Annotated in this window: 56 protein-coding genes (2 of these 56 cut by a window edge); 39 read left to right on the top strand and 17 right to left on the bottom strand. The window is 39.2% G+C overall.

What is annotated here, in order from left to right; genetic code table 11:
* From BUC12_RS11865 to pgl, 5 genes are all read left to right on the top strand, one after another.
* A protein-coding gene (locus BUC12_RS11865; protein WP_062178044.1) for an MBOAT family O-acyltransferase crosses the window boundary here: on the top strand, nt 1-410 show its 3' end. 1,027 nt of this gene lie to the left of the window's left edge; 410 of the gene's 1,437 nt are visible here — the last part of the coding sequence; the start codon falls outside the window, past its left edge; the stop codon is at nt 408-410.
* Nucleotides 411-413: 3 nt separating this feature from the next.
* Nucleotides 414-1,415, top strand: coding sequence for a hypothetical protein (locus BUC12_RS11860; protein WP_062178047.1), 1,002 nt, complete (start codon nt 414-416; stop codon nt 1,413-1,415).
* 97 nt (nt 1,416-1,512) lie between these two features.
* Entirely contained in the window at nt 1,513-2,259 is a 747-nt protein-coding gene (gene gpmA / locus BUC12_RS11855; RefSeq protein WP_062178050.1) for a 2,3-diphosphoglycerate-dependent phosphoglycerate mutase, read from the top strand.
* 336 nt (nt 2,260-2,595) lie between these two features.
* Complete coding sequence (gene zwf, locus BUC12_RS11850) at nt 2,596-4,125, top strand: glucose-6-phosphate dehydrogenase (protein WP_062178054.1); 1,530 nt, start codon at nt 2,596-2,598, stop codon at nt 4,123-4,125.
* Nucleotides 4,122-4,847 carry a 6-phosphogluconolactonase gene (gene pgl, locus BUC12_RS11845; RefSeq protein WP_062178057.1) on the top strand — a complete coding sequence of 242 codons (726 nt, stop codon included), beginning with the start codon at nt 4,122-4,124 and terminating at the stop codon, nt 4,845-4,847. The genes zwf and pgl overlap by 4 nt, the downstream gene beginning before the upstream one ends.
* Nucleotides 4,848-4,919: 72 nt before the next feature.
* Here pgl and argS read toward each other — a convergent pair whose 3' ends face one another.
* Both argS and BUC12_RS11835 read right to left on the bottom strand, forming a co-directional pair.
* On the bottom strand, nt 4,920-6,722 hold the full coding sequence (gene argS / locus BUC12_RS11840; protein ID WP_062178059.1) for an arginine--tRNA ligase: 1,803 nt from the start codon (nt 6,720-6,722) through the stop codon (nt 4,920-4,922).
* A 182-nt stretch (nt 6,723-6,904) separates the two neighbouring features.
* Nucleotides 6,905-7,171, bottom strand: coding sequence for an HU family DNA-binding protein (locus BUC12_RS11835; RefSeq protein WP_062178062.1), 267 nt, complete (start codon nt 7,169-7,171; stop codon nt 6,905-6,907).
* 223 nt (nt 7,172-7,394) lie between these two features.
* Here BUC12_RS11835 and BUC12_RS11830 point away from each other — a divergent pair, with 223 nt between their 5' ends.
* The 7 genes from BUC12_RS11830 (at nt 7,395) to BUC12_RS11800 (ending at nt 12,420) form a co-directional block, all read left to right on the top strand.
* The gene (locus BUC12_RS11830) at nt 7,395-8,168 is read left to right on the top strand and encodes a rhomboid family intramembrane serine protease (protein WP_062178065.1); all 774 of its coding nucleotides are present in this window, start codon (nt 7,395-7,397) and stop codon (nt 8,166-8,168) included.
* Nucleotides 8,152-9,030, top strand: coding sequence for a rhomboid family protein (locus BUC12_RS11825; RefSeq protein WP_062178067.1), 879 nt, complete (start codon nt 8,152-8,154; stop codon nt 9,028-9,030). Before BUC12_RS11830 ends, BUC12_RS11825 begins: the two co-directional genes overlap by 17 nt.
* Nucleotides 9,014-10,138 (top strand): endonuclease/exonuclease/phosphatase family protein, encoded by a 1,125-nt coding sequence (locus BUC12_RS11820; RefSeq protein ID WP_062178070.1) that lies wholly within the window; start codon nt 9,014-9,016, stop codon nt 10,136-10,138. Before BUC12_RS11825 ends, BUC12_RS11820 begins: the two co-directional genes overlap by 17 nt.
* A gap of 60 nt (nt 10,139-10,198) precedes the next feature.
* On the top strand, nt 10,199-10,561 hold the full coding sequence (locus tag BUC12_RS11815; RefSeq protein WP_062178074.1) for a 6-pyruvoyl trahydropterin synthase family protein: 363 nt from the start codon (nt 10,199-10,201) through the stop codon (nt 10,559-10,561).
* Complete coding sequence (locus tag BUC12_RS11810) at nt 10,542-11,123, top strand: 7-carboxy-7-deazaguanine synthase QueE (protein ID WP_062178077.1); 582 nt, start codon at nt 10,542-10,544, stop codon at nt 11,121-11,123. The genes BUC12_RS11815 and BUC12_RS11810 overlap by 20 nt, the downstream gene beginning before the upstream one ends.
* Complete coding sequence (locus BUC12_RS11805) at nt 11,120-12,034, top strand: ribonuclease Z (protein WP_062178080.1); 915 nt, start codon at nt 11,120-11,122, stop codon at nt 12,032-12,034. The genes BUC12_RS11810 and BUC12_RS11805 overlap by 4 nt, the downstream gene beginning before the upstream one ends.
* A 74-nt stretch (nt 12,035-12,108) precedes the next feature.
* Complete coding sequence (locus BUC12_RS11800) at nt 12,109-12,420, top strand: T9SS type A sorting domain-containing protein (RefSeq protein WP_082141888.1); 312 nt, start codon at nt 12,109-12,111, stop codon at nt 12,418-12,420.
* A 58-nt stretch (nt 12,421-12,478) separates the two neighbouring features.
* On the opposite strand, the gene murI is transcribed toward BUC12_RS11800, so the two are convergent.
* The 7 genes from murI to BUC12_RS11765 form a co-directional block, all read right to left on the bottom strand.
* A complete protein-coding gene (gene murI, locus BUC12_RS11795) occupies nt 12,479-13,315 on the bottom strand; it encodes a glutamate racemase (protein ID WP_062178089.1) in 837 nt (278 codons plus the stop codon).
* A 38-nt stretch (nt 13,316-13,353) separates the two neighbouring features.
* Entirely contained in the window at nt 13,354-13,881 is a 528-nt protein-coding gene (locus tag BUC12_RS11790) for an OmpH/Skp family outer membrane protein (protein WP_062178092.1), read from the bottom strand.
* A 196-nt stretch (nt 13,882-14,077) separates the two neighbouring features.
* Nucleotides 14,078-16,981, bottom strand: coding sequence for a translation initiation factor IF-2 (infB, locus tag BUC12_RS11785; RefSeq protein WP_062178095.1), 2,904 nt, complete (start codon nt 16,979-16,981; stop codon nt 14,078-14,080).
* A 113-nt stretch (nt 16,982-17,094) separates the two neighbouring features.
* Nucleotides 17,095-18,351, bottom strand: coding sequence for a transcription termination factor NusA (nusA, locus tag BUC12_RS11780; RefSeq protein ID WP_062178097.1), 1,257 nt, complete (start codon nt 18,349-18,351; stop codon nt 17,095-17,097).
* A 1-nt stretch (nt 18,352) separates the two neighbouring features.
* Nucleotides 18,353-18,820, bottom strand: coding sequence for a ribosome assembly cofactor RimP (gene rimP, locus BUC12_RS11775; protein ID WP_062178101.1), 468 nt, complete (start codon nt 18,818-18,820; stop codon nt 18,353-18,355).
* Nucleotides 18,821-18,983: 163 nt separating this feature from the next.
* The gene (locus tag BUC12_RS11770; RefSeq protein WP_062178105.1) at nt 18,984-19,826 is read right to left on the bottom strand and encodes a hypothetical protein; all 843 of its coding nucleotides are present in this window, start codon (nt 19,824-19,826) and stop codon (nt 18,984-18,986) included.
* 44 nt (nt 19,827-19,870) lie between these two features.
* The gene (locus BUC12_RS11765; RefSeq protein ID WP_062178108.1) at nt 19,871-20,707 is read right to left on the bottom strand and encodes a hypothetical protein; all 837 of its coding nucleotides are present in this window, start codon (nt 20,705-20,707) and stop codon (nt 19,871-19,873) included.
* Nucleotides 20,708-21,415: 708 nt separating this feature from the next.
* On the opposite strand from BUC12_RS11765, the gene porX reads away from it, so the two are divergent.
* Entirely contained in the window at nt 21,416-22,960 is a 1,545-nt protein-coding gene (porX, locus tag BUC12_RS11760; RefSeq protein WP_062178111.1) for a T9SS response regulator signal transducer PorX, read from the top strand.
* A 38-nt stretch (nt 22,961-22,998) separates the two neighbouring features.
* Entirely contained in the window at nt 22,999-23,412 is a 414-nt protein-coding gene (gene tsaE / locus BUC12_RS11755) for a tRNA (adenosine(37)-N6)-threonylcarbamoyltransferase complex ATPase subunit type 1 TsaE (protein WP_062178114.1), read from the top strand.
* An 83-nt stretch (nt 23,413-23,495) separates the two neighbouring features.
* Here the strand turns inward: tsaE and BUC12_RS11750 are convergent, their stop codons facing one another.
* From BUC12_RS11750 to BUC12_RS11725, 6 genes are all read right to left on the bottom strand, one after another.
* On the bottom strand, nt 23,496-24,578 hold the full coding sequence (locus tag BUC12_RS11750) for a dipeptidase (protein WP_062178117.1): 1,083 nt from the start codon (nt 24,576-24,578) through the stop codon (nt 23,496-23,498).
* Nucleotides 24,579-24,588: 10 nt separating this feature from the next.
* Entirely contained in the window at nt 24,589-25,692 is a 1,104-nt protein-coding gene (locus BUC12_RS11745) for a D-TA family PLP-dependent enzyme (RefSeq protein WP_062178120.1), read from the bottom strand.
* A 59-nt stretch (nt 25,693-25,751) separates the two neighbouring features.
* The gene (locus BUC12_RS11740; RefSeq protein WP_062178122.1) at nt 25,752-26,216 is read right to left on the bottom strand and encodes a RidA family protein; all 465 of its coding nucleotides are present in this window, start codon (nt 26,214-26,216) and stop codon (nt 25,752-25,754) included.
* Between the two features lie 36 nt (nt 26,217-26,252).
* Complete coding sequence (locus tag BUC12_RS11735; protein ID WP_062178127.1) at nt 26,253-27,572, bottom strand: gluconate:H+ symporter; 1,320 nt, start codon at nt 27,570-27,572, stop codon at nt 26,253-26,255.
* Nucleotides 27,573-27,742: 170 nt separating this feature from the next.
* On the bottom strand, nt 27,743-28,213 hold the full coding sequence (locus BUC12_RS11730; RefSeq protein WP_070808568.1) for a GyrI-like domain-containing protein: 471 nt from the start codon (nt 28,211-28,213) through the stop codon (nt 27,743-27,745).
* A 74-nt stretch (nt 28,214-28,287) separates the two neighbouring features.
* Nucleotides 28,288-29,016: a helix-turn-helix transcriptional regulator gene (locus BUC12_RS11725; protein ID WP_062178128.1), complete on the bottom strand. Its 729-nt coding sequence runs from the start codon at nt 29,014-29,016 to the stop codon at nt 28,288-28,290.
* Nucleotides 29,017-29,490: 474 nt separating this feature from the next.
* On the opposite strand from BUC12_RS11725, the gene BUC12_RS11720 reads away from it, so the two are divergent.
* Entirely contained in the window at nt 29,491-31,371 is a 1,881-nt protein-coding gene (locus BUC12_RS11720; protein ID WP_082141889.1) for a YgiQ family radical SAM protein, read from the top strand.
* 157 nt (nt 31,372-31,528) lie between these two features.
* On the opposite strand, the gene BUC12_RS11715 is transcribed toward BUC12_RS11720, so the two are convergent.
* Nucleotides 31,529-31,972, bottom strand: a complete 444-nt coding sequence (locus tag BUC12_RS11715; protein ID WP_062178400.1) for a VOC family protein — start codon at nt 31,970-31,972, stop codon at nt 31,529-31,531.
* Between the two features lie 309 nt (nt 31,973-32,281).
* Between BUC12_RS11715 and BUC12_RS20275 the strand changes: the two genes are divergently transcribed.
* The 4 genes from BUC12_RS20275 to rplS all read left to right on the top strand — a co-directional run bounded on the left by BUC12_RS20275 (nt 32,282) and on the right by rplS (nt 36,255).
* Complete coding sequence (locus BUC12_RS20275) at nt 32,282-33,097, top strand: GNAT family N-acetyltransferase (RefSeq protein WP_062178131.1); 816 nt, start codon at nt 32,282-32,284, stop codon at nt 33,095-33,097.
* 75 nt (nt 33,098-33,172) lie between these two features.
* Nucleotides 33,173-33,853 (top strand): porin family protein, encoded by a 681-nt coding sequence (locus BUC12_RS11705; RefSeq protein WP_062178134.1) that lies wholly within the window; start codon nt 33,173-33,175, stop codon nt 33,851-33,853.
* A 244-nt stretch (nt 33,854-34,097) separates the two neighbouring features.
* Nucleotides 34,098-35,765 (top strand): nucleoside kinase, encoded by a 1,668-nt coding sequence (locus BUC12_RS11700; RefSeq protein ID WP_062178137.1) that lies wholly within the window; start codon nt 34,098-34,100, stop codon nt 35,763-35,765.
* Nucleotides 35,766-35,889: 124 nt separating this feature from the next.
* The gene (gene rplS / locus BUC12_RS11695; RefSeq protein WP_062178141.1) at nt 35,890-36,255 is read left to right on the top strand and encodes a 50S ribosomal protein L19; all 366 of its coding nucleotides are present in this window, start codon (nt 35,890-35,892) and stop codon (nt 36,253-36,255) included.
* Nucleotides 36,256-36,283: 28 nt separating this feature from the next.
* On the opposite strand, the gene BUC12_RS11690 is transcribed toward rplS, so the two are convergent.
* Entirely contained in the window at nt 36,284-36,976 is a 693-nt protein-coding gene (locus BUC12_RS11690) for an XAC2610-related protein (RefSeq protein ID WP_062178145.1), read from the bottom strand.
* Between the two features lie 122 nt (nt 36,977-37,098).
* Between BUC12_RS11690 and porW the strand changes: the two genes are divergently transcribed.
* The 20 genes from porW to rpsQ all read left to right on the top strand — a co-directional run.
* Nucleotides 37,099-40,569: a type IX secretion system periplasmic lipoprotein PorW/SprE gene (porW, locus tag BUC12_RS11685; RefSeq protein ID WP_139262052.1), complete on the top strand. Its 3,471-nt coding sequence runs from the start codon at nt 37,099-37,101 to the stop codon at nt 40,567-40,569.
* 102 nt (nt 40,570-40,671) lie between these two features.
* Nucleotides 40,672-41,109 carry a hypothetical protein gene (locus tag BUC12_RS11680; RefSeq protein ID WP_062178150.1) on the top strand — a complete coding sequence of 146 codons (438 nt, stop codon included), beginning with the start codon at nt 40,672-40,674 and terminating at the stop codon, nt 41,107-41,109.
* A 385-nt stretch (nt 41,110-41,494) separates the two neighbouring features.
* Complete coding sequence (locus BUC12_RS11675; protein ID WP_062178153.1) at nt 41,495-43,264, top strand: ABC transporter ATP-binding protein; 1,770 nt, start codon at nt 41,495-41,497, stop codon at nt 43,262-43,264.
* Between the two features lie 224 nt (nt 43,265-43,488).
* Nucleotides 43,489-44,469, top strand: a complete 981-nt coding sequence (locus BUC12_RS11670; RefSeq protein ID WP_062178156.1) for a hypothetical protein — start codon at nt 43,489-43,491, stop codon at nt 44,467-44,469.
* 608 nt (nt 44,470-45,077) lie between these two features.
* Nucleotides 45,078-48,650 (top strand): Ig-like domain-containing protein, encoded by a 3,573-nt coding sequence (locus BUC12_RS11665; protein WP_062178160.1) that lies wholly within the window; start codon nt 45,078-45,080, stop codon nt 48,648-48,650.
* 51 nt (nt 48,651-48,701) lie between these two features.
* Nucleotides 48,702-49,037, top strand: coding sequence for a hypothetical protein (locus BUC12_RS11660; protein WP_062178165.1), 336 nt, complete (start codon nt 48,702-48,704; stop codon nt 49,035-49,037).
* 286 nt (nt 49,038-49,323) lie between these two features.
* Nucleotides 49,324-49,743, top strand: a complete 420-nt coding sequence (gene rpsL / locus BUC12_RS11655) for a 30S ribosomal protein S12 (protein ID WP_062178166.1) — start codon at nt 49,324-49,326, stop codon at nt 49,741-49,743.
* 157 nt (nt 49,744-49,900) lie between these two features.
* On the top strand, nt 49,901-50,377 hold the full coding sequence (gene rpsG / locus BUC12_RS11650; RefSeq protein WP_062178169.1) for a 30S ribosomal protein S7: 477 nt from the start codon (nt 49,901-49,903) through the stop codon (nt 50,375-50,377).
* A gap of 24 nt (nt 50,378-50,401) precedes the next feature.
* Nucleotides 50,402-52,528, top strand: coding sequence for an elongation factor G (gene fusA, locus BUC12_RS11645; RefSeq protein ID WP_062178173.1), 2,127 nt, complete (start codon nt 50,402-50,404; stop codon nt 52,526-52,528).
* 89 nt (nt 52,529-52,617) lie between these two features.
* Nucleotides 52,618-52,923: a 30S ribosomal protein S10 gene (rpsJ, locus tag BUC12_RS11640; protein ID WP_026626968.1), complete on the top strand. Its 306-nt coding sequence runs from the start codon at nt 52,618-52,620 to the stop codon at nt 52,921-52,923.
* Nucleotides 52,924-52,947: 24 nt separating this feature from the next.
* Nucleotides 52,948-53,562: a 50S ribosomal protein L3 gene (gene rplC / locus BUC12_RS11635; RefSeq protein WP_062178176.1), complete on the top strand. Its 615-nt coding sequence runs from the start codon at nt 52,948-52,950 to the stop codon at nt 53,560-53,562.
* Nucleotides 53,562-54,191 (top strand): 50S ribosomal protein L4, encoded by a 630-nt coding sequence (gene rplD / locus BUC12_RS11630; RefSeq protein ID WP_062178178.1) that lies wholly within the window; start codon nt 53,562-53,564, stop codon nt 54,189-54,191. Before rplC ends, rplD begins: the two co-directional genes overlap by 1 nt.
* A gap of 10 nt (nt 54,192-54,201) precedes the next feature.
* Complete coding sequence (gene rplW, locus BUC12_RS11625) at nt 54,202-54,495, top strand: 50S ribosomal protein L23 (RefSeq protein ID WP_062178181.1); 294 nt, start codon at nt 54,202-54,204, stop codon at nt 54,493-54,495.
* Nucleotides 54,496-54,503: 8 nt separating this feature from the next.
* Nucleotides 54,504-55,328, top strand: a complete 825-nt coding sequence (rplB, locus tag BUC12_RS11620; RefSeq protein ID WP_062178184.1) for a 50S ribosomal protein L2 — start codon at nt 54,504-54,506, stop codon at nt 55,326-55,328.
* Nucleotides 55,329-55,349: 21 nt separating this feature from the next.
* On the top strand, nt 55,350-55,619 hold the full coding sequence (gene rpsS, locus BUC12_RS11615) for a 30S ribosomal protein S19 (RefSeq protein WP_062178187.1): 270 nt from the start codon (nt 55,350-55,352) through the stop codon (nt 55,617-55,619).
* Nucleotides 55,620-55,666: 47 nt separating this feature from the next.
* On the top strand, nt 55,667-56,071 hold the full coding sequence (gene rplV / locus BUC12_RS11610; protein ID WP_062178202.1) for a 50S ribosomal protein L22: 405 nt from the start codon (nt 55,667-55,669) through the stop codon (nt 56,069-56,071).
* A 9-nt stretch (nt 56,072-56,080) separates the two neighbouring features.
* Nucleotides 56,081-56,827, top strand: a complete 747-nt coding sequence (gene rpsC, locus BUC12_RS11605; RefSeq protein WP_062178205.1) for a 30S ribosomal protein S3 — start codon at nt 56,081-56,083, stop codon at nt 56,825-56,827.
* A 21-nt stretch (nt 56,828-56,848) separates the two neighbouring features.
* Entirely contained in the window at nt 56,849-57,280 is a 432-nt protein-coding gene (rplP, locus tag BUC12_RS11600; protein WP_026626976.1) for a 50S ribosomal protein L16, read from the top strand.
* A 5-nt stretch (nt 57,281-57,285) separates the two neighbouring features.
* On the top strand, nt 57,286-57,483 hold the full coding sequence (rpmC, locus tag BUC12_RS11595; protein ID WP_062178209.1) for a 50S ribosomal protein L29: 198 nt from the start codon (nt 57,286-57,288) through the stop codon (nt 57,481-57,483).
* A 9-nt stretch (nt 57,484-57,492) separates the two neighbouring features.
* Nucleotides 57,493-57,671, top strand: partial view of a 30S ribosomal protein S17 gene (gene rpsQ / locus BUC12_RS11590; RefSeq protein WP_026626978.1) — the 5' portion only. Its footprint extends 79 nt past the window's final position; 179 of the gene's 258 nt are visible here — the first part of the coding sequence; its start codon is at nt 57,493-57,495; the stop codon falls past the right edge of the window.

Here is a 57,671-nt window from a genome sequence, read left to right as displayed (position 1 = left end):
AGCTGCCTTCGATTATATTTAAGAAGAACAGGCGCCACCTCGATACTGTTGCACAAGGGCGATTATTGCCGACAGTAACAGAAACTGTGCAGGTGGTGACAACATTCTTATTGGCTAGTTTTGCATGGATATTCTTCCGTGCGGAGAATATGACTGTTGCAGTTCAGTATGTCAAAGAAATGTTCTCGGCATCGCTCTTTAGTATGCCTCAGGTATATTCGGGCAAAGTATTCATTGTTGTAGCTATCTTTATGCTGATAGAATGGTGTGGGAGAGAAGGAAAGTATGCTCTGGAGAAATTCTCTGATTCGTGGAAACGTCCGGTACGGTGGGTATTTTATTATGCAATAATACTTACTATATTGTGGATGACAGGCGGAGAGCAACAATTTATTTATTTTCAGTTTTAAGAAATGAAATTGTTTCTGAGAAAGGTACTTTTATTTATGATTTTTCCGGTAATTGCTTTTGTGCTCTTACTGGCAGGATACGTTATATACGACCCTTTCATGGTAGTGAAATCATATTCTGATTATTCACATTCTTTTCAGGTTAACCGAGGACATGTGTCTACTGAAGTCTTCTTACGGAATTATCAAAAGGAAAAATATAACTCTTTCATATTTGGTAGCTCACGCGTGTTTGGTTATCATGCTTCTTCGTGGGAAAAGCATTTGGGGAAAGATGCAAAGGTCTATTCTTTCGATGCATACGGAGAAAAAATATCAGGAATGTACCATAAACTACGTATGCTCGATGAAAAAGGAGTCGATATAAAGAATGTCTTATTGTGTTTTGATACAGACTATACATATCGCCATTTTGATAACGAGCCTTACTTTCTCTATATAGAAGATTACCGCTCGTCTGATATAACATGGATTGAATTCCATAGAGTGCATTTCGAGGCTTATTTCTCCCCGTCGTTCCTTTATTCATTATATGCAAATAAATGGTTCGGAGTAGAAAATGAATATGTGAGATCTCATTATTTCAAACCGGGAGGTGTTGTGTTCGATACGATAACCAATCAGCCGTCCAGACCGGATTTAGATAAAAGAATTCAGGATGAGCCCGATTATTATGAGACCACCCCTTTCTATACTGTAGTCGACAGTTTAAAAATGCCTCCTTACGGATTGATTGATGACAATTATAAGAAATATCTGGAAGGTATTAAAGAAATTTTCGAGAAGCATCATACTAATTATAAAGTTGTGCTGAACCCGTTGTATTCTCAGGCTATCTTTTTCAGTACTGACATGAAGACTATGCAGGGCATATTAGGAGCAGATCATATTTACGACTTTACCGGACATAATTGGATTACTGTTGATAAACATAACTATTACGAAGAATCTCATTTTCGTCCGTTCATTGGAGACAGTATTATGACTTTGATTTATAATAATTAAGTCATAGCTCTTTAGAGAGTCAATCCGATTTTGTATTTTTGTATGACTTAAAAAAACGAGATCTATTTTTAGACTAATCTATTAAAATAAGAAATATATGAAAAAAGTAGTTTTGATCCGTCATGGAGAGAGCCAATGGAATCTTGAAAATCGTTTTACTGGTTGGACTGATGTTGATTTGACCGAAAATGGTGTTCAGGAAGCTATCAAAGCCGGTAAATTATTGAAAAAAGAAGGTTTTAAATTCGAAAAAGCTTATACTTCTTTTCTTAAAAGAGCTAATAAGACTTTGAATACTATTCTTGACCAAATGGACTTGGACTGGATTCCTGTTGAAAAATCTTGGAGACTTAATGAAAAACATTATGGCATGCTTCAGGGTTTGAACAAAGCGGAAACTGCTGAAAAATATGGTGATGAGCAAGTTCTTATCTGGAGACGTAGCTATGATGTTCCTCCTGCACCGTTAGATCTAAGTGATTCTCGTTCGGCATCGCAAGACCCTCGTTATGCAGGTGTGCCTAAAGCATTTGTTCCTCAGACAGAGGCGTTGAAAGATACAGTAGAACGTATTCTTCCTTACTGGTTGGAAGTTATATATCCTTCTTTAGTAAATCATGATGAAATAATCGTTGCTGCTCATGGTAACAGCTTACGTGGTATTATTAAATACCTAAAAGGTATTTCTGACGAGAATATCGTTAGCTTAAACTTGCCAACAGCTGTGCCTTATGTATTCGAATTTGATGATGATTTAAATTTCGTAAAAGATTATTTCTTGGGAGATCCTGAAGAAATCAAAAAGTTGATGGATGCAGTAGCAAATCAAGGAAAGAAAAAATAAGTTATAAGCTTATATTATAAATACTTTACACCCGGTGATTGTCTATTACCGGGTGTTTTTTGTTCGGTGATTTAAAATCTAATTATAAGAAATCGGTTTTTATAGATAATATAAATTGAGTATCGGTATTCATCAAAGCTCTTTATTTCAGAATGTTGTTTGCCTGCTTTTCTTTTGAACGCAAAAATATCCTTATTCTGTTCTGATAATCACAACAAATAAGTAATTTTAGATGTTGATAAATAAACTGATACATCAGTTTATTATAGTTGTCGAAATATAGAGTCGCAAATAATACAAAATAAAAAGCTGGTTTAGCTATAAATATATACGCATATGAAAAAAATACAGGATCAGATACTAGTTATATTCGGTGCATCAGGCGATCTGACTTATCGTAAATTGGTACCTGCTCTATTTGATTTGTATAAACAAAAATCATTACCCGATAACTTTGTTATGCTGGGAGTAGCCCGTTCTGATTTTTCGGACGAATTGTTCAGGGAAAAGATGGTTGATGGAATACGTCAGTTTTCACTCTCGAAAGATGCTCCGCAAGCAGATGTTGATGCTTTTGCCGATAAGTTGTATTACTTATCGATAAATACGGAAGATTCGAAAGAATATACAAAACTAACGCAAAAGCTGGATCTGTTAGATTCTGAAAAAAATACAGAAGGAAATTATTTGTTCTATCTCTCAACCCCTCCTAATTTATATCCGCTTATTCCGAAATTTTTAGCTGAACAGGGATTGAATAAAGCGAAGGGTAAGATACGCCGTATTGTTATCGAAAAACCTTTTGGAACAGACCTGAAATCTGCTGTTTATCTGAATAAAGGGTTACTTGCCGATTATGAAGAAGACCAGATTTACCGTATGGATCATTATTTGGGTAAGGAGACTGTTCAGAATCTTCTGGTAACGCGTTTTTCGAACAGTATATACGAGCCACTTTGGAACCGTAATTATATACATCATGTTGAGATTACGGCAGCAGAGAGTTTAGGTGTAGAGAATAGAGGAGGATATTATGATCAATCGGGAGCTATGCGCGATATGATACAAAATCATTTGCTGCAATTATTGGCTTTGGTAGCGATGGAACCTCCCACAGTGATAGAATCGGATGCTATCCGTAATGAAAAATTGAAAGTATTCCAGGCAATACGCCCTTTGTCTCAGGATGATATTTTAAACAATGTTATCAGAGGACAATATACAGCCGCAAAAGTGAAAGGTAAGCCCCAAAAAGGCTATAGGGAAGAAAAAGGGGTGAATCCAGATTCCCGTACGGAGACTTATCTGGCTCTGAAGCTTTACATTGATAACTGGCGTTGGGGCGATGTTCCTTTCTATATCAGATCGGGTAAACACTTACCTACACGGGTTTCGGAAATTGTGATACATTTCCGTCCGACTCCACTCAATTTATTTATCGATAATAAAGAATATTGCAATGATGGCAATATCTTGGTAATACGGATACATCCTGATGAAGGTATTCTGCTGAAAACAGGAATGAAGGTACCCGGTGCAGGTTATAAAGTGAAGGAAGTGAATATGGATTTTCATTATTCACAGTTGCAGGATACATATGTACCCGGTGCTTACGAGCGTTTGCTTCTTGATGCCATGTTGGGCGATTCTACATTGTATACCCGAGGCGATGCTCTGGAGGCTGCATGGCGTTTTGTTCAACCGATTCTTGACTATTGGAAGAATAACCCCGAAGCTCCTCTGTACGGTTATCCTTGCGGCTCGTGGGGGCCGAATGTTGCGGATAGTTTGATTGAAGGTAAAAATATGACTTGGCGTTATCCTTGTAAAAACTTATCCGATGACGGAATTTATTGCGAATTATGATGAAAGATATAATTAATATTTACAAAGACGGTGAAGCCCTTAGTGAGGGATTTACTAAGTTGTTGAACGATGAATTGGCTCAAAAAGAGCGGGTGAATATATCGTTATCGGGAGGGACTACTCCTAAAACGATATTCAAATACTGGTCTGAAAAGTGTCAGGATTCGGTCGATTGGCGTCGCCTTATTTTCTATTGGGGAGACGAGCGTTGCGTATTACCCGGAAACGAGAACAGTAATTATGGTATGACCAAAGAATACCTGTTTAATAATGTTCCGGCTATTTCGAAACGCCAGATTCACCGTATTCATGGAGAAGGAGAACCCGATGAAGAGGCTATCTGGTATAGTAATATACTGAAAGGGTTTGTACCTTATGAAAACGAAATTCCCTCGTTTGATATAATGATGCTCGGATTAGGTGATGATGGACATACTGTGTCTATTTTTCCTTATCAGATCGATTTGTGGGATAGCCCTGAAAATTGTGTAGTGGCTAAACATCCCGAATCAGGAATGACCCGTATAAGCTTATCCGGAAAAGTGGTCAATAACTCCCACAATATAGCTTTTCTGGCTATGGGAAAAGGAAAGGCAGAGAAGGTGAAACAGATTATAGAACAACGTGATCAGTTTTTTGACAAATATCCGGCTGCTCGTGTTAATCCTTCTTTCGGAAAACTGTATTGGTTTCTTGATGAGGAAGCCGCAAGCTTATTGTAAGATTTTAGTATGTTATAAAGAAAACGGATGGCTGATTAGCCATCCGTTTTCTTTATAATATCTTATTAAGCATTACATTCTGTCTGGAACTTCTATTCCTAACAACTGCATTCCTTTCTTTACTGTGAGTGAAATATTCTTAGACAATACTAATCTGAAGTTACGTATATCTTCGTTTTCCTCCTTCAATATCGAATGGTCATGATAGAATTGATTGTATTCTTTAACCAGTTCGTATATATAATTGGCGATAACCGCAGGGCTGTATTCGTCTCCGGCCTGTTTTACAATGGAGCCAAATTCAGATAGAAGCTGGATTAGAGATTCTTCTTTTTCGGTTAGTTCAATCTTATTGTTCAACGTATCCGAAATGACAATTCCAGCATCAGCCGATTTGCGCAAGACCGATTGAATACGGGCATATGTATATTGAATAAAAGGACCGGTATTTCCATTAAAATCGATAGATTCTTTCGGGTTGAATACCATGTTCTTTTTAGGGTCTACTTTCAGTATAAAATACTTTAATGCTCCCAGTCCGACAATGCGCGCAATATTGTTCGCTTCGTCATTGGTACAGTTGTCTAGCTTTCCTAATTCATCTGAAGTTTCGCGGGCTGTGGCTACCATTTCTTCTATCAGGTCATCGGCATCTACAACGGTGCCTTCGCGTGACTTCATACGTCCCATCCCTTTAGGTAATTCTACCATTCCATAAGAAAAGTGTACCAGGTCTTTCCCAAACTTAAACCCGAGCTTGTCTAATAAGATTGCTAGTACCTGGAAATGGTAATTTTGTTCATTTCCAACTACATAAATCATTCTATCTATATGGTAATCATCATAGCGTAGCTTGGCTGTTCCTATATCCTGAGTCATGTATACGGAGGTTCCATCTCCACGGAGAAGCAGTTTCTGATCTAACCCGTCGTTTGATAAATCCGCCCAAACGGAATTGTCTTCTTTTTTGAAAAATACACCTTCTTCAAGTCCTCTTAAAGCTTCTTGTTTTCCTTCGAGGTATGTTTCCGATTCGTAGTAGATTTTATCGAAATCGACACCCAATACTTTGTATGTTTTGTCAAATCCTGCATAAACCCAACTATTCATAGTTTTCCAAAGTTCGACCGTTTCAGTGTCTCCGTTTTCCCATAGGCGGAGCATTTCCCGGGCTTCAGCCATTAGAGACGATTGGGCTTCAGCTTCTTCTTTAGTCAAACCTTTTTCTTCCTGTAGTTTGTTTAATTCTTCCTTGTAATGTTTATCAAACAATACATAAAATCTGCCAACCAGATGGTCTCCTTTTTCTCCCGTCGATTCAGGTGTTTCTCCATTCCCCCATTTTTTCCATGCAAGCATCGATTTACAGATATGGATTCCACGGTCGTTTACAATGTTTGTTTTAATAACATTGTTGCCGTTTGCCTGAAGTATCTCGGAGATAGAGAATCCTAAAAGGTTATTACGGATATGTCCGAGGTGGAGTGGTTTGTTGGTGTTTGGAGATGAGTATTCAACCATGATCAAAGGCGAACCTTCTGTCGGTTTGCGAGTACCATATTCGGGGGTTGTATTTATTTCAGATAAAAGTTCCAGCCAGCACGAAGTGGCAATCTCAAGATTAAGAAACCCTTTGACTACATTAAACCCTGCGATATATTTACTGGTCTTAGATAACCATTCCCCGATTTCCCGAGCTGTTTGTTCGGGGCTTTTTCGTGATATTTTTAAGAAAGGGAACGTAACCAATGTCAGATGTCCCTTAAATTCTTTACGAGTTTTCTGTAGTTGAGCCAGAGACGCGTCTATCTCTGTTCCGTACAAATCTTTGATCGCCGATACTACTTCGGTTTCTATTGCCTGTTCTATTTTCATCCGTAAATCAATTTCGTCTTATTATATTTTAGGCTACAAAGCTACAAAAAAGGAATTTAAGGACACAGACCTTTACCGGTCTTTTGTATAGTTTATATAGATTGTGTTGTCTGCAATAGTGATGGGATAAAAAAAAGCAGGAAAGATAGATCTTCCCTGCTTTTTTGTCTTTTTACTTGCAATTACAAGTTAGCTAGTTCGGCACCTGCTTTGAATTTCACAACTTTTTTTGCAGGAATATTGATTGTTGCTTTTGTTCTAGGATTAATTCCTTTTCTTGCTGCTTTTTCAGTAACAGAATATGTACCGAAACCTACAAGGGCAATTTTTTCTCCTTTTTTCAATTCTTCACCAACAGTTTCAATAAATGCATCTAGTGCTTTTTTTGCATCAACTTTGCTTAGTCCAGCTTTTTCTGAAATAGCATTAATCAATTCAGTCTTATTCATAATAATGCAATAAATAATTAGTTAAAATAAATTTGATTTTGTTTAACGATTCGCCTAATATTGAAACACCAAATATAGATTATAGTTTAGTAACTATCAAAAAAAAACCGAAAAACATCTGTTAAATAGACGATTTAATGAATTTTTGGGATAGATGGAGTTCATTTTGTCCTGCCAAACGGAAAATATAAGTAAATTTGTATTCAATACTTATTGATATTTTATGAATCAAAGCAATAGAGGGTTTTTTAGCTCGGTTTCTCCGGTTACCCTCAATCTTATTATCATTAATGTAATAATCTGGCTTTCGCAAACTTTGTTTCTATCTCGGGGGATAGATATAAGTAGTTATCTGGGGCTTCATTATTATACATCCGATAGTTTTTATCCGCATCAGCTTATCACGTATATGTTTTTACATGATCCGAGGGGTATAACACATGTTCTCTTTAATATGTTTGCCGTATTTATGTTTGGACGGACACTGGAGATGGTATGGGGTGGAAAGCGTTTCTTGTTCTATTATATCCTTACGGGTTTAGGTGCAGGTATTGCAAATATGCTGGTGATGTTTTTCCGGATCAAGTATGCCGAGATGCAGTTGTCTCCGGAGATGGTAACCGATGTATATGTGAAAGGTGCAACTTTAATAGAAAAGGGTTTGACATACAACGAACCTGCTATGGCGAGGCTGAACGAACTATTATATATTTCGAATATTGGATGTACGGTAGGTGCATCGGGTGCCGTGTTTGGCATACTTGTTGCATTCGGAATGTTATTCCCGAATGTCGAACTTATGATAATACCTATACCTATACCTATCAAAGCAAAGTTTTTTGTAATAGGGTATGGTGTGATAGAGCTATTGTTAGGAGTCTGGGATAAAGCCGGTGATAACATTGCGCATTTTGCGCATTTAGGAGGTTTGATTACGGGATTGATTCTGGTATTGTATTGGAAAAAGACGAATAAAAAGAATGGCAGATTTTATTAAATCGTTTCGGAATTTATTAAAAGGTAAGGATGTGGTTTTTACATTGATAATAATCAATGTGATGGTCTTTCTGGTTTGCGCATTGCTAAGGGTTATTGGCCTTTTGTTTGAGATTCCTTATCCTGACTTGAGTGTCTATTTTGAAGTATCATCTAATATCGGCATTGTAATCAGGCATATCTGGACTTTGATTACCTATATGTTTTTACATTACGACGTATTGCATATCCTATTCAATATGCTGATGTTGTATTGGTTCGGAATAATATTCCGGTCTTACTTTACACCCAAGCATATGGTTGCCGTATATATTTTGGGAGGAATAGCTGCTGCTCTGTTTTATATCCTGACTTTTAACACCATCCCTTATTTTATAAAGCTAGGTAGCTCGTCTATGATAGGCGCTTCGGGTGCTGTTACCGCTATTATTTTTGCTGCTGCATTTTATAATAAGAACCTTCAGGTGGGGCTTCTCTTTTTCGGACGTATTAAGATTATCTATATAGCTCTCTTTATATTCGTTCTGGACTTTATAGCACTGGGAGGGGGGAACAATACCGGAGGGCATGTTGCTCATATCGGAGGTGCTTTATTCGGCTATCTTTTTGCGACACAGTATCTGAAAGGGCGCGATATTACTAAATGGTTTAATATGGTTATCGATAAAGTCGTAAATCTATTTAAACCATCGCCTCGTATGCGTGTTACATATAGAAAAGAAAAAACAGATGAAGAGTATAACCAGCAACGCCATAACACTGAAGAGCAAATAGATGCTATTCTGGATAAAATAAAGCAATCGGGTTATAGCAGTCTGAGCAGCGACGAGAAAAAGAAATTATTCGATGCAAGTAACAAATAATCGTTATTATCAGTATTTCCGGAAGGCATTAAAGTCAATTCTTTTCAGTATAAATATATTTGTACTGGTAATCTTATTGTCAGCATTTCTTACTTGGAATGTCTCACCTGAAAGATTCTCTGTTTTTGCATATCTGGGATTGGGTTTTGCCTTTACTTTTGTGGCTAGTATTGCTTTTTTACTCCTGTGGTGTTTTACACGGAAATGGAAATTTGTAGCGGTTAATATTCTTGTAATCCTGATTTGTTATAATCCAATTACGGCCTATTTTCCCGTAAATATCTTCTCATCAAAAGCTCCTGAAAAATCATTAAGAATAATGACTTATAATGTAAGAGGATTTGCGTGGGATGTAAACCGGGGATGGGATAAGAATCATCCTATGATAGAATATATTCAATCCGTTGATCCGGATATAATTTGTATGCAGGAATATCTGAATGTTACATGGGGTGCAAAGACCAATACTCGTAATCTGTTGAAGGCTCTTAAAAAGTATCCGTATCATTCGATGACATTGCTCCGGCCCTCTTCGAGGTTTGATTACGGGTTATTCTGCATGTCGAAATACCCTATAAAGAATGTACAGGTTATTCCTATCGTTACCAGTGATAACGGAGCTGTATTATACGAAATAGAAGTAGACGGAAAACGGGTCAGTTTGATAAATGTACATTTGGAATCGAACCGCTTGACCTCGAATGACAAACAATTATACAAAAAACTTCTTAAGCAGCGCGATTCGCAGATGATTGATGAAGTGGCATATAGTTTGGAGAAGAAACTAGGCGGAGCTTATAAGGTAAGAGCCCCTCAGGCCGACTTAATAGCTCATTATGTAAGTGAACAGAATACAGATGCGACAATTGTTTGCGGCGATTTTAATGACACCCCTATATCGTATGCATATCGCACTATATCGAAAGATTTGGTAGATTCGTATGTTGAAACGGGATTTGGCCCGAGGATTACGTATCACGAAAATTATTTTTGGTTCAGGATCGATTTTATACTTCATTCAAAGAATATAAAAGCATACAATACTACGGTTGACAGGGTTAAATTCTCAGACCACTATCCGGTTTGGACTGATATTAGTTTAAACTGATAAATTTTATATACAGACTGTTTTTTATATACAGTCCCATAGTTAATTAAGTTGAAAATTATGTATAAGATAAGTAAGCAATTTGCATTTTCGGCATCGCATATCCTCGAGGGTTTGTCGGGGGATCATCCTTGCAGCCGGATGCATGGACATAATTATATTATTACCGTTCACCTGAAATCTGCAGAACTGAATGAGGTCGGTTTTGTTAAAGATTACCGTGAATTGAGTTTTATTAAAAAGTATATAGATGATGTGCTGGATCACAGGCATCTGAATGACATATTTGATGTAAACCCTACTGCCGAAAATATCGCCCGCAAGCTTTATGAAATTTTTGTAAAGCAGGCACCACAGATATATGCAGTGGAAGTATCCGAAACTCCTAAAACTACCGCCATATATGAAGCTGACGGTAAATGAAATATTTTACTCGCTGCAAGGTGAGGGGGGAAGGGTAGGCGAACCGTCTATTTTTATCCGCCTGACTAAGTGTAATCTGGCATGTTCATTTTGTGATACGGATTTTGCTGACGGAGATGATATGTCTCTTGACGAAATATTGGGAATAATAAGTCGATACCCTTGTAAGTGGATTATATGGACAGGCGGTGAGCCTACTATACAATTAAAGAACGAGTATCTGGCTTTCTTTAAAGAACATGGTTATAAGCAGGCTATAGAGACTAATGGAACTAAGCGTGTACCCACCTTGATTGATTATATAACATGCAGTCCCAAGCAGAATTATTCGAGGATAAAAGACCTTATACCGAAGGTTGATGAGATTCGTATTCCTTTGCAAACAGGTGATGTTTTACCGGATATTGCTATTTTTCCGAAAGCTGATAAGTATTTTATCAGTCCTATATTCGATGGGGATGTACCCAATACCGAAAATATTAATTATTGTGTAGAGCAGGTTAAACTTGATCCGAGGTGGACATTAAGCTTGCAGGTGCATAAGTTGATACATATTGAATGAATAAATTTGAACTTCACATACTTGGCTGTGGCTCGGCTTTGCCTACAATGAAACATGTGCCGTCTGCCCAGGTTTTAAATATACGGGAGAAGTTATTTCTGATAGATTGCGGTGAGGGTACTCAACTTGAGTTTCGCCGTGCCCGCTTATCTTTTGGACGTCTCAGCCATATCTTTATATCACATTTACATGGTGACCATTGTTTTGGACTAATCGGACTGATCTCAACTCTGGGCCTACTTGGAAGAACAGGAAACTTAACTATTCATGCAGTAGCAGAACTGGAAGAAGTACTGCGCCCACAGTTAAACTTTTTTTGTCAGGGAATGTCATACAAGGTTATTATAGAATCTTTTGATCCGACTAAAAATGAAGTGATATATGAAGATCGTTCAGTAAAAGTCAGCACTATCCCTTTAGATCATAGAATGCCTTGTGCCGGGTTTCTTTTTGAGGAGGCCGATTATGATCTTAACCTAAAGAGTGATATGATTCGTTTTTATGATATTCCTGTAAAAGATTTACCGGATATAAAAAAAGGAAAGGATTTTATTATGGCGTCAGGTGAAGTAATACCCAACTCGCGGCTGACACATCCTAAAGTGCATGCCCGGAAGTATGCATACTGCTCGGATACTGCTTATAAAGAGGATATTGTTCCTATTATAAAAGATGCGGATCTATTGTATCATGAAGCGACATTTCTGGAAGATAATGCTGCCCGTGCACAGATTACCCGTCATAGTACTGCCCGCCAGGCTGCTACTATAGCAAAAATGGCTAATGTGAAGAAACTGATGATCGGGCATTATTCATCAAGGTACGATGATGATAGCTTATTTAAGAAGGAAGCACAAGAGATATTTCCTCATGTAATACTTGCAAACGAAGCAATTGTGGAAAAATTATAAATAATAGGAAAAATATTTATCAACAAGCCGTATTTTTTTCAAAAATTAGTATATTTGCACTACACGTAGAACAGATGAAATCTTTTAATAAAATAATACTTATTCTAATGCTTACCTCTTTACCTCTTTTGGGATTTGCTCAAAAAGGAGGAGATAAGGATTCTTTTGATAATGATCATCAAGGGATTGAGGTTGTTATTAATGGAGAAAAAGTTTCTGTTCTGAATTTACCTCAGGATGGAGTTGTTGAAGTTTTCAATATATTAGGCTCTAAAATGACTACTTTTGTTGTAAATAATGGAGTTTGTTCGAGCCGTGTAAACCTACCTAAAGGATATTATATCCTTAAATCCGATAATATAACTAAAAAGATAGTGGTTAAATAACACTATACTATTTATTCAATACTAGTTATATCTTTCGCAAAATTTCCAGTAAAATTATTTAATCGAGGCTTATTCTTTCGGCTTCTATTTCTTTATTAAGGAAAATACTTGCCGACTCTTTGAATTTTGTCGAAGATTCAGTGGTAAAGTATTTCGTATTGGAGCCTTTTGAACAAAGTATATCCATTTCGGGGTGCCTGTTAAGATAATCTTTCAGGCTTTCGGCAATATACTCTCCTTGCGAAATTATATTTAAGTCTGGAGGTGATATTTTTTTGATCTTATCAAGTAGGAGAGGATAATGTGTACAGCCTAGAATAAGAGTGTCTATAGCGTTATCTTTAGCAAGTATATCATCGATGCCCTGTCTTACAAAATAATCGGCACCGGGCTTGTCATACTCATTGTTTTCGACCAAAGGTACCCACATAGGACAGGGAAGGGAATTGACTACGATGTCCGGATATATTTTCCGGATTTCGAGGGGATATGATTCTGATTGAATTGTACCTTGTGTCCCTACAATTCCGATATGTCTGGTTTGTGTGATTTGTCCTACAATCTCGGCAGTGGGACGGATGATACCCAGTACTCTTTTCCGTGGGTCGATATGTGGAAGGTCATTCTGTTGTATGGTCCGTAAGGCTTTAGCCGAAGCAGTGTTGCAAGCCAGTATAACAAGGTTACATCCTCTGGCAAATAACGCTAATACAGCTTGTTTAGTGAATTCGTAAACAATGTCGAATGACCGTGAACCATACGGTGCCCTCGAATTGTCTCCAAGGTACATATAGTCATATTCGGGTAGTAATTTTTGTATTTCTGAAAGGATCGTAAGACCTCCGTATCCTGAATCGAAAACCCCAATAGATCCCGGTTTTAAGTTTTTTTGCATAAATCTATCTGTATGTAGGGAATAAAATCAGGCTGATCTTATCTTCTGCCTTGTAGTAGTTTGGATCTTACCAGTGAATTGGCATCTATTGCGTCCGGAGTTATAAATGCAATAGCCGGATTCGATGCGTCGTATATGCAAGTATAGCCTTGCTCCATTCCTATCTGGCGAATGGCTTCCTGCATCTTTTCTTTCAAAGGTTCTATTAATTGCTTTTGCTGGCTTTCTACATCTTCCTGAGCCACTTTTATAAAGCGGTTTATGTTTTGTTCCAATTCGTAAAGCTCCTGCATACGACGAAGCTTAATGCTTTCGGCAAGATTATTTTGATTGGCCAAAAAATTAGTATATTTAGTATTATACTCATTTTGCATTATAGCCAGTTCATCTTTATATTTTTTATTTAACTCTTCGATGGCTTTTGTAGCTTCAATTTTTCCGGGTACAGATTCTAATAATTCAACAGAATTAATATATGCAATTTTGTCTGAGGTCTGTGCCTGAAGCTTGTTGCTACATACTAATGCTAAAATAAGTAGAGTAGGAAAAATAATCTTCTTAATCATTGTCTTCAGATTATTACAGGAAAATATTGATAGAGAAATGTAAGACTTTATACTGTAGGATTCAACCTCTGACCTGATTGATAGTTGTGTGTTTCGGTGGTACGGTTGATACCACCGATTTCAAGGCATGATTGCTTGGTTACAACTATCAATTGGTTCTTTAGGTTATGCTTACAAATATAATAAATCTTTTTTATTATAATGTTTTCTTTACTTCTATTTCTTCGAATGCTTCAATTATATCGCCAACTTTGATATCGTTGTAGTTGTGAATATTCAAACCACATTCGTATCCGAAGGCAACTTCTTTTACATCGTCTTTGAAACGTTTCAATGAGCCCAGATCTCCGGAATATATTACGATGCCATCGCGGATAAGACGGATTTTATTAGATCTTTTGATCTTACCTTCTTTAACCATACATCCGGCAACGGTACCGACTTTGGTGATTTTAAATACTTCGCGTACTTCAACGTTAGCGGTAATTTCTTCTTTGATTTCAGGAGATAACATACCTTCCATCGCTGATTTCACTTCGTCTATAGCGTCGTAAATGATTGAATACAGACGTATTTCGACTCCGTCTTTTTCGGCCGATCTACGTGCAGCCATTGATGGGCGCACCTGGAATCCGATAACGATTGCATCTGATGCAGCTGCCAAAGTTATATCTGATTCAGAAATCGCTCCTACTGCTTTATGTATTACATTTACTTGTATTTCTTCTGTCGACAGACGTATCAATGAGTCAGATAGAGCTTCAACAGATCCGTCCACGTCTCCTTTTACAATAACGTTCAGCTGCTGGAAGTTTCCGATGGCTATACGACGGCCTATATCGTCCAGAGTAAGTATTTTCTGAGTACGTAAGCCTTGCTCACGTTGCAATTGTTCACGTTTGGTAGCAATATCACGTGCTTCCTGTTCACTTTCCAGTACATGGAAAATATCCCCTGCCTGAGGTGCTCCATTCAAACCGAGTATTAATGCCGGAGCTGATGGTGCAGCTGCTTCGGTACGTTGGTTACGTTCGTTGAACATCGCTTTCACACGCCCGAAATAAGTTCCTGCAAGAACAATATCTCCTTGTTTCAGTGTTCCGTTCTGAACGAGTACAGTAGAAATATATCCGCGGCCTTTGTCGAGTGATGACTCAATAACGGAACCTGTTGCACGTTTATTCGGATTAGCTTTTAGTTCAAGCAACTCGGCTTCCAGAAGAACCTTTTCTAGTAGTTCATCTACACCAAGACCTTGTTTAGCTGATATATCTTGAGATTGGTATTTACCACCCCATTCTTCCACAAGGTAATTCATGCTGGCAAGAGTTTCTTTTATCTTGTCGGGGTTTGCAGATGGTTTATCAATCTTATTAATAGCGAATACGATAGGAACACCTGCTGCCGTAGCGTGATTGATCGCTTCTATAGTCTGTGGCATGACACTGTCGTCGGCTGCTACTATAATAATTGCGATATCTGTTACCTGAGCTCCACGGGCACGCATGGCTGTAAATGCTTCGTGACCCGGAGTATCTAAGAATGTGATACGGCGTCCGTCTTTCAATTTTACGTTGTATGCACCGATGTGCTGTGTAATACCTCCGGCTTCACCGGCAATCACATTGGTTTGACGGATATTATCAAGTAATGATGTTTTACCGTGGTCAACGTGTCCCATTACAGTTACAATAGGAGCGCGTGGTTCCAAGTCTTCTTCCCGGTCTTCTTCTTCGGCTATAGCTTCTACAACCTCGGCACTTACATACTGGGTTTTGAAACCAAATTCTTCAGCAACAATATTAATTGTTTCTGCATCCAGACGCTGGTTGATCGAAACCATCATACCGATACTCATACAGGTTGAAATAACCTGAACAACCGGAACATTCATCATACTTGCCAAATCGTTGGCTGTAACGAATTCTGTTATTTTAAGAACTCTGCTTTCGAGTTCTTGTTGTTCTTGTTCTGCCTGTTGCCTGTTAGAATTGGCTTCTCTTTTTTCTTTACGGTATTTAGAACCCTTGTTTTTACCTCCTTTACTTGTAAGGCGGGCCAGAGTTTCTTTTATTTGTTTCTGAACATCTTCTTCACTTACCTCCGTCCTGATAGCCGGTTGTCCCGGTTTACGAAGATGAGGTTGTTTAGACCTGTCTCTGTTGACAGTTGGTTGACCTCCGCCGGGAACACCTTTTTCGATATCAACTTTTCCTTTTTTGATACGTGCTCTTTTCTTTTTAGAGGCGTCGTCGTCGGCGTTTTGAACTCCTTTCTTCTGTTCATCGACACTTTCTTTTTTCAGGAGTTTTACGGTATTTTCTTTTACCTTTTTAGTATCAGACAATTCTTTGTCCATGCGTTCTTTACGCTTTTCAGCCTTAGTCTTTTTGGCAGGACGGGTTTTGTCATTGATAGCACTAAGGTCGATGGTACCTTTTACTACGATGTTCGACTTCAATGTCGGGCTTTTCAGTCTGAATACATCATCGTCATCGTCAGATGCTTTCGCCTGGTTTCCTTCCTCGTTCTGAGGTGTCTCTGTTTTTTCTGGTTCAGCTACAGGCGCTTCTTCTTTAGGCGCTTCTGTGTTAGCTTCCGGAACAACAGGTATTTCTTTTTCGATCTGCTGTTCCACTTCGGGGGCAGCTTTTATATCTTCTTCTGGTTGATTTATCACTGATTCGATAATAGTTTCTTCTTCCTTTTCTTCTTGTATAGGATCCTTGACTGGTGTGCTTTTCGGTTTGTTCAAGTTGTCAAGATCTATCTTGTCTATGACTTGGATGTGTGGTTTAATGTCCTCAGGGATCTCAACTTTTATTTCCTCAACTACGGGAGGTGCTGCCGGAGCTTGCACTTCAGCATATTCTTGTTGAGCCTCTTTCCGCTTTTCTTTTTGTAGTTCTTTGTTGCGGTCTGAAGCCAGTTTAAATTTTTTATCCTTGCCAAACTCTGCTATGAGCAGATCGTATTGTTCATCTTCAATCTTCGTATTAGGATTAGCCTCGATGGCAAACCCTTTCTTCTGCAAGAATTCAACAAGGCTGCTGATTCCTACATTCAAATCTTTTGAAACTTTTATTAATCTTATAGACATACGTTTTTTTTAAGTCATGAAATATGAACAGTATGAAAAGGATAGATTTCTTACTTGTGTCGATATTTATTTACACAAAAGTATTAAGAAATCATAGAAATACCAAATAAGTATTATTCTTCGTCCTCAAACTCGGCACTTAAGATGGCAAATAGTTCGTCTACTGTATCCTCTTCCAAGTCGGCCTCTTTGGCCAGTGTTTCTTTGTCTACACCCAGAACGGCTTTTGCTGTTACGTATCCTAGTTTTTTCAACTGTTCGATTACCCATTCATCGATTTCGTCGCGGAATTCATCCAAATAGATATCTTCTTCGTCGAAGTCGTCAATATCTCGGTATACATCAATCACATATCCTGTCAACATACTTGCGAGCTTGATATTTAATCCGCCTTTACCGATAGCAAGAGATACTTCTTCGGGACGAAGGAATACTTCGGCTCTTCTTTCCTCTTCGTTAAGCTTGATCGTTGTGATCTTGGCAGGACTCAATGCACGCTGTATATACAGATTCATGTTTGAAGTATAGTTGATGATATCGATGTTTTCGTTTCTTAACTCACGAACGATACCGTGTATACGCGAACCTTTCATACCTACGCAAGCTCCAACCGGATCAATACGGTCGTCGTATGATTCAACGGCTACTTTTGCTCTTTCGCCCGGTATACGCGCGATGTTTTTGATAGTGATAAGCCCGTCGTTTATTTCGGGTACTTCCAACTCGAATAGTCTTTCGAGGAATACCGGAGATGTACGCGATAAAATAATCTTTGGGTTATTGTTTTTATTGTCAACACGTTCCACTACGGCTCTTACGTGTTCTCCTTTACGGAAGAAGTCGCTCGGAATTTGCTCTGTTTTCGGTAAAAGAAGTTCTTCTTTCTCATCGTCAAGAAGAAGTATTTCTTTTTTCCATATTTGATACACCTCACCGGAGACGATTTCTCCGATTTTTTCTTTATATTTATTATATAGTGAATCTTTTTGAAGCTCGAGTATCTTGGATGCCAACGTCTGACGAAGGTTCAGAATCGCCCTGCGTCCGAAATCTTCAAAGAATACTTCGTCGGTAACATCTTCGCCGACTTCAAAATCTTCATCTATCTTTTTGGCTTCGGTAAGAGATATTTCGGTGTTGGGATCTTCCAATTCTTCATCTTCCACTATGGTGCGGTTGCGCCATATTTCAAGGTCTCCCTTATCAGGGTTGATGATGACATCGTAGTTCTCGTCTGTTCCGAACATTTTGGCAATAACGTTGCGGAATGAGTCCTCAAGCACACTTATCATTGTCATACGGTCGATGCTTTTCAGTTCCTTAAATTCTGAAAAGGTATCGATCATGTTTATAACTTCTTTCTTAGCCATGTTATTTAAATCTAATTAGATATTTTGTATATTTTACTTCATCGTATCCGAAGGTCAGGTCTTCCTGAACTTCTACTTTACGTTTAGCTCCTTCCGGTTTTTCCATTTTAGAGATAGTGACAACAAAAGCTGTATTGTCACAGCTTTTTAATATCCCTGACAGTTTTTTTCCGTCTTTGGTCAGTACTTCTACTTCGTTTCCGATATTCTTTTCGTACTGTTTTTGTATCTTGAAAGGTGAGGTTACTCCCGCGGAACCTACTTCGAGTTCGAAATCTTCGACCTCGCGGTCGAAATGAGACTCTATTTCCTTGCTTAATTTGATACATTCATCGATACTGACGCCTTCTTTGCTATCTATCTCCACAACTATAATGTTGCCGGCTCTGACCGCAATGTCAACAAGGAATGTATCCGAATTTAATAGATACTCATCTACTATGTCTTTTATCTGAGCTTTGTCTATCATTTTTATATTTATGAACAAAAAAGAGAAAGCCTTAGCCTTCTCCTCTTACGATTTTCGATGCAAATATAATGTAAAAATATAAGTAGTCCAAATTTATCGATTAAAAAGTCATTGAGCGTCAGGTTTCTCTAAATTGTTTTCTGTTGTATTATAGTAACCGGTGTTAATTGATTTTTATAAAAGAACATCCAACTGTCTGGGGTTCGGTATTATCTCCTGTGCTGGGTGTCCCAAACTGAAATTGAAAAGTCTGGTTTTCGGCGACATACATGTGTACGATAAGGTATGCTGTCAGTCCTGTAGCCTGAGTAACTATTAAATTTTCACTAAAAATGAAGCGATACTCGGTATTTGTGGCAGCAGCTAGATTTCTGGGATAGCCCATAATTTCGTATGATCCTAAAAATCTTGAATCTTCTGTATTGGAAGACCAGATGGACTCCATTTCGGCAGCAGTTGCACTTGTTGGTACATTAGGTAATATTTGAAGAACAGGTCTGTCCGTTAAATTTAACGTTCCCGAGACTCTCCTCATTATACATTGTAATGTTACAGAGTAAGTTCCTTCACTAGGAAAAGTAAAAGATAGACCAGTAACGTATTTTAGCTGAGCAGGAGTGGCATCGAGATTAGTACTTGTTCGATTTCGTATTGTAAATTCACTAAAATGAGTGCCGGTCCATTGTGCATTACCATTAATATCCGAAGTTAGTACTCTGTCATTTGCTGCGTTGTTGGTCAGTTGTAATCCCGCGTTAGTATTTGTCGCATTTGTCGCTGGTACAATGGTTAATTTGTTAGATGGGGTAGTTGTGCCTATACCCATATTGCCATTGGTTAATATAACTACATCATCATCAGATTTGCCAGTTTGTTCCGAGTTATTGTTACCTTTTGGATCTATATTGAATATGCCGATAGGACTTTCGGTATTGACTCCTATTTGAGCATGTGCAATAATACCAATAGATAATGATAAATATAGATATAAAATTATTTTTTTCATTGTAGCTATTCTTTGTTATTATAATATTAACTTATAACTAGCAGTTAATTAATACGGATAAAAGATCCTCCTATAGTTTGCGGACTTACTGTTGTTGGGGTGGGGGTTCCATAGTTGAAGGTTAATGTCACGGTCTCACTGCATCGGATATATACAACAAGGGTTGCTTTGAGTCCTGTTAGTGTAGTCACTTGCATATTTTGACTGAAGATGAATCGATATTCGTTTGATGTCGTAGCGGGTTCTAAGGTACGGGCAATGCTCATGATTTCGTATGATCCTGTAAATCTCGCATTTATAGAGCCTGAGCTCCATGCCGTACTTATGTCGGTCGCTGCCTCTATATTTGGTAATATTTGTAGGACAGGCCTATCTGTTATAACACTTCTACCTGTTATATTAGCTGTCATTCTACATTGAAGTGTAACGGAATAAGTTCCCTCTATCGGGAAATTGAAAGATAGTCCTGAATTTATAAAGTGGGTACCTGCAGCCAAAGTTACTTGGCTTGCTGTTTGAGGTATATTTGTAAATTCGCTAAAGCCTGGCTGATTCCATACTCCATTCCCATAAGCATCTGAAGTCAAGACTTTGCCAGTACCTGCTCCGTTGGGCAGATGTAGACCAGTGTTTGTTCCTGTCGATACTATAGTCAGTTTATTGGTTGGCAAGGCAGTTCCAATGCCCATATTGCCATCAAATGTAATTATTACATCGTCGGAATCATTGGTCGGAGCTAGGGTTGTTCCTTCTGTATTGCCATTAGTGTCTATATGGAACCATCCTAATGGTTTTTTTGTATTAATGCCTACTTGAGCGTTAATATTAGCTAAGACAAAGAAGTTGATAGCTAGAAATAGAGTTACTTTTTTTAATGCCATTTTGAGTTGTTGTTTTAGAGTCACAGACTCTGCTGTTGTTATTATAAAGAGTAATTGTTTTTGAATGTAGTATTGGTAGGTAAAGCAAAGCCTTACCCCTATATATTTTCGTGTCTTTGTATTTAAGACAGTATTGATTAAGTTATTAATTCTAAAACAAGAAAGCAGCAAGATGCAAACACTGCACCCTGCTGCAACAGATTGTTGACTGACAGGCAAACTGTTATCCGCTGTAGTTTTCGAACGACAACAAAACAACAATGATTCTACCCGACACAGCTTGCCGAGCCAACTTATCTGAATAATGATCTGGAAATGGATATATACGACAAAATGAACGAATGCATAAAAAAATGCTCCGTTATTTTGACACAATAAAACTTTTTGTTTAGTTAACGCTCTGGATGCGTCTCTCTCTCTCTCTCTCTCTCTCTCTCTCTCTCTAATATTTCAGCACATAAAAACAAGCCTGAATTGTTAAAATTTAGGTTTTTGTAAGATGTTTTATATGTGAAAATATTTGCCATGAATTTCTTCTGTAAAAGGCTATTTTTAATAATGAATAAAAGCTTTTACTCTTTCATTCGTTGCACAAATATAAATAAATGTTCTGAAAATGAAAATTAAAAAACGAAAGGGGCTTCGTTTTATGTGTGTTCTGAACTTTAAAATCATTAACTTTGATAATGATTTGCAACATTGAATGATATGAAAAGATACCGCATACTTTGGGCTGATGACGAGATAGAACTACTTAGACCCCATGTCTTTTTTTTAGAAGATAAGGGGTATGAAGTAGTCACTGTAAATAGTGGTCAGGATGCTTTGGATTGTTGTTCGTCCGAAAGTTTTGATCTGGTTTTTCTTGATGAAAATATGCCGGGGTTGACTGGTCTGCAAACTTTAAGTAAGATCAAAGAAATTGATCCTAATCTTCCGGTAATTATGATTACAAAAAGCGAAGACGAGGGGATCATGACAGATGCAATCGGGAAAAAGATAGCCGACTATCTGATTAAGCCTGTCAATCCGAATCAGATATTATCTTCGATAAAAAAGAACCTTCATAAAAATGACATAGTTACCGAGGCTACAGTGGAAGGTTATCGGGAGGAGTTTAATAAGATTGGTACTCAGATAGGTTTTGCCAATACATTCGAAGATTGGGCGGATGTGTACCGTAAACTCGTTTATTGGGAGCTGGAACTTACGGCGATGCAAAATCCATTGTTAGATTTGATTATCGCCCAGAAACAAGATGCCAATAACTCGTTTATGAAATTTATCAAGAAGAATTACGAGTTGTGGGTAAATAGTCCGGAAGACCGTCCTTTGATAAGCCCCGACTTAATGAAGAAGCGGGTATTCCCGATGTTGGATAATGGCGAAAAGATATTCTTTGTGCTTATAGATAATTTCCGGTTCGACCAATGGGCTGCTATAAAAGATATGCTTGCGGCTGATTTTACATTCGAGGAAGATATGTATATGTCTATTTTACCGACTGCAACTCAGTATGCGCGGAACTCTATCTTTTCGGGTCTTATGCCTGCACAGATAGCGCAGCTTTATCCCGACCTTTGGGTGGAAGATACCGAAGAAGAGGGTAAAAACCTGAATGAAGAACTGTTTATCCAAAAACAATTAGATCGGCTCAGGAAAAATTATTCATTTTCTTATAACAAAGTGCATACTTCGGCTTATGGTAATAGAATGGTGCAAAATCTTAATTCGTTGCAGAATAATCAGTTGAATGTGATAGTCGTGAATTTTGTGGATATGCTTTCACATGCGCGTACCGATTCGCAAATGATTCGTGAACTGGCATCGAATGAGGCTGCTTACCGTTCGCTTACCCGTTCGTGGTTCAGACATTCGAGTACCAGTGACCTGTTTAAGAAAATAGCCGAAATGGGATATAAGGTGATTTTGACAACTGATCACGGAACAATCAGGGTGAAAAATCCGTTAAAGGTTATCGGTGATAAGATGACTAATTCGAACCTGAGGTATAAGGTGGGGAAGAATCTCGATTATAATTATAAAAAGGTATTTGAATCCCGTAATCCGTCTCAGTTTGGTCTGCCTACACCCAACCTGAGTAGTAAATATATTTTTGCATTGAATGACGATTTCTTTGCTTATCCTAATAACTACAATTATTATGTGTCGTATTATGTCGATACATTCCAGCATGGAGGGGTTTCGTTAGAAGAAATGTTGGTTCCGTTGGTAACATTGAATCCTAAATGAGAATTGTTTTTTTTAGATAGAAATAATCAGATATACAGATGAATATAGAAATAAAGACCCTCGATTCTATCGGTGAAGCGGCAACTGAATTCGTAAAACAAATGGGTGATAATACGGTTTTTGCATTTCATGGAGAAATGGGAGCCGGAAAAACGACCTTTATTAAAGCCATTTGCGAAAAACTGGGTGTCGAAGATGTGATTAACAGCCCTACTTTCGCTATTATTAATGAGTATCGGTCTAATACGGGAGAATTGATATACCACTTTGATTTTTACCGTATTAAAGATGAGTCGGAAGCTTTTGACTTTGGATATGAAGACTATTTTTATAGTGGAAGTATTTGTTTTATTGAATGGCCTCAGTTGGTTGATTCCCTATTACCGCACGATGTTGTGAATGTTTATATCACAGAACAGCCTGATGGCTCACGTATGGTGAAGTTGGATTAAACGTTTTTGCTATAAAAGTAAAAGGCGAAGGATGTATAAAATATGTTCTCCGCCTTTTTTTTGAGTGTTGTCGGTAAGTGTGCTTAAAGTACCTTTTTCATAAACCGGATCCAGTTTCCATTCATTATTTTCTCAATATCCATATCGCTGTAACCTCTGTTATTCAGGAGTGCCGGAATTTTTTGCAGATCGGCGATTGTTGTAAGGTCGTAGGGGCATTGTTCTGTACCGAATGCTCCGTCCAGGTCACTGCCAATGGCTACATGATCGGTATTTCCGGCCAGCTGGCATACATGGTCTATGTTATTTACCATAATATCCAGACTGCAATTCATGTCTTTTGCATTGGAAACACCTCTCTGCCAGTTCGGAACCATCATCCATGCGTCGAGTGCTATTCCTATAACCGCATCACGGTCTATCAGTGTTTTTATCATATCATCACTGAACTGTCTGTTATGGTCTACGAATGTCCGGCAGTTGTTGTGGCTCGCCCATATATTTCCTCCGAAAATTTCGAGTGCATGCCAAAAGGCATCATCATTTAGATGGGTTGCATCCAGTATCATGTTCAGTCTCTCCATTTCTTTCAGCAGTTCTATTCCCATATCATTAAGCCTGCCCGAAGAGTCTGTTCCGTTGGCATATCTTCCCGGTCCGTAGTGGGCAGGTCCTATTGCACGCAATCCATAATTGTAAGCCCGTTCTACATAACTTATATCTACGAGCGAATCGGCACCTTCGAGACTCAATATATAACCAATCGGTTTACTGTTGTTGGGCTCATCGTTCATCCATAAGTTAAGATGGTTTTCGAGCTGCTCTTTATTGCAGATCATCACCATCTGTCCGTCTTCTTCCATTGCTTTGTACCAAGCAAGCTGGCCTTGTGTTTGTGCCCACGCCTGCTGTGGCGAGTGCCATCCGGCACCGGGTCTGTTGTTATTCTTTTCAGTAACCCTTCCTATCTGTGTGGCTACAACGAGTCCTATATTTCCTTTTCTTAATTCGGGGAGTGAAGTGGTCGCATTGCCCCTGTCGGGCTTATCTGTCATTCCGGTTTCACTTTTGTTTATGTCTTCGACGCTCCAGCGCAGGTCTCTGTTCCACTCCAGGGCATTCATGCTGAGGTCGAGATGTGCATCTATGATAAATGGTTTTGGCATATTTAAGGTTTTAGTAATTTATAAATCTGTTTCTGGCTATTACTTTCCACTGTCCTGTAGCTTCGTTGTTGTCGATTGTGTTTGCAATATCGTATAAAGCAACAGTGGGGCAGATATGTTTGGGTACACCATAGAGTACATTCCCGAGTGTATATGACTTACTGTCGGGAACTTCGAGTACCAGATGTTCTTCACTGTGTGCTACAGGAATTGCTTCGGGAGCGTTCAGAAAATGCACCCGGGGTAAAGGATTTTCGGCGGCGATGGATTTGTATCCAAGATCAACACATATATGATGTTCATCCACTATAGATATAATGCGGGTTGCGACTAATGCTGCATATTCGAATGGTAAATCTTTCAGCATGTGCTTGTATCCGTAATCCCAGAAAACAAATGTTCCGGGGCTCAATTCGCAATTGGCATGGCTGATATGTGCCGGAAAAGTGGGAGTGCCCCCCATGATTATTGTCAAAGGATAATCGAAATATGGTTTTATTTTTTCAAGCACTTTTTCAGCTAGACTGAAAGATATATCTGCCGCTTTTTGCCGTTCTTCCGGACTTTCATCGTGTATATGCCCGTCATATCCGTGAAGCCCCACAATGTGGATATTAGGCAATTTGATAATTTCTTTTATTAGATTTTCTGTGTTTTCGGGTTTTATACCCGTTCTGTTCATGCCGACATTGAGGTCGACGTAAATGTCGATGCTAACTCCATTATTTTTACAGAGATCAGATATAACTTGTGTATTGTTGATATTGTCGATCAGGCACGAAAACTTTGTTCCGGGATAAGCTTTTATTAATTCTATAAGCCGTAGTGCTTTAGGGCCCACAGGCTGATACGCGAGAAGAACATCCGGAGCCAAGATCATAGCTAACATCTCGGCCTCTGCGATTGTTGCACACTTGAATTTGTTTATGCCTGCTTCGAGCATCAGTGAACAGACTTCTCTCATCTTATTGGTTTTGACATGAGGGCGAAGTCTGGTAATGTCTTTCGTTATTCGTACGGCAAGATCAATATTTTGTTTCACCTTATCAGGATAGACCAACAATGCAGGTGTGTCTATCTGATCGATGTCTTTTACAGTGTACCAGTCGATCATAATGTATGATTTCTATATTCGGGACTTTCGTGGAATATTAGGAAAGCCCCGAGTGGATGTTAATATAGTTCGAACAAAGCTTCTATTTCGACAGGGATATTATCAGGTAATGAGCCAAAGCCAACAGCGCTTCTTGTGCCTATTCCGTTTTCTTCGCCCCATACGGCGGCAAATAATTCGCTACATCCGTTGATGATATATGGATGTTTTTCGAATTCGGGAGTGCAGTTTACCATTCCGAGTACTTTTATTACACGTTTTACCTTATTGAGGCTGCCCAGATTGGTTTTGATAGTCGATAACATAGTTAATCCGACCTGACGTGCTGCCAGTTTACCTTCTTCGGGTGTAATGTCCCTGTCTATACGTCCGATAATAAGAGACTTGTCGTCCTGTACGGGTCCGTGCCCCGACAAATATAAATATTTACCGTCGATAACATAGGGTTTGTAAACTCCAAGCGGTGTGGGTGCAGGAGGCAGGGTTAATCCCAGTTTTTCGAATTGTTCATCAGCGTTATACATACTCTTTATTATTTATGTTTTAGTTATTAATAGTAGTTATACGATAAGACTTAGCAATAATACTCCTATCAGTCCGGCAATAGATACAATGGCTTCCATTACAGACCATGACCTGAGAGTGTCTTTCATAGTCAGGTTGAAGTATTCTTTAAACATCCAGAATCCGGCATCGTTTACGTGCGAGAACATTAAGCTGCCTGCACCTAATGATAGTACCATCAGATTGGGGTTTACTCCAGTCGCTACAACCAATGGCAATATTACTCCGGCGGCAGTTAGGGCGGCTACTGTAGCCGAACCTACACATCCTCTGATGATTGCGGCTATCAGCCATCCCAAAATTAAAGGGTGCACCGGTAGTCGTTTTAAAAGGTCTGCTAATTGTTGGCTTACTCCGCTGTCTTCCATTATCTGTTTGAAAATACCCGCCCCGGCAATGATAAGGAGTATCATCGCTATGTCTTTAACGGCATCACCATATATATCCATGATGCTTTGTATTTTCCGTTCTTGCATAATGCCTAAGGAATAAGTTGCGATAATAACGGCCAGCAGCATGACTATTGCCGGCGCGCCGATAAATGAAACTAACGAAGATGCTTTATCTCCTAAATCGGGGGCGCAATAAGGTATTACCGTTACTATTATCAATAGAAAAACAGGTAATGTGGCGGTAGCAAAGCTGTTGAATTTGCCCGGAGTTTTATAATCGGAAGAGGTTTCCTTTTGTTCGAAGAGTGTTACCGGTCCCGATTTTATATTCTTCAACGTTTTGGAGAATAGAGGACCTGCCAGAATGATCGCAGGAACAGCAACAGCTAAACCGTAAATCAGTGTCATTCCCATATTGGCATCGAACATCGAAACCAAAGCGACCGGTGAAGGGTGGGGCGGCAGAAAGCCATGCGTTACCGACAATGCGGCAAGCATGGGCAGGCCTATGTATACAGCAGGTAATTTATATTGGTACACAATAGAGAAAATAAGCGGAACAAGCAGCACAAAGCCGATACCGTAAAATAGGGGGATGCCGACTATGAATCCTGTAATCATCAATCCCCATTGTATATGTTTGGTCCCAAAAGCATTCACCATTACATCGGCGATTTTTTTTGCTGCACCGCTTTCTGCAACGAGTTTTCCGAGCATTGCTCCTAATACTATAATGAGGGTAAGGTCTCCCATAATGCTTCCGATGCCTTTATTCACGGAAGTGGGGAGTTTGTCTAAAGGGATTCCTAAGGCGATTCCTGCGAGTATGGATACTATCAGAAAAGATAAGAACGCATTCACTTTGAAACGCGATATAAGCAGGATAAGTAGTGCTAAACTCAATATTATAATAACAAATGGCATAGAATAAGGTGTTTGAGATTCAGGTATAAGGCATATAAATGATACCTTGTGTGTTTAAAATATTCTGATATTTCAAATGTAAGAATATCTTTTAAAACGCGAACAATTCAAATGTTAATTAACATTTGAATTGTCCTCTGTGTTTTATCTTCTTCTATGTTTTATGCTGCTTATCTGTTTATCCCGATAAAGATATCTACTGAAATGTTGTCGGATGCTTCGGCTTGTTGGAAACAGCCTTCTTTGTAAACTTCGAAATCGGTAATGTATTTTCTGTTGAGGTTTTGTTTCCAAATTTCCAGCCATTTAAGAAATACTACATTATCTTCCATCTTTCCGGTTGCTGTAAATTTTTCATAGTTTCCAGTTTCGATTGTAACTCTGTTTATTCCTGCCGGAATGTTGTTGAGATCGGATACTCTATGCCCGATAATGATTGTGTATGGCTGTGTATGATCCCCAACGTAGTCGGTATATACGGCATAGATATCGTTGTTTATTTTATTTGTAATTAAAGATGAGATATTATCTTTTACAAAACGTACCCATAATTGTGGAATATCTTTTTCTCCTTTGCCCGGTTCGTTCGATGTTTTGATTGAAATACCTGCGATGTGAAATTTCTCGATACTTGTGTTCATATTGTTTGATTTTTTATTTAATTATCCGGCAGGATCGTTTCCTGCCTGTTACATGGAACAAAAGTATCTAGGCTTTATGACAGCGGTGTGTCAGGGGTGGAAAAATATTTTTGTTTACATTCTTCAAAAAAATCCTGAAGGCTAAAATTGTGAGGTGCGAAATACTCGTTGAGCTCAATATGCGACTTGATTCTGTCTAAACGGAATGCCCTGTGTTCTTTTCTCAGCCGGCAAAAAGCAATTAAGACCCAATTTCCCTGAGTACTGTATAGTGCCAGAGGTTCGATAATGCGCTTGCTACTGTCTCCTGTTTCTGAAGTATAATCGATTTGTATTGCCCTGAAGTGTATAATAGCCGTTTGAAACAGCGAGAGATAATTACTGGCTTGGTTATCTGCGAAGTTGTTTCGTATCTGAATGCGGTCAGCTAGAAGATCGGCTTTATCTTTCATACTGTGGCGCATAATCGACCTTATCTTTGAGATAGCATCTCCATAATTCTTCTTGAGTGAGGTGTCGGTATTTGTTTCGATGATTTTTTCGGCGGTGACCAGAGCATTGGCTTCGGCTTCGGTAAACATGACAGGGGGGAGGAGGTATCCCTGCATCAGTGAATATCCTTTTCCTTCTTCTGTTACAATAGGAATTCCGGCTTCTTCCAGTACCCTGATGTCACGGTAAGCAGTGCGTATACTTATACCGAATTTATCGGCAATGTTCTGTGCAGTGATTATCCGTCTCGATTGTAATAGAGTCATTATAGTTGTGAGACGAGTGAGCCTCGCTATTCCGTTTGAAGCCATAGATAAAATGAATAATATTAATCTGTAGTTGAGTTATGTCCTTTAATTTTCTACTAACGCGCCTTCCGGCTTGTTCTTCATTTTGCCTTGATGCAAAACGAAGCAAAAAATCAACTCTGCGCCTTCAAGCCCGACCCGTTACGTGTTCGAAAGCGAAGACAAATAAAAAACGTTCAATACAACATCTATTTGTCTTTTAACGCTTTTTTCTCACAACGGGTACCCCGTGCTTTACGACGATGTCGGAACCTAACGGACGTAAGTGATATCGTGCGTAAGTAATCTTTGACTGCATGCAGTAAATATATATTAGTAAAAAGAACGTCTAAGCCAACTGCTGAATTAGATGAATAATTGATTCTGCAAGTATACGAAAACTATCTTTACAATAATACTGTTGTATGTTATGATAGAATATGTGCTTATAAATATTATAACTGCTACCTGTCAAATAATGTTTACCTTTGTAACGTAATGAAAGAATATAGATTAACAGATTGGTTGCCAACAACCAAAAAGGAAATGGAACTTAGAGGCTGGGACGAGTTGGATGTAATACTTTTCTCGGGCGATGCATATATAGATCATCCTGCATTTGGTGCAGCCGTTATCGGTCGAATACTTGAAAGTGAGGGGTTGAGAGTGGCGATAGTTCCTCAACCAAACTGGCGTGACGATTTGCGCGATTTTCGTAAATTGGGAAAGCCCCGCTTGTTTTTCGGTGTTTCCGCCGGAGCAATGGATTCGATGATCAATCATTATACTGCTAATAAGCGGCTTCGTTCGGATGATGCTTACACACCCGATAGCCGCCCCGGTATGCGTCCAGACCGTCCTTCTGTTGTGTATTCGAATATATTGAAAGAGATTTATCCCGATACACCGATTGTTTTGGGAGGTATCGAAGCTTCTCTCCGTAGGGTCACTCATTACGATTATTGGGATGATGAGTTGAAAAGGTCTATCCTTTTTGATTCGAAGGCAGATATGTTGGTATATGGTATGGGTGAACAGCCTCTCAGGGAAATTGTACGCCGGCTGAGGGATGGTCAGACTATTTCCGAAATGAAAGATGTAAAACAGATTTCATATATCGAGCCGTCTTTCTTAAAGGAAGAAAAAGATATAGAGTTGTTTTCTCACGAAGAGTGCCTGTCAGATAAATTGAAGCAAGCCAAGAATTTCAAGATTGTAGAAGAACAGTCTAATATGGCGAAAGCATCGCGTATTGTACAAAAGGCGGGAGATAAATATGCCGTGATAAATCCCCCGTATCCACCCATGACCGAAAAAGAGATTGATACATCTTTCGACCTGCCCTATACGAGATTGCCTCATCCTAAATATAAAGGGAAGACAATCCCTGCATTCGAGATGATCAAATTTTCGGTGAATATGCATCGTGGATGTTTTGGTGGATGTGCATTTTGTACAATTTCGGCCCATCAGGGTAAGTTTGTCGCATCCCGTTCGAAAGAGTCTATACTGAACGAGGTGAAGCAAATAACCGAGATGCCCGATTTTAAAGGATATCTGAGTGATCTTGGAGGGCCATCGGCAAATATGTATAGGATGAAAGGCAAAGACTTGTCGATATGCGAAAAGTGCAGACGTCCATCGTGTATTCATCCGAGGATATGTAAAAACCTGAATACGGATCATTCGGCTTTGATCGATATTTACCGCTCGGTAGATGCTTTGCCGGGTATCAAAAAATCGTTTGTCGGTAGCGGTATCCGTTATGATGTATTATTGCATCGTTCGAATGATGAGGAAATAAATAAAGTAACCGACGAATACACACATGAACTGATAAAAAATCACGTGTCAGGACGACTGAAAGTTGCACCGGAACATACATCCGACACGGTTCTTAATTATATGCGTAAGCCCAGCTTCGAGCAGTTTTATGATTTTAAGCGGGTTTTTGATAAGGTAAATGCCGATTATGGGATGAAACAGCAGATAATACCATATTTTATTTCGTCCCACCCCGGATGTGATGAGGTAGATATGGCAGAGCTGGCTGTCAAAACCAAGCCTCTGGGTTTTAATCTGGAACAAGTGCAGGATTTTACCCCTTCGCCCATGACATTGGCTACCGAGATATATTATACAGGTTACCATCCTTATACATTGGAGAAGGTGTATACTCCGAAGACGAAAGACCAGAAGCTGGCTCAACGGAAGTATTTCTTCTGGTACAATAACGACTATAAGCCCGATATTGTAAAATCACTTCGCCGGTTGAACAGGGAAGATTTACTGACTAAACTGTATCCTGCCGGAACAGGAAGTAACGGAGGGAATAAACAGAAAAGCTATAATCCGAATTTCGGTAAACGAAAAAAGTAAACATGAGTGGGTAGGAGCTAGCGAAACAATTGTATTCCTAGCTAATTCCTGTCAAGGAAATATGGTATCAGGTAGTCTGCAGGTACAACATTAGCTATGCTGTACCTGCAGATCCGAACCCAACTTATTGGTGAAATGCTACCGGAGTAAACCTTATTTACTGGTATTTTTTATTCTCTTCTATTAGCTCTTCACTATATTGTTCCGGAGCCAATGGTGAAAAAAGTTCTATTAAATTATCTTCAGGATCGCGCAAATGTACTGTGCGCATCCCCCAATCAGTCATGCTGGTAGGTTCATTAACAAATATCACACCCTTTTCTTTCAAAGCTGTATAGGTGTCATCAACATTATCCACACTGAATGATACAAGTGATTTCTCCCGAAATCCTACAGGCAATTCTTTGTTCGCATTACCTACAGATGGTGCCATCCAATCGGATACAAAAATAGCTAAACCTTCTATTCCGTCTGCTACCTTAAAACTGGCATATCCGCTGTTTTCATCACCCCAAGCCGGTTCCAATCCAAGTTGTTCAGAGTAGAACTTAAAACATTTAGCAAAATCCTTAACTAATAATCTTACATTACTAAATTTCATTGTAGTCGAATTTTTATGGTTGTTCTTATACATATGTTTCCTGAATTACTAGTGTTGCTTATATGATTGGGTTACTAATTCTTTCAAGTAAAAAGAAAGGTAGGCAAATATAAAAGATATTTGTTCAATATATTATATTGGAGGGTGGAAAGTCTGGCTAAAAACATCCGAAGATAACTGGTAATACGAAGAGTCGTTAGAAGGATGAAAATACAATATTACTATATTGGGACTTTAATGAAAGAAAAAAGTAAGGTTTAATTTTCTCGCTGTGCCAGTTTGTTTACTATATTGCAGAAAAATTAACCCATGATAAGGCTGGCATCTTTAGAAGATTTGGAAATTACTCAGAGTATTGTACATGAAACAATTTCATCCGTTTATCCGAATTATTATCCACAGGAAGTTGTAGAATTTTTCTTAGAACATCATAAAAAAGAAAGTATAAAAGAAGATATACAGTCAGGAAAAGTATATCTTCTTTTTGATGGTGATGGTTTCGTAGCAACCGGAACCATTGACGGGGAATATATGAACCGTGTTTTTGTATTGCCAGTTTATCACGGAAAAGGGTATGGCTCTGCAATCATGGACTTTTTAGAAGAGAAAATACGGAGGGAACATACCCGAGTGTGTGTTGACTCTTCACTTCCTGCTTTTGGTATATATTTGAAGAGAGGATATGTGCCTGTAGAATATCAGGAAAAGGTTGTGGAAAATGGACGGGTACTTTGTTATCAGATTATGACAAAGGAGTCTGTAACACAAGGTCTGGCAGATTTTAATCTGAATAACCGCTTGTTTACTTCCGTTTCTAATTCTGATAATGGCGAAGTTTCCGGCGAAACCTTATTTAATTACTATCAGGAAAATAAAATCTTATGGGCGCATTATTCGGGCGGAGATATTGAAAAAGGGTATCTGGTGGGCAAGTTTACCGATGCCGATCGCATTTATTTTACATATCAGCATATAAATACTGAAGGAGATATACGTATTGGTGAATGCCGTAGTAAGTTAGTGCGGCTTGGCGACGATAGGATACGTATGTATGAGTCGTGGAAATGGCTGAATGGGGATATGGCTGCCGGAGAATCTGTTGTTGAAGAAAAAAATATCAGATAATTATATAGGCTGTTGGAGATGTGGGAATAATATATATCTTTAGGGCATATTAACTAACCTAATTTTATTGATATTATGAAGAAGAAAATTTTACTTATTGCCTTTTCTGTTTTTATTGCTGTAAGTTCTTATTCACAGGATAAATTATTTTCATTGGGAGTGCGCGCCGGAATGAATCTTTCGGATATGAGTGTCGAACATTCGGATACCAAAGCACGTGTAGGGTATCAGTTCGGAATAGTAGGAGAATACAAACTTCCTAATGATTTTTTTCTGCAAAGTAGCCTGAATGTTTCATCTAAAGGAACAAAAGTAGATTTAGACATTGATTATGATTTTAATGGGGATGGAATACCCGATAAAGGTTCTGTTAAAACAACATGGAATGCTACATATCTCGAATTGCCTGTATTAGTTGGCTATAAGGTAAATGTGACAGAAGACTTTGGTGTAAAATTTATGGCGGGCCCTTATATCGCTTATGGCATTGGTGGTAAGATTACAGGTACAGCTTCGGTAAATATGGGAATACCGGACGGAGGATATGAACTTTACAGTGGAAAAGATAAAATGGATTCGTTTTCCGATGAATCTTTAAAGCGTTTTGACTTTGGTCTGTTAGGTGGTGTGGCTGCCGATTATCAAAAATTCACCATCACTTTGGGATACGAATATGGATTATCGAATGTTTCCCAAGGCAGTAATGGCATACATAACCGCAATGCTTTCCTGACAATAGGATATAATTTCTATTGAACAGCAAAATCCGGCTGTTGGAGATAAATTTTAATTCCCGCTGAGGATATAATATGTATAATATGCCTTCCGTTAATCTTTATTAATGGGAGGCGTAATCTTTTTATCGGGTTGTATTGAATGATAAAGAATAAAGTCCTTAAAAAGTTAAAAACTAACTGAAAGTTGTTTAACTAACTTTGGACGTTACTTTTCAGTATAATAACTAATCAGTATATTCGCAGAATAACAACTATCTATGAGAATGGAACAAACTGTAAAAGTTTTTTGTAAGAATAACGGGCAATATTTTGATCTGCCCATGGGGACTTCGTTACTCGAAGCACAGACTATAGTAGGAATTCAGAAACCTTTTTTGATAGTAAACTGCAAGGTCAATAATAAGACAGAATCACTTAATTACAGAGTATATCAACCGAAGGATATCGAATATGTAGATATCAGTGAGTCGTCGGGTATGCGTACTTATGTGCGTTCGCTCTGCTTTATTTTGGCAAAAGCTGTATCGAATGTATTTCCCCGGGCCCAGATGAGTATAGAGCATCCTATTGCCAAAGGATATTACGGAGTCATTCAAGGAAAAGAGTCATTGACCGATGATGAGATATGGAAAATAAAAAGCGAGATGGAACGCTTGGTGAAAGAGGACCTTCCGTTCGAAGCTCTCGAAGCTGAGGCGAAGGAGGTTGTGGAATTATTCCGCCAGCATCATTTCGAAGATAAGGCTTTATTGCTCGAAACTTCTGATATGCTCTATGCCAAGTATTATCGCTTGGGGCATTATGTCGATTATTTCTATGGATGCCTTGTGCCTTCAACAAGTTATATCTCGTTGTTCGAATTAGAACCTTATATGAGCGGCTTTATGCTAAGGGTGCCAAACCGGGATAATCCGGACGAACTGGAGAGCCCCATCAGGCAACCCAAGATGCAGGAAGTATTCAATGAGCATTTGTCTTTCCTCAATATTATAGGTCTGGATAATGTGGGTGATCTCAACAAGGCGAATCGTACAGGCAATATGTCTAACGTAGTCAAGGTGTCGGAAGCATTGCAGGAAAAATCTATTGCTGATATAGCGACTCAGATAGCAAAACGCTTTGATGACGGGGTGCGTATTGTACTCATTTCGGGTCCGTCTTCATCAGGTAAAACTACCTTCCGTAAGCGTCTCGAAGTGCAATTGATGGTAAACCGTATCCGTCCGGTGGGTATTTCGCTCGATGATTATTTTGTGAACCGGGTACAAACTCCGCGTGATGAATTCGGCGAATATGATTATGAGTCGTTATATGCTCTTGACCTGAAGCAATTCAACGAAGATATGGCCCGCCTGCTGAAAGGGGATAAAGTTTCTATGCCCAGCTATAATTTTACAACCGGTCAGCGTGAATACAAAGGACACGATTTGCAGATAAACAAACACACTGTACTTGTTATAGAAGGTATTCATGGATTGAACCCTGAATTGACAAGCAGTATACCGGATAAGAGTAAGTTTTTGATTTATGTATCAGCCCTTACAGCGATTTCGCTTGATAACCATAACTGGATACCGACTACCGATAACCGTTTGATCCGCCGTTTGATCCGGGATTATAAGTACCGTAATTATTCGGCAATTGATACAATTTCGCGTTGGAACAGTGTGCGCAGGGGGGAAGATAAATGGATATTCCCGTTTCAGGAAAATGCCGATGTGATGTTCAACTCGGCTATCATATACGAGCTGGCAGCTTTGCGTAAGTATGCAGAGCCTATATTAATGCAGGTGCCTAAATCGGCTCCCGAATATGCCGAAGCTAATCGCCTGATGAAATTCCTTAGTTACTTCAATTATATCAACGATAAGGAGATGCCGCCAACGTCGTTATTAAGGGAGTTTTTAGGTGGAAGTAGTTTTAAATATTGAAAAAGCGGCTAAGTATTTGTCTTTTATAAGAATTGTTTTTATTTTTGCAACCGCTTTGCGTAATCTCTGACGGGACGAGCTCGTGAATATTACGTATCGTTTAAGATAAAAGCTGTTAATAATCATGGATTTAATTAAGATTGCAGAACAAGCATTTGCTACAGGAAAAGAAGGAGGACATCCTAAATTTAAAAGTGGAGACACTGTTACAGTAGCATATCGCATCAAAGAAGGTAACAAAGAGCGTGTACAGTCGTATCGCGGTGTTGTTATCAAAATTGCCGGACATGGCGATAAAAAACGCTTTACTGTTCGTAAAATGTCAGACAATATCGGTGTGGAAAGAATTTTCCCTCTTGAGTCTCCATTTATCGACAGCATCACTGTAAACAAAGTGGGTAAGGTTCGTAGAGCTAAATTGTACTACCTTCGTGCTCTTACAGGTAAAAAAGCTAGAATTAAAGAAAAGAGAGTGGTTACAGCCAAATAATCTTTTCTCATTTCATAAGAAAGCACTTCTACTTCGGTTGAGGTGCTTTTTTATTTTCACCTTTAATCTTTAAGATGGCTTTTATAAATAAAGAATCGTATATGCTCGTATCATCGGGTTTGTCTTCGGATCTGATATCTTCTATCGTGATATTGTAATCGAAAACAGAATCTCCTTGCAATTTGTAAAACCGGGTATAGTTAACGCCCGATAGGACGTAGTTTGTGATTATGTCATATTCTGTATTATATGTAGGATTAGGGATTTCTTTGAAATGGTGTATTTTGGTAAGCTTCGTTCTGTTCGGTGATACTAAAAAGAGGTTGTATGTCCAGTTGCTTCTGGCACTTGATGTATGTTGTACAAGAATGTCGGTGATGCCATCATTGTTGTAATCCGTAAATTCAACAGTTTTTGTCTGAGAGTATATTCCGTGTTCAAAAATGACTTTAAACTGGTTACTATCTGTTTCCTGTAAAAACTGCAAAATAGTATTATTGCCTTCCGGAGAAAGTGAGTCTGCTTCAGCAAAACTTATCAATGCTATATAGTAATTATGCCCGATAGAAGAATCGCATCCGATAATTAGGGTGTCGGTTTTGGGTCGAGAATAATTTGTTTTCGCTGATTTTTCGGGCGAATGATTGCCTCTTCCACAAAATGAATATGAGAAGAGGGTGAAAAATAAAAGAACAGTTCCTGCAATTGTATGTTTTTTCATATGGCTAATGTACAATAAAATATGATCGGAGATGTAATGTATTGGTCTCGGCAATATAAAGTTTTTGCAGATAAATACATTATATTTGTGCTTGATTCTGCTCCTTAAAAAAAGATTGGGGATTGAAATATAGAAATATCATATTAGCAGGTGCAACTTTAATAATGTTTGCGGGGTGTTCGACCAAAAAGAATACCCGTAATACCCGTTGGTACCACGAAATCAATACCCGGTACAATATTTATTTCAATGCCGAAGAAGCCTATAAGGAAAATCTGGAGCAGAAGATGAAGAGCCGTAATGATAATTTGTCTCTTTTGCTCGATATTTATCCGGTGCGCGAAGAAGATGGTTTGAAAGAACAAACCGGAGGAGCTTTCGATGTAAGCGTCGATAAAACGACAAAGGCTATTAAACTACACTCCATAAAAGCCAAACCGCAACGTGACCCTTCACGAAGGAAAGATGTTGAATACCAGAACTGGCTGAAACAGCAGGAATTTAATCCTTTTCTTAAAAACGCATGGTTGTTGTTAGGTAAATCCGAGTATCAGAATGAAGATTACCTGCAGTCGGTTTCGACGCTTTCGTATGTAACCCGTCTGTATAAAGACGATATTGAGGTTGTTACCGAGGCCCGTATCTGGATTGCTAAGGGATATATTGCAATGGGTTGGTTCTACGAGGCGGAAGATACCTTTCATAAAATAAAGATCAGCGGAGGAGTCCCTTCAGGTTTACAATCGGAATACGATGCCGTATATGCCGATTTTCTGTTAAGGAAGAAAGATTATACCGAAGCTATACCTTATCTGGAGAAAGCCATTAAAAGCGAATCTGATGGATACCAAAGGATGAGGATGCGTTATCTGTTGGGGCAGTTATATGCCCGGGAGGGAAATTCGGCAAAGGCATACGAAGCTTTCGATAAAGTGATGGGAATGAGTACTCCGTATCTGTTCACCTTTAATGCAAAAATACAACAGGCCAATCTGGTTGATGATGTCAACCGGAAAGAAGTTTTGAATAAGCTGAATAAGATGCTCCGTGATTCTAAGAACAAAGAGTATCTCGATCAGGTTTACTTTGCGATAGGGAATATATACCTCAATCAAAGAGATACGCTCAAAGCTGCCGAAAACTACCGGAAAGCAATAGAGAAAAGTGTTAGGGGCGGTTATAATAAGGCAGTAAATGAAGTCCAACTAGGTGATATCTATTTTGCCCAACGGGATTATGTAAGGGCTCAGCCCTGCTACTCGGGCGCTTTGGCCGGTTTGAGTAAGAAGCATGAACAATATCCGAGAGTGTCTTTGCGCTCGGAGGTATTGGACGAGCTTGTAGTATACGTAAAAGCTGTGCATTTGCAAGATAGTTTGCAAGCGCTTGCCAGAATGCCTGAAGATGAACGTATGGCTGTAATCTATAAAATTATTGCCGATCAGAAGAAAGCGGATGAACAAGAATTGAAAGAACTGTCGCGCGAAAATTCGACATTTACAGGTAACCCCAATGATCCCTTATTCACACCCAATACGCCGAATATTCCTACAGGTCCGGCTGTGACCGGAGGGGTGGGAAGCTCTACTTTTTACTTCTATAATAAAGAATTGGTCAATAGTGGCAAGGTAGCCTTTAAACAGCGTTGGGGTGGCCGGAAACTGGAGGATGACTGGCGCAGGAAAGATAAACAGGTGTCTTTGGTGGCAGATAATCAGCAAGATAAAGAAGAAGAGGCTGAGGAAAAAGAGAAGAAAGAAAAGACAGACCAACCGGATGGTCTACCCGAAAAATACAATCCGGACTTCTATTTGAAGCAAATTCCATTAACGCCACAGGCGATCAGCGAGTCGAATACGATTATTGAAGATGCTTACTTCAATATGGGTAAGATATATAACGAAAAATTGGGTGATTACCAGTTGGCGATCGACGCTTTCGAGACAGACTTACGCCGTTTCATTTTGTCTCCTAACAGAGAAGAAATTTATTATCAATTGTTCCTGATCAACTTGCGTTTGGGTGATCACGAGCAGACAGCCCGTTACCGGAATATGTTATTAAGATCATTCCCCGAAAGTATCTATGCTGCCGCACTGTCCGATCCAAACTACGAATGGAATATCCGCAATATGCACGAACTGGAAACCGGATTGTATGACCAGACTTACCAGGCTTATCTGGCGGGTAATGTTGCTCAGGTGCAGGCTAATTACGATTCGATGAAAACGAAGTACCCGTTGTCGGTACTGATTCCGAAATTTAAGTTTCTGAATGCGTTGACTTATGCCCAGACTAATAATGCTGAAAAGTTTAAAGAGGAACTGACCGAACTGATCGATAAATATCCGAAAGAAGATGTGACCGAATTGGCTGCGGAAATGCTTAAAGGGGCATTGGAAGGACGTCCGTTATCGCCCGACTCTAGCCCTATGCGTGGTATGATCTGGGATCTTAAACTGGGTAATGCGCTGAAAGAAGGAGAAGAAGCCGAAGGTATAGATTTTGTGGCGAATCCCGATGCCGAGTATATGCTTGTATTCCTTTACCAATCGAATTCTATAGATAAGAATCAGCTGATATATGATGTTGCAAGTTACAATTTCTCGAAATTTGTATACCAGACATTCGACTTGAGTTTTGCAGAAACCAATTCTCTCGAGATGTTACAGGTACGCGGGTTCAAGTCGTTCCAAGATGTTATATTGTATATCGATATGGCATTCGAGAAAAATTCGTTGATGGATAGCCTCGATCCGTCTATTATTCCTATACCTATATCAACCGACAATTATATAGCATTGCTGAATGGCAAGACATTGAACGAATATTTCTTGTTCTTTGAAGAGAATTATACGAAAGAAATGATTCCGTTGATTATGTATTGGAATCAACAAAGGGAAAAAGCTTTAGCTGCACCTGCAGAAACCGTACCCGAAGAAACAAAACCGCTTGAAGAGGAAAAGACCGAAGAACCGGAAATTGTCCGTCCGCCTATAACTCCGACTCCTCCTAAGAAGGAACCGGAAGTGATAAAGAAAGAAGATGATACACAGTCGATAGGTGTAGATAAAATACTCGATGAAGATCAGATCGAAAAGGCTGACGAATTAATAAATAAAGCGCAGGATATATTAGACAATCCGGTGGAAGGTTTGAAGAATCTGTTTAAATCTTCGGATAAACCTAAGTTGACAAAAGAAGAAAAGGCTGCCGAAAAAGAAGAAAAGAGAAAACAAAAAGAAGAAGAAAAACGGAAGAAAGCCGAAGAAGATGCTGCCCGTAAAGCAGCTGAAAGAGTTGAACAAGCCCGTCAGGACTCGATAAGTTCGGCAGAGAAGGCCGCTGCGGATGCAATTAAAGCTGCTAAGCAAGCAGATGAAAATGAAAAACGCGCGGCTCTGAAAGCTAAGGAAGATGCTCGTAAAGAACGTCAACAAGAACTGAAAGCTAAAGAAAAAGCGCGTAAGGAAGAGTTGAAACGCCGTGAGAACGAACGCAAGGAACAACTCAAACAACGCGAAAGGGAGCGTAAAGAAAAACTGGAACAGCGCCGAAGGGAAGAGAATGCCCGGAAGCAAAACAAAAGCTAGAATTCAAAATAAAAACAATTATAACAAGAACTGGTTATAGCTCTGGGATGTTGTATTTAGTGCTTACTGTTACTTAACTAAAAATAAAATTTCGAAAACAATATGGGAACACAAACCAAATCATGGAAAAAGACCATCTTCAAAATTATATTGGTTTTGGTCGTATTGGGAGCCGGAGCCTTTTGGGTTTACTTCTATTATCCATACGGAGCGAGTAGTGTCAAAGCCGGACAGCTTAACTATGTAATGTATAAAGGTGTCGTTTTTAAAACTTACGAAGGGAAACTTATTCAGACCGGAATAAAAGCCGCTGCTACCGGAGGTGTACAGTCCAATGAATTTGAATTTTCGGTAGAAGACAAGGCTTTGGCCGAAAAGTTGATGAATATGGCCGGCCAGAATGTGAAACTGCATTACAAAGAATATTTTGGTGCTTTACCTTGGAGAGGATATACCCGTTATATCGTTGATAGTATTGTGTCGGTAGAGGATGCAAATCCCAACATGAATGTAGATCCCAATCTATTGATCAATTATTGAATTTAAGCCAGTCATAGGGAGAGGTGCTCTTTATAACAGCTGCACTTATTTTGTCGAATGGGATCTTGATTCTTCGATTTGGATTGATGTAAAATGAAAAGCAACCCCGACCGCTGTATTAGTAGATAGTATAAATATAAAGCACCTTTTTTATCTATAGTAAAAGGAGATCAAAGTATTTGATCCTATATTTTCTTAAAGTAGAGAAGACCCGAAAATAAAATTGTATAAAATGTGTCACTTTTGTCACCTTACGAGGCTTTATTTATTGATATACAGAGATAAACGTGGGTGGCAAAGTATACAGAAAGGTGACAAGAAATATACAGGTATTGTATAAGTATGTAACCTTTTTGTAACTTTAGTTTTAGATATATAGACAGGAATGGCTCACGGAGACAGTTATAAACATACCGAAAAACCGAAAGAAGGACGCAAGACTTTCTTCCGGCTGATGTCGTATCTGTCGGGTGACAGACATCTGTTAGCTATCATAGGTATACTGATCGTGATAAGTATAGCGTGTAATCTGGCAGGTTCTTATTTATTGCGCCCTATTATAAATGACTATATCCTTCCCGGCAATATAACAGGGTTGGTAGGAATGCTGGTTGTATTAGGCGGGGTTTACCTGAGCGGCGTTGCTGCTGTATTTATTCAATATCGATTGCTGAACAAGATCGGGCAGCGCACGGTTACCCGTATCCGGATGGACTTGTTCCGGAAAATGGAAATATTACCTGTTAAGTATTTTGACGAGCATCAACATGGCGACCTTATGAGCCGTTATACCAATGATGTGGACAAGATAAGTGATGTATTGACCGATAGCCTATCCGATCTCCTGTCGAGTGCACTGACTCTGATCGGTATATTCGCCTTGATGATCTATATAAGTCCTATACTGACTTTAGTGACTTTTATTACTATCCCTTTGATGTTTCTGAGTGCAAGTATTATTGTTAAACAAAGCCGTAAATACTTTAAAGCCCAGCAGGCAACATTGGGCGAAGTCAACGGGTATATTGAGGAAATGATAAGCGGACAAAAGGTGGTTAAAGTGTTCGGGCACGAAGAAAAGGTGATGCAAGACTTCGAAATCCTAAATCAGAAGCTGAAAACTAAGTCCGAAAAAGCGCAACTATATTCGGGGATGATGATGCCTGTGATGCAAAACCTGAATACGCTGAATTATGTGATTATAACTATTGTCGGGGCTTTACTCGCCATTTACAGGGGGTTCGATGTAGGTGGTTTGGCTGCATTCCTTCAATATTCCCGCCAGTTTGGTCGCCCTATCAATGAGTTGGCCAGTTTGTATAATAATATACAGGCAGCTATAGCCGGGGCCGAGCGTATTTTTCAGGTGATAGATGAGCCTGCCGAAAAAGAAGATTGCGAAAATGCCATTGTGCTGTCCGATATTAAAGGGGAAGTGAAAATGACCGATGTTTACTTCGGTTACAGACCCGAAAAGCTAATATTGAAAGGGGTTTCTTTACATGCCCTCCCCGGTGAAACGATAGCTTTGGTTGGTATGACGGGAGCCGGTAAGACTACCATCCTGAATATGTTTCCCCGTTTTTTCGATATAAAATCAGGGGATATCACTATTGATGGTATCTCTTTACAGAATATAAAACGAAGCAGTCTGCGCGAGTCAATGGCTATCGTGCTGCAAGATACCCATCTCTTTACCGGAACTGTTAAGGAGAATATCCGTTTCGGTCGTCTTGATGCTACCGACGAAGAAGTAATTGAAGCAGCAAAGTTAACCGCTGCACATTCTTTTATCAAGCGTTTGCCTCAGGGATATGATACCTTGCTCGAGAACGATGGGTCTAACCTTAGCCAGGGGCAGCGCCAGTTATTGAATATAGCCCGGGCAGCGGTGGCTAACCCTTCGATACTGTTGCTCGATGAAGCGACCAGTAATATTGATACCCGGAGCGAACTGCTTATTCAGCGTGGATTGGATCAACTGATGACAGGACGTACCAGTTTTATTATAGCACATAGGTTATCGACAGTCCGTAATGCAGACAAAATCTTGGTGATGGAACACGGGCAAATTATAGAAGAGGGAACTCATGACGAACTGTTAGCTGATAAAGGGAAATACTATTCGTTGTATAAAGAACAATTTCAGGAATAAAAGATCTTGTTAGTATTCCTTTCTAGATTTGTGTATTTGAAAATATTTGTCGAACTTTGCATTCAATTGATTTATACCTTTATATCTTCAAAATTTGACTTCTTAACATAGCAGAGTCAGTTCATTTTATCACTTATTCTTATTGAGTGGACAATGGGTGTGTTACCTGTTGTCAAGAGAAAAGTGGGCTGTCTGTTTTATAAAAACTGATAATTTTATCTATAATGAAAGAAAGTAACAAGCTGCACGAACGACTTATCAGCACAATTAAAAAGTCAATGTCAGATGGAGATATTTTAGTTAATGAATTAATGGATGCTTTATGTATCGGAAAAGAAGCTGTTTACCGGAGACTCCGGGGAGAAGTGGCTTTTACTTTTGATGAAATAGCGGCTCTTTCACGTAAATTCGGATTTTCTTTGGACTCGGTTGTCGGGGTCGAAAGCCAGGCCGAAGCTATTTTTGATTTACGTATTTTTGATCCCGATTTTCAGATTGAAGATTATTGCCATAAGATGATCGAATATACAAATATATTCCGGAAACTTAGCATGTCGTCGTATTCAGTACTCCGGATGGCATTAAATGCCTTACCGTTTCCGGCTCTTTTGCCTTATCACAATTTAACCAAACTACGGCTCTACCGTTGGATATACCAATCTCAAAAATCTTTGTACTATAAGTCTTTTTCCGAATTTGAAATTCCCGATAAAATACTTGATATACACAAATTATATATAAAGGAAATGCGCCAGATACAGAGAATCGTAATAGTGATGGATCATAGCGTTTTTCTCTCTTTTATAAAAGAAATCTCATATTTTTATAAATTAAATCTTTTTACTCAGGACGAATTTGATGAAATTAAATCTGAATTGTTGGCATTTGTCAATGATTTGGAAGAAACATCCCTCTCAGGAAGATACAATGGAGTGAATGATGTTCAGATTTATATTTCCGATATCAGCCTCGATAGTTCTTATGTTCATTATGAGTGTAATGAATTTGAAGTAGCATTGTTAAGATTATATTCGATGAATACAATCGAGTCGCAAAACGAAGAGATTTGCCGCGTCCAGAAGGAATGGATCGAATCCTTAAAACGGTATTCTACATTAATCACACAAAGTGGGGAGAGACAGCGTCACTCGTATTTTACTAAACAGAGGGAGGCTGTGCGCTCTTTGCCTTCTTTGATAAGTTAAAAGTGTTTTTCGAAATTATTATCTCCTTTTTTTCTAAAAAAAGACACTGATTTTAGCTGTTTTCTCTAAAAAAACAACTTTATCGCGCTTTGTTTCGCTAATAGAAATCTTGTTAACTAAAAATGATGATTAATAAATTAGAATTTTGATAAAAAGGAGCGATCTTTGTTTGAGAAGAAAAGTTAATATTTCTTCTTAAAATAAGCTAAACAAAACAATAAGAATCTTAAACTTTACAGGTATTACTGCAAAATATCTTGTGGATAGAAGCAAATTTTTAAAGTATTAAAGGTAGAAAGTCAAAATTAAAGTAATTAGTAGGTTGAACGAAAAACATAGATTATGTATAAAGACCTGTTGTAGTAGAAAATTGAGTAGAATTGATTTGCTTATATAATTCGTGGCATAACACATTATTCAGATAAGCAAGTTCTGAAAAAATCATCTGGTGGGCTTAATGTTTTCAGCGCTGTTAGGATAGTATTTAACTATTCTGATTAACACTTCCATGTGTTTTTCAACAAAGCGAAAATGTTAATGCTATATAACTATTATGTACTTATACAATCATTATCAGGGCAGATATATATTTGCCCCAAGAGAAAGCTATGCATTATTTGAAAGATAAAAGAAAGAAGTTAAAGGGGTTATTGACTTTGTTATTAGGTTTGTCGATATTGAATGTTTCAGCCCAGATATATGGTCCTGAAATAATTGTTAACGGAGATTTTGGGACTATCTCGTCGGTAGGGAAGAATGGGGATAATCAGAAAGGTAGCCATATCTATCCGAAAGTTTCGACATCGTTAATCGGGACTTATTATCAGCCCGCCACAAAACTGTGGTATAATAATTCTTTACAAACTATAAATGCAAATCCGACCGTTACCATCGGTATTCCTTTAACTTCGAGCCAAACATCATACACCTGGGGGTTATCAGAAACATATAGGGGTAACAATAATTCTAATTCGTATTACTTACCACGGTCATCGAACAACAAAAGTAGTGGAGAGCTGGTCTCTCATGCCCCAACCGATGGTTACTATGTAATAGCCACTACTACAAAAGGGATGCTCAATTTGCCGGTCGTTAACAGTAATAACTGGGCGGTGACGATGTATGACAGATACGAAACCAATACGGCGTCACCTACGAACTATTTTATGGTTGTGAATGCGGATATGGATCCGAGCAAGATATTTTATCAGCAAAAAGTGCCGGTAGTGTCAGGACAGGTATATCGGATGAGTGTCGATCTGGCCAGGTTGAACAACCTTAGTGAGATTGCTCCTTCTGTAGCTTTTGTTATAGAAAGTAGTCAGTCCGTATTAACTACAGCCACGCCTAAGCGGACTATCGACCTGACTACTGTAGCTACATGGGGTACTACTTATTTCGACTATATAGCTCCATGTAATGTGGGGTCCGAATCTGCGGTGTATGTTGCTTTCCGTAACAATGTGAAAGGTGGGGGCGGGAATGACCTGGTACTCGATAACCTGAGTATGAAAGCTATTATACCTCAGATAAAAGCGGATATTACATCTACAGACACGTCGTGTAAAGCTGAGTTCACCTTGTCGGGATCGGTTGTAGGTAGTTTTACCACCGGCTATTTATACAAGTGGCAGAAGAAGGTTAATAGTGTATTTGTTGATATTTCAGGACAGACCAAGGGCACGTTTACAACAACAGAACCGGGCGATTACCGGCTTGCGATATATACATCTGCTACATCGGCTTGTCCTATGTATTCGAATGTGATAACTCTTGTGAAACGGGGTACGTGTATTGATACTCCTCGTCCGGTAGCTGTCGATGATTATTATGCGATACGTGCCGATCAGGAACTTACTGCTAATATTCTGACAAATGATTCTCCCAGCGTTCAGGGGGCTGCTTTAACAGTAGTCAGCTTTACGGTGAATGGGACGAAATATCCATCGGGGAGCTCTGCCCAGATATTTAAAGATGGAGTTTTGGCCGGAGTAGTGTCTATTAGTCAAACAGGAAGTCTGGTGTTCAAGTCTGTTCCGGGTTTGTCCCTGCCGCAGCAAATGCCGGATATAACGTATATTATCTCGGAATCCAATGCAGGTGAAGATCAGGCAATTGTTCGTATAACGGTTACATCTCCGCCTTCTGTCAAAGCGGCGATAGCGGATGCAACATGTACGCAATGTCCGGTCCATATAACTATATCCGGTAGCGACTTGCTACCGGGGCCTGCTTATTCGGTATATCTGGGTGATGTTAAAAAAGCGACTTTCGATGAAGCTTATCATGCGATGTTTACCGAAAGCTTATCCGGGGAGTTGGTTTATTCGATAATGGATGGAGTAGGGACTGTTATGAGAACGGTAACGGTAACCGTCCATCCATCTTCGGCGACATGGAAAGCAGTTGCTGTAAATGATTCGTGGTCGGATCCGGCTAACTGGCAGACAACAACCGGAGGAGGATATCCTATCTGGTGCACAGATGTGACGCTTCCTTCAGTGTCTAATATTTATCCGACTTTAGTAGATGCAGATGCCTGCAGGGACATAGTATTCAAGAGCGGGGCAGCTGTCGGTCAGGTTCAGCGATTATTGTATCGAAAAGCATTTGTCGAACTTTTACTTAACCGTAATAGGTGGTATATGCTGGCAGCCCCCTTACGTTATATGTATTCGGCGGATTACCATGGCGATATGACATGGACGGATGCGATGTCTCCCAAAATATTTATGATGTATTTCGATGTGAAAACGAATCTGAACCCGGATGGACGGAGAGGTTATTCGGTAGGTAATTTTTCGATTCCATTCGCTGACCTCGAAGAAGAAGTCGATGCAGGGAAAGGTTTTGCCCTATGGGTCAACGGAAAAGAACCGGGTTATGATTATGCGGATGCGAACTTTCCCGCAGGTACTCCGTATCGTTTTCCTCGTCTTTTGCCGAACGGAAGTGATGTGTCTTATAGCTATCATGACGCATCAACAGGAGAATGGCTTTACCCTTCCGAGTCTTTAGCGCGTGGAGTACAGACCGCTGTTCCTGATAGTCTTGTATGGGTGGCGAACTATGCGAATCTGTCAGCGGATCAAAAGGATAATCGGTATAGATTTGCATTCGAAGAGTCTTATTCGAACGGAAGCATTACTGTGCCTGTAATCCCTGGTGCTACCAATATAATAGGAAACCCGTTTATGTCTTATCTTGACTTTAATAAGTTTCTGGCTGATAATGCCGATAAGGTCTATGGATATTATCGCATTTGGGACGGTGTCAAATTCTATTCATATATACTAGGAGGTGTAAGTGAGGCCTGGGGTGGATTATCGGGATTAACAACCGATACATCTACTTCGGTTACAGGACAGTTTGTTTCGCCGATGCAGTCCTTTTTTATCGAAACAAAACCCGGGGCAGAATCAGTGTCTTTTAAGCCTGCGAATATTTCTACCGGGGGAGTATCTTCTTCAACAGCGCTTCGCGCAACATCCGAAGGTATGTCGAATGTTATTAACCTAACTCTTGATTTTGCCGGGGTCAGTTCCCGGTCAATAGTTGCATTGCATCAGTCTGCATCTCTGAATTATAAGGTCGGAGAGGATATTAAGAAGCTATTTGCACCAGGGGATCAGACTCCCGAGATATATACTTTTTCGGATGATGAAGTTGCTTCTGATATTAATGTTATCGGTAGTACAGCCGAAACACAAACTGTATCTGTTGGTGTAAGAACTGCGAAAACCGGAAGCGGTACAATTAAAATATCGGGTATCGAGACTGTTGATGCTTATACCGAAGTGGTGCTTGAAGATCGACAGTTGAAAAAAGAATATGATCTACGGAAGGTATCTTCTGTTTCATTCGAAAAGACGGTGTCCGGAAACCTCGAAGACCGCTTTTTCTTAAGATTGAGTAAAAAGCCGGTGTCTGGAATTTCTGATGAGCATCTCGCTGCCGGAGGTGTCTTTTCCGTGCGAAAAGCCCCTGGTAAAGTTGAGATAGAATCATCAGGGCAAATGATACGGTCTGTCAGAGTATACAACGTATCGGGACAACTGATTAAATATTTACCCGAAGTCAACAATACATATGCTGAGTTTGATACTTATCAGTTTAAAGGAGCTTATCTGATAACCGTGACTACAGCCGACGGCGAAAATACATTTAAAGTAACAATATGATGACACAATATCAAAGAGGGGAAGTTGATGCCTCCTAAATAAGTAATATTTATGAAGATTATAGTAGAAGTTTTATGCATACTTTTTGTATGTACAGGCTCTTCATATGCCCAAAATGAAGGATCAGATGTTAATGTGGGCGGAAACCAGATGCTTCCGTCGGAGGTATATTACAATGAAAATATAGCAGTTAACCTGATTGCCTCCAATAGTCCAACTTTAGCTGATGGAACAAATGGAGGCTACAATCCTAATGATGGTTGGGGAAATCCGGAATTGGGAGCTGTAGGTGCACCTGTCGGAAGCTTCGAACTGCCTTTGATCGCTTTTGTAGTGTGCTATTTATTGTTTCTTTTCCATCGGCAAAGAAGAGCTGTCCGAAACTAAGATGGCAGTAGAGGATTTATGAAGCGGGGTAGAATATTTCTACTCCGTTTTTTGTAATCGGAAACTGAAAACCGGGTTTCTGTGTTTTTTTTCTTAAGTTTTTGAATGTGAGGCGTTGTATATCTCATTGATTTATTGTATTTTTGCACCTCGATTTACTCTTTAATGAGCAGTCTTCATGTGTATCTCTTTGGGATTCATGTGTTTGGCTGTTAATTATTGTCGTATGTCGTAGTAGTTTAACCAAATAATAAATTGAATTTTTTAAGTTCTAAAAATTAAAAAAATGCCTACAATTCAACAACTAGTAAGAAAAGGACGGGCTGTTTTGGTTGAAAAGAGTAAGTCTCCAGCTCTGGATTCTTGCCCTCAGAGAAGAGGTGTTTGTGTGCGTGTGTATACAACCACTCCTAAAAAACCAAACTCAGCGATGCGTAAAGTAGCACGTGTACGTTTAACAAACTCAAAAGAGGTAAATGCTTATATTCCCGGAGAAGGACACAATTTGCAAGAGCACTCAATTGTACTTGTTAGAGGTGGTCGTGTTAAAGACCTTCCGGGGGTACGTTATCACATCGTTCGCGGAACATTGGATACTGCCGGTGTAAACGGCCGTACTCAAAGACGTTCAAAGTACGGAGCTAAACGTCCTAAAGCAGGAAAAGCAGCACCAGCAGCACCAGCTAAGGGAGGAAAGAAGAAATAAATCTTCATTCCGATAACCGACATTTTTAATTAATTCAAGTATTAAAGTGTTTTTAAGTTTATTGGGTAAGCTACTATAGGTTGAGTAAATGGTTCGGCGGAACTGTTGAAGACGGGAAAATGGCAACCAAAAACAAGAACAAAATTTTTAACAAACAATGAGAAAAGCAAAACCAAAGAAAAGACAGGTGCTTCCAGATCCTGTTTTCGGTGATGTAAAAGTTACGAAATTCGTAAACCACTTGATGTATGATGGTAAAAAAAGTACTTCATACACAATTTTCTATACAGCGTTAGAAGTAGTAAAAAATAAACTTCCTAACGAAGAAAAAAGCTCTCTTGAAATATGGAAAGCTGCTTTGGAGAATGTAACTCCTCAGGTAGAAGTGAAGTCTCGCCGTGTAGGTGGTGCAACATTTCAAGTACCAACTGAAATTCGTCCTGACCGCAAAGAGTCTATCTGTATGAAAAACCTAATCCTTTACGCTCGTAAAAGAGGTGGAAAAACAATGGCTGACAAATTGGCTGCCGAAATTGTTGATGCATTCAATAGTCAAGGTGGAGCATACAAACGTAAAGAAGATATGCATAGAATGGCAGAAGCTAACCGTGCATTTGCTCACTTCAGATTTTAATCAAGAAAGAACAAGATATAAACAATGGCAAAAAGTGCAGATAGCTTAAGGAATACCAGAAATATCGGGATCATGGCCCATATTGATGCAGGTAAAACAACTACATCAGAACGTATTCTTTTTTATACAGGCTTAACTCATAAAATTGGAGAAACTCACGATGGTACAGCCACTATGGACTGGATGGATCAGGAGCAGGAACGTGGTATCACTATCACATCTGCTGCTACCACTACTCAATGGAAGTACGATAATGAGACGTTTAAAATAAACTTGATTGATACTCCGGGGCACGTTGACTTTACTGTAGAAGTAGAGCGTTCACTACGTGTGTTGGATGGAACAATTGCAACTTTTGACTCTGTAGCAGGTGTTGAGCCTCAATCAGAAACAGTTTGGCGTCAGGCTGACAAATACGAAGTGCCTCGTATTTGTTATGTGAATAAAATGGACCGTTCGGGTGCAAATTATTACGAAGTTGTACGTCAGGTTCGCGAAATGCTAGGTGCTAATCCTTGTCCTATCCAAATCCCGGTAGGTGCTGAAGAAACATTCAGAGGTATCGTTGACTTGGTTATGATGAAAGCTCTTTACTGGCATGACGAAACTATGGGTGCTGACTATAGTATCGAAGAAATTCCCGCAGAACTTCTTGATGAAGCTCAGGAATGGAGAGATAAAATGTTGGAAGCTGTAGCTGAATGCGACGATGTATTGATGGAAAAATTCTTTGATGATCCATCTACTATCACAGAAGACGAAATCAGAACCGCTATCCGTAAAGGAACTCTGTCAATGCAGATTACTCCTATGCTTTGTGGTTCGTCATTTAAAAATAAAGGTGTTCAACCTCTATTGAATGCGGTTTGTGCTTACTTGCCAAGCCCACTTGATACTCCTGCTATCGAAGGATACGATCCCGAAGATCCGGAGAAAAAAGTTGTACGTCACCCAAGTCCCGATGAGCCTTTCAGTGCATTGGCATTTAAGATCGCTACAGACCCATTCGTAGGTCGTTTGTGTTTCTTCCGTGTTTACTCGGGTGAAATTCAGGCAGGATCTTATGTGTACAATTCTCGTTCGGGAAAGAAAGAGCGTATCTCTCGTCTATTCCAAATGCACTCTAATAAACAAAATCCGAAAGACCTTATCGGATGTGGTGATATTGGTGCCGGAGTAGGATTTAAAGATATCCGTACAGGTGATACACTTTGTGACGAAAATAATCCGATTGTTCTTGAAGCAATGGACTTCCCTGATCCGGTTATCGGAATCTCTATTGAGCCTAAAACTCAAAAAGATGTGGATAAGTTGGCAACAGCTTTAGCTAAATTGGCTGAAGAAGATCCAACGTTCCGTGTACATACCGATGAGGAAACAGGTCAGACTATTATCGAAGGTATGGGTGAGCTTCACTTGGATGTACTTATCACTCGTCTTCAACGTGAGTTTAAAGTTGAGTGTAACCAAGGTCGTCCACAGGTTTCATATAAAGAGGCAATTACTCAGACTGTCGAACTTCGTGAAGTTTATAAGAAACAATCCGGAGGTCGCGGTAAGTTTGCTGATATCATTGTAAAAGTGGGTCCTGCTGATCCGGATTTCGAAGGAACACTTCAATTTGTAGATGAAGTGAAAGGTGGTAATATTCCTAAAGAATTTATCCCTTCTGTTCAGAAAGGTTTTGCTTCGGCAATGGCTAACGGTGTATTAGCCGGATATGCATTGGATAAGTTGAAAGTCGTTCTTATTGACGGTTCTTATCACCCAGTCGATTCAGACCAGTTGTCATATGAGCTTTGTGCGAGATTGGCATTTAAGAGTGCTTGCGAAAAAGCAGGCCCAGTTCTTCTAGAGCCCATCATGAAAGTTGAAGTTGTAACTCCTGAAGAAAACATGGGGGATGTAATCGGAGACTTGAATAAACGTCGTGGACAAGTAGAAGGAATGGAATCTAGCCGTTCAGGAGCACGTATCGTAAAAGCAAAAGTTCCTTTGGCTGAAATGTTCGGTTATGTAACAGACCTGCGTACTATTACATCGGGTCGCGCATCTTCTACAATGGAATTCGATCACTTCGCACAGCTTTCTGCTTCAATTGCTAAACAAGTGTTGACAGAATGCCAAGGTCGTGTAGATCTTATTAAATAATGAAATGTATGCAGACTGTGATTAGTAAATGACTCTTAATCGCAGTTTGCATCATTATATAAATCAATTTTATTAATTAAAAGACCATTATGAGTCAAAAAATTAGAATCAAACTGAAATCTTACGATTACAACTTGGTGGATAAATCTGCTGAAAAAATCGTTAAAACAGTGAAAGCTACAGGTGCTGTAGTAAGCGGACCAATTCCGTTGCCAACACACAAACGTATCTTCACCGTAAACCGTTCGACTTTCGTTAATAAAAAGTCACGTGAGCAATTCGAATTGTCTTCTTATAAAAGACTGATCGATATCTATAGCTCGACAGCAAAAACTGTAGATGCTTTGATGAAGCTAGAATTACCAAGTGGGGTAGAAGTAGAAATTAAAGTTTGATAAACCAGTAAATTAATTAAAGAAATGCCAGGATTATTAGGAAAAAAAATCGGAATGACATCCGTTTTCAGTGCCGAGGGAAAAAATCTTCCATGCACTGTTATCGAAGTGGGTCCTTGTGTTGTTACTCAAGTTAAAACTGCTGAAACAGACGGTTACGAAGCTGTTCAGTTGGGTTTTGTCGATCAAAAAGACAAACACACAACTAAACCTTTGGCTGGTCACTTCAAAAAAGCAGGAGTAACAGCTAAGAGACACTTGGCTGAGTTCAAAGGATTTGAAGGTTGCAAACCAGGTGATGTGCTAAATGTAGATTTGTTTGAAGAAAACGGATTTATAGATGTTGTAGGTACTTCAAAAGGTAAAGGTTTCCAAGGGGTTGTAAAACGTCACGGTTTCGGTGGGGTTGGACAAGCTACCTTAGGACAACATAACCGTTTGCGTGCTCCGGGTTCTATCGGTGCTTGTTCTTACCCAGCTAAGGTATTCAAAGGAACAAGAATGGGTGGACAAATGGGTAATGTACGTGTTACCGTACAAAACTTACAAATTATTAAAGTGATCGCTGAACACAATCTTTTGTTAGTAAAAGGTTCTGTTCCGGGAAGCAAAGGTTCAATCGTATTAATTGAAAAATAATGGAACTTAGTGTATTAAATATAAGCGGTAAAGATACCGGAAAGAAAGTATCGTTAGACGATGCGATCTATGGAATCGAGCCTAACGATCACGTTCTTTGGTTAGATGTAAAACAGTACTTGGCTAACCAACGTCAAGGTACTCATAAGTCTAAAGAAAGAAGTGAATTGTCAGGTAGTACACGTAAACTAATCCGTCAAAAAGGTGGTGGTGGAGCCCGTCGTGGTGATATTAACTCTCCTATTTTGGTTGGTGGTGCTCGTGTTTTTGGCCCTAAACCAAGAGACTACAGCTTCAAATTGAATAAAAAAGTAAAAGTTCTTGCTCGTAAATCGGCTCTTTCTTATAAAGCGAAAGAAAACCAGATTATCGTAGTAGAAGATTTTAACTTCGAAGCTCCAAAAACTAAAGATTTCGTGGCTTTAGCTAACAATCTGCAAGTGACTGATAAAAAGGTAGTTTTAGTTTTGTCTGATCAAAATAAAAACGTATATTTGTCGGCTCGTAATTTGCAACGAGTTAAAGTTGTAACTGCTTCTGAAATAAATGCTTATACAATCTTGAATTGCTCAAGTCTTGTGTTGGCAGAATCTTCGGTTGCGGTAATTGATAAACTTTTAAAAGCATAAGGAGGTAAAAATGGGAATTTTGATTAAACCTATATTGACAGAAAAACAAACAGCGATCTCGGATAAATTTCCTAACCGCTATGGTTTTCGTGTAACTCCTGATGCAAATAAAGCTCAGATCAAAGCAGCTATAGAGCAAGTTTACGGAGTGAAAGTGGAAAGCGTAAATACTATTAACTACCCAGGAAAACGTAAAAGCCGTTTTACAAAAGCCGGTGTAGTAAATGGTAGAACTTCTGCTTATAAGAAAGCAATTATTACCTTGAAAGAAGGTGAAGTTATAGACTTTTTTAGTAATATCTAAATACAAAAATGGCAGTACGTAAATTAAAGCCCACAACACCGGGGCAAAGACACAAAGTTATTGGTACATTTGAAGAAATCACTGCGCGTGTACCAGAGAAATCTCTTGTAGTCGGTAAAAGTGCTTCAGGTGGCCGTAACAACACCGGAAAAATGACAGTCCGTAATGTTGGTGGTGGTCACAAAAGAAAACTGAGAGTAATCGATTTCAAGAGAACAAAAGACGGAGTTCCTGCTACTGTACAATCAATCGAATACGATCCGAACCGTTCGGCTCGTATCGCATTGCTTTATTATGCAGACGGAGCTAAAGCCTACATTATCTCACCAACAGGTTTGCAGGTAGGTCAGACAGTGATGTCAGGTGCTGATGCAGCGCCTGAGGTAGGAAATGCATTGCCGTTGGCAAACGTTCCTATCGGTACAGTTGTTCATAATATCGAATTACGTCCAGGTCAAGGAGCTAAAATGGCTCGCTCGGCAGGTGCTTATGCACAGTTGACATCGCGTGAAGGAATCTATGCAATCCTTAAAATGCCTTCGGGTGAAACACGTAAAGTACTTTTAGCTTGTAAAGCTACAGTAGGAAGTGTTGGTAATTCGGATCATGCACTTGAAAGATCAGGTAAAGCAGGACGCTCTAGATGGCTTGGTCGTCGTCCACGCACACGTGCTGTGGTAATGAACCCAGTCGATCACCCAATGGGTGGTGGTGAAGGACGTGCTTCGGGAGGACATCCTAGATCACGTAATGGATTGTACACTAAGGGTCTTAAAACAAGAGCTCCTAAGAAACATTCTTCTAAGTACATTATTGAAAGAAGAAAGAAGTAACCTGATTTAATTTAAAAGATTATGAGTCGTTCGTTAAAAAAAGGCCCGTATATTAATGTGAAGCTTGAGAAAAAAGTTTTGACCATGAATGAGTCAGGCAAAAAAGCTGTAGTTAAAACATGGGCAAGGGCTTCGATGATTTCTCCTGACTTTGTAGGACATACCATCGCTGTACATAACGGAAATAAATTTATTCCTGTATATGTAACAGAAAATATGGTAGGTCACAAACTAGGTGAATTTGCTTTAACTCGTACTTTCCGTGGACACGGTGGTAACAAGAAAAAGTAATCTGAGCAAAGCCAAAATTTATTCAAAAAAAGAAACATTAATATAAAATGGGTAAGAGAAAAAGAATAGCAGCTGACGCTAGAAAAGAAGCAAAACAAGCAGTTTCTTTAGCTAAGTTGAATAACGTTCCTACTTCACCTCGCAAAATGCGCTTGGTAGCCGATATGGTAAGAGGTATGGAAGCGTTCAGAGCTCTTGGCGTTTTGAAATTCTCAAATAAAGAAGCTGCAGCAAGAGTTGAAAAACTGTTGCTTTCGGCTATTGCTAACTGGGAAGCTAAAAATGAGCGTAAAGCTGAGAGCGGAGAACTTTATGTGTCTTCGATATATGTAGATGGTGGTGCTATGCTAAAAAGAATGCGTCCGGCTCCACAAGGTAGAGGTTACAGAATTCGTAAACGTTCGAACCATGTGACTATCGAAGTAGATACACTTAATAATAAACAAAATTAATTCAGCCAGATGGGACAAAAAATCAATCCGATAGCAAATCGTTTAGGTATAATCAGAGGATGGGATTCAAACTGGTATGGCGGTAAAAATTACGGTGATACTCTTTTAGAAGACAGCAAAATCCGTAAATACTTAAATGCCCGCCTGGCCAAAGCTAGTGTATCTCGCATAGTAATCGAAAGAACTTTGAAACTTGTAACTATTACTGTATGTACTGCACGCCCCGGAATTATTATCGGTAAAGGCGGACAGGAAGTAGACAAGCTAAAAGAAGAGTTAAAGAAAATTACAGATAAAGATATTCAGATCAATATATTTGAAATCAAAAAGCCAGAGTTAGATGCGGTTATCGTAGCTAACAACATTGCACGTCAGTTAGAAGGTAAAATTGCTTACCGCCGTGCCGTTAAAATGGCTATTGCTTCAACTATGAGAATGGGTGCAGAAGGTATCAAGATCCAAATCTCTGGACGTTTGAACGGTGCTGAAATGGCACGTTCTGAAATGTACAAAGAAGGACGTACACCATTGCATACATTCCGTGCAGATATTGACTATGCACATGCTGAAGCTTTGACTAAAGTAGGTTTGCTCGGTATCAAAGTATGGATTTGCCGTGGAGAAGTTTACGGTAAGAAAGACCTTGCTCCTTCATTCGTAGCATCTAAAGAAAATTCATCTCAAAACAGAGGAGGTGGAGATAACCGCAGATCATCGGATGCTGGAAGAGGTTTCAAGAAAGGAAAGAGAAAATAAGAATTAAACATTTGAAAAAAGATGTTACAACCGAAGAAAACAAAATTTAGAAGACAGCAAAAAGGTCGCATGAAGGGTAATGCTCAACGTGGCAACCAATTGGCTTTCGGTTCATTCGGAATCAAGACCCTTGACTCTAAATGGATCACCGGACGTCAGATCGAAGCGGCTCGTATTGCTGTGACTCGTTACATGCAACGTCAGGGACAAGTATGGGTGAGAATCTTCCCGGATAAACCTATTACAAAGAAACCTGCTGAAGTGCGTATGGGTAAAGGTAAAGGTTCGCCAGAAGGATTCGTGGCACCTGTTACTCCCGGAAGAATGTTATTCGAAATCGAAGGTGTGTCTTTCGAAGTAGCAAAAGAAGCATTGCGCTTGGCTGCTCAGAAACTGCCTGTTACTACTAAGTTTGTAGTACGTAGAGACTATGATTTAACTCAAAATTCTTAAGCACGATGAAAATTGCAGAAGTAAGAGAATTGTCCGATAAGGATTTAGCAGACAAATTAGTGACCGAAAGAGCGGCACTAGATCAGTTAGTTTTGAACCACAGTGTAACTCCATTGGATAATCCTGTTCAGATAAAAGGAAAGCGTCGTGATATCGCTCGTATTTTGACAGTGTTGCGCCAAAGAGAATTAAATAATAAGTAATAAGAGCTGATGGAAACTAGAAATTTAAGAAAAGAAAGAATCGGGGTCGTTTTCAGTAATAAGATGGAAAAAACTATCACTGTTGCTGTAAAATGGAAAGAGAAACACCCTATTTATGGAAAATTCGTTAATAAAACGAAGAAATATCATGCTCACGACGAAAAAAACGAGTGCAACATTGGTGATAC

Source organism: Indolivaga macrotermitis, assembly GCF_900128985.1.
Lineage (GTDB): Bacteria > Bacteroidota > Bacteroidia > Bacteroidales > Dysgonomonadaceae > Dysgonomonas_A > Dysgonomonas_A macrotermitis.
The sequence above is the reverse complement of the archived record's forward strand: the minus strand, read 5'-3'. Positions and strand labels throughout refer to the sequence as shown.

Excerpts from the sequence above, each read along its gene's own strand:
- BUC12_RS11860 (WP_062178047.1), top strand. The coding sequence starts at position 414 with ATGAAATTGTTTCTGAGAAAGGTACTTTTATTTATGATTTTTCCGGTA.
- gpmA (WP_062178050.1), top strand. The coding sequence starts at position 1,513 with ATGAAAAAAGTAGTTTTGATCCGTCATGGAGAGAGCCAATGGAATCTT.
- zwf (WP_062178054.1), top strand. The coding sequence starts at position 2,596 with ATGAAAAAAATACAGGATCAGATACTAGTTATATTCGGTGCATCAGGC.
- pgl (WP_062178057.1), top strand. The coding sequence starts at position 4,122 with ATGATGAAAGATATAATTAATATTTACAAAGACGGTGAAGCCCTTAGT.
- argS (WP_062178059.1), bottom strand. The coding sequence starts at position 6,722 with ATGAAAATAGAACAGGCAATAGAAACCGAAGTAGTATCGGCGATCAAA.
- BUC12_RS11835 (WP_062178062.1), bottom strand. The coding sequence starts at position 7,171 with ATGAATAAGACTGAATTGATTAATGCTATTTCAGAAAAAGCTGGACTA.
- BUC12_RS11830 (WP_062178065.1), top strand. The coding sequence starts at position 7,395 with ATGAATCAAAGCAATAGAGGGTTTTTTAGCTCGGTTTCTCCGGTTACC.
- BUC12_RS11825 (WP_062178067.1), top strand. The coding sequence starts at position 8,152 with ATGGCAGATTTTATTAAATCGTTTCGGAATTTATTAAAAGGTAAGGAT.
- BUC12_RS11820 (WP_062178070.1), top strand. The coding sequence starts at position 9,014 with ATGCAAGTAACAAATAATCGTTATTATCAGTATTTCCGGAAGGCATTA.
- BUC12_RS11815 (WP_062178074.1), top strand. The coding sequence starts at position 10,199 with ATGTATAAGATAAGTAAGCAATTTGCATTTTCGGCATCGCATATCCTC.
- BUC12_RS11810 (WP_062178077.1), top strand. The coding sequence starts at position 10,542 with ATGAAGCTGACGGTAAATGAAATATTTTACTCGCTGCAAGGTGAGGGG.
- BUC12_RS11805 (WP_062178080.1), top strand. The coding sequence starts at position 11,120 with ATGAATAAATTTGAACTTCACATACTTGGCTGTGGCTCGGCTTTGCCT.
- BUC12_RS11800 (WP_082141888.1), top strand. The coding sequence starts at position 12,109 with ATGAAATCTTTTAATAAAATAATACTTATTCTAATGCTTACCTCTTTA.
- murI (WP_062178089.1), bottom strand. The coding sequence starts at position 13,315 with ATGCAAAAAAACTTAAAACCGGGATCTATTGGGGTTTTCGATTCAGGA.
- BUC12_RS11790 (WP_062178092.1), bottom strand. The coding sequence starts at position 13,881 with ATGATTAAGAAGATTATTTTTCCTACTCTACTTATTTTAGCATTAGTA.
- infB (WP_062178095.1), bottom strand. The coding sequence starts at position 16,981 with ATGTCTATAAGATTAATAAAAGTTTCAAAAGATTTGAATGTAGGAATC.
- nusA (WP_062178097.1), bottom strand. The coding sequence starts at position 18,351 with ATGGCTAAGAAAGAAGTTATAAACATGATCGATACCTTTTCAGAATTT.
- rimP (WP_062178101.1), bottom strand. The coding sequence starts at position 18,820 with ATGATAGACAAAGCTCAGATAAAAGACATAGTAGATGAGTATCTATTA.
- BUC12_RS11770 (WP_062178105.1), bottom strand. The coding sequence starts at position 19,826 with ATGAAAAAAATAATTTTATATCTATATTTATCATTATCTATTGGTATT.
- BUC12_RS11765 (WP_062178108.1), bottom strand. The coding sequence starts at position 20,707 with ATGGCATTAAAAAAAGTAACTCTATTTCTAGCTATCAACTTCTTTGTC.
- porX (WP_062178111.1), top strand. The coding sequence starts at position 21,416 with ATGAAAAGATACCGCATACTTTGGGCTGATGACGAGATAGAACTACTT.
- tsaE (WP_062178114.1), top strand. The coding sequence starts at position 22,999 with ATGAATATAGAAATAAAGACCCTCGATTCTATCGGTGAAGCGGCAACT.
- BUC12_RS11750 (WP_062178117.1), bottom strand. The coding sequence starts at position 24,578 with ATGCCAAAACCATTTATCATAGATGCACATCTCGACCTCAGCATGAAT.
- BUC12_RS11745 (WP_062178120.1), bottom strand. The coding sequence starts at position 25,692 with ATGATCGACTGGTACACTGTAAAAGACATCGATCAGATAGACACACCT.
- BUC12_RS11740 (WP_062178122.1), bottom strand. The coding sequence starts at position 26,216 with ATGTATAACGCTGATGAACAATTCGAAAAACTGGGATTAACCCTGCCT.
- BUC12_RS11735 (WP_062178127.1), bottom strand. The coding sequence starts at position 27,572 with ATGCCATTTGTTATTATAATATTGAGTTTAGCACTACTTATCCTGCTT.
- BUC12_RS11730 (WP_070808568.1), bottom strand. The coding sequence starts at position 28,213 with ATGAACACAAGTATCGAGAAATTTCACATCGCAGGTATTTCAATCAAA.
- BUC12_RS11725 (WP_062178128.1), bottom strand. The coding sequence starts at position 29,016 with ATGGCTTCAAACGGAATAGCGAGGCTCACTCGTCTCACAACTATAATG.
- BUC12_RS11720 (WP_082141889.1), top strand. The coding sequence starts at position 29,491 with ATGAAAGAATATAGATTAACAGATTGGTTGCCAACAACCAAAAAGGAA.
- BUC12_RS11715 (WP_062178400.1), bottom strand. The coding sequence starts at position 31,972 with ATGAAATTTAGTAATGTAAGATTATTAGTTAAGGATTTTGCTAAATGT.
- BUC12_RS20275 (WP_062178131.1), top strand. The coding sequence starts at position 32,282 with ATGATAAGGCTGGCATCTTTAGAAGATTTGGAAATTACTCAGAGTATT.
- BUC12_RS11705 (WP_062178134.1), top strand. The coding sequence starts at position 33,173 with ATGAAGAAGAAAATTTTACTTATTGCCTTTTCTGTTTTTATTGCTGTA.
- BUC12_RS11700 (WP_062178137.1), top strand. The coding sequence starts at position 34,098 with ATGGAACAAACTGTAAAAGTTTTTTGTAAGAATAACGGGCAATATTTT.
- rplS (WP_062178141.1), top strand. The coding sequence starts at position 35,890 with ATGGATTTAATTAAGATTGCAGAACAAGCATTTGCTACAGGAAAAGAA.
- BUC12_RS11690 (WP_062178145.1), bottom strand. The coding sequence starts at position 36,976 with ATGAAAAAACATACAATTGCAGGAACTGTTCTTTTATTTTTCACCCTC.
- BUC12_RS11680 (WP_062178150.1), top strand. The coding sequence starts at position 40,672 with ATGGGAACACAAACCAAATCATGGAAAAAGACCATCTTCAAAATTATA.
- BUC12_RS11675 (WP_062178153.1), top strand. The coding sequence starts at position 41,495 with ATGGCTCACGGAGACAGTTATAAACATACCGAAAAACCGAAAGAAGGA.
- BUC12_RS11670 (WP_062178156.1), top strand. The coding sequence starts at position 43,489 with ATGAAAGAAAGTAACAAGCTGCACGAACGACTTATCAGCACAATTAAA.
- BUC12_RS11665 (WP_062178160.1), top strand. The coding sequence starts at position 45,078 with ATGCATTATTTGAAAGATAAAAGAAAGAAGTTAAAGGGGTTATTGACT.
- BUC12_RS11660 (WP_062178165.1), top strand. The coding sequence starts at position 48,702 with ATGAAGATTATAGTAGAAGTTTTATGCATACTTTTTGTATGTACAGGC.
- rpsL (WP_062178166.1), top strand. The coding sequence starts at position 49,324 with ATGCCTACAATTCAACAACTAGTAAGAAAAGGACGGGCTGTTTTGGTT.
- rpsG (WP_062178169.1), top strand. The coding sequence starts at position 49,901 with ATGAGAAAAGCAAAACCAAAGAAAAGACAGGTGCTTCCAGATCCTGTT.
- fusA (WP_062178173.1), top strand. The coding sequence starts at position 50,402 with ATGGCAAAAAGTGCAGATAGCTTAAGGAATACCAGAAATATCGGGATC.
- rpsJ (WP_026626968.1), top strand. The coding sequence starts at position 52,618 with ATGAGTCAAAAAATTAGAATCAAACTGAAATCTTACGATTACAACTTG.
- rplC (WP_062178176.1), top strand. The coding sequence starts at position 52,948 with ATGCCAGGATTATTAGGAAAAAAAATCGGAATGACATCCGTTTTCAGT.
- rplD (WP_062178178.1), top strand. The coding sequence starts at position 53,562 with ATGGAACTTAGTGTATTAAATATAAGCGGTAAAGATACCGGAAAGAAA.
- rplW (WP_062178181.1), top strand. The coding sequence starts at position 54,202 with ATGGGAATTTTGATTAAACCTATATTGACAGAAAAACAAACAGCGATC.
- rplB (WP_062178184.1), top strand. The coding sequence starts at position 54,504 with ATGGCAGTACGTAAATTAAAGCCCACAACACCGGGGCAAAGACACAAA.
- rpsS (WP_062178187.1), top strand. The coding sequence starts at position 55,350 with ATGAGTCGTTCGTTAAAAAAAGGCCCGTATATTAATGTGAAGCTTGAG.
- rplV (WP_062178202.1), top strand. The coding sequence starts at position 55,667 with ATGGGTAAGAGAAAAAGAATAGCAGCTGACGCTAGAAAAGAAGCAAAA.
- rpsC (WP_062178205.1), top strand. The coding sequence starts at position 56,081 with ATGGGACAAAAAATCAATCCGATAGCAAATCGTTTAGGTATAATCAGA.
- rplP (WP_026626976.1), top strand. The coding sequence starts at position 56,849 with ATGTTACAACCGAAGAAAACAAAATTTAGAAGACAGCAAAAAGGTCGC.
- rpmC (WP_062178209.1), top strand. The coding sequence starts at position 57,286 with ATGAAAATTGCAGAAGTAAGAGAATTGTCCGATAAGGATTTAGCAGAC.